Source organism: Micromonospora sp. NPDC003241, from assembly GCF_053589795.1.
Genome location: NZ_JBSFSO010000055.1, coordinates 1 through 41,690, shown reverse-complemented (window position 1 = coordinate 41,690; position 41,690 = coordinate 1). Strand labels below are relative to the sequence as shown.

General features: G+C 71.6%; 42 protein-coding genes and 2 tRNA genes. 22 read left to right on the top strand and 22 right to left on the bottom strand.

The window, feature by feature from the left end; all coding sequences use genetic code 11:
- The coding region (locus ACWDVW_RS29020; RefSeq protein ID WP_449955111.1) for a hypothetical protein at positions 1–204 on the top strand (204 nt) is incomplete at its 5' end.
- 492 nt (positions 205–696) lie between these two features.
- Complete coding sequence (locus tag ACWDVW_RS29015; protein ID WP_350700503.1) at positions 697–924, top strand: hypothetical protein; 228 nt, start codon at positions 697–699, stop codon at positions 922–924.
- Between the two features lie 6 nt (positions 925–930).
- Here the strand turns inward: ACWDVW_RS29015 and ACWDVW_RS29010 are convergent, their stop codons facing one another.
- The 6 genes from ACWDVW_RS29010 to ACWDVW_RS28985 all read right to left on the bottom strand — a co-directional run bounded on the left by ACWDVW_RS29010 (position 931) and on the right by ACWDVW_RS28985 (position 6,364).
- Positions 931–1,728 carry a carbon-nitrogen hydrolase family protein gene (locus ACWDVW_RS29010; RefSeq protein WP_449955108.1) on the bottom strand — a complete coding sequence of 266 codons (798 nt, stop codon included), beginning with the start codon at positions 1,726–1,728 and terminating at the stop codon, positions 931–933.
- Between the two features lie 61 nt (positions 1,729–1,789).
- Entirely contained in the window at positions 1,790–3,085 is a 1,296-nt protein-coding gene (clpX, locus tag ACWDVW_RS29005; RefSeq protein WP_449955105.1) for an ATP-dependent Clp protease ATP-binding subunit ClpX, read from the bottom strand.
- A 205-nt stretch (positions 3,086–3,290) separates the two neighbouring features.
- A complete protein-coding gene (locus ACWDVW_RS29000; protein WP_350700497.1) occupies positions 3,291–3,953 on the bottom strand; it encodes an ATP-dependent Clp protease proteolytic subunit in 663 nt (220 codons plus the stop codon).
- Positions 3,954–3,967: 14 nt separating this feature from the next.
- Positions 3,968–4,609: a ClpP family protease gene (locus ACWDVW_RS28995; protein ID WP_131052514.1), complete on the bottom strand. Its 642-nt coding sequence runs from the start codon at positions 4,607–4,609 to the stop codon at positions 3,968–3,970.
- A 173-nt stretch (positions 4,610–4,782) separates the two neighbouring features.
- Positions 4,783–6,129 carry a trigger factor gene (tig, locus tag ACWDVW_RS28990; RefSeq protein WP_396752992.1) on the bottom strand — a complete coding sequence of 449 codons (1,347 nt, stop codon included), beginning with the start codon at positions 6,127–6,129 and terminating at the stop codon, positions 4,783–4,785.
- Between the two features lie 161 nt (positions 6,130–6,290).
- Positions 6,291–6,364: transfer RNA gene (locus tag ACWDVW_RS28985), tRNA-Pro, on the bottom strand.
- A 219-nt stretch (positions 6,365–6,583) separates the two neighbouring features.
- Between ACWDVW_RS28985 and ACWDVW_RS28980 the strand changes: the two genes are divergently transcribed.
- Positions 6,584–6,657: transfer RNA gene (locus ACWDVW_RS28980), tRNA-Gly, on the top strand.
- Between the two features lie 402 nt (positions 6,658–7,059).
- On the opposite strand, the gene ACWDVW_RS28975 is transcribed toward ACWDVW_RS28980, so the two are convergent.
- The 4 genes from ACWDVW_RS28975 to ACWDVW_RS28960 all read right to left on the bottom strand — a co-directional run bounded on the left by ACWDVW_RS28975 (position 7,060) and on the right by ACWDVW_RS28960 (position 8,804).
- Positions 7,060–7,251 carry a hypothetical protein gene (locus ACWDVW_RS28975; RefSeq protein WP_449955100.1) on the bottom strand — a complete coding sequence of 64 codons (192 nt, stop codon included), beginning with the start codon at positions 7,249–7,251 and terminating at the stop codon, positions 7,060–7,062.
- Between the two features lie 128 nt (positions 7,252–7,379).
- Entirely contained in the window at positions 7,380–7,784 is a 405-nt protein-coding gene (locus ACWDVW_RS28970) for a type II toxin-antitoxin system VapC family toxin (protein ID WP_350697656.1), read from the bottom strand.
- Positions 7,781–7,978, bottom strand: coding sequence for a hypothetical protein (locus tag ACWDVW_RS28965; protein ID WP_117227978.1), 198 nt, complete (start codon positions 7,976–7,978; stop codon positions 7,781–7,783). The genes ACWDVW_RS28970 and ACWDVW_RS28965 overlap by 4 nt, the downstream gene beginning before the upstream one ends.
- 568 nt (positions 7,979–8,546) lie before the next feature.
- Entirely contained in the window at positions 8,547–8,804 is a 258-nt protein-coding gene (locus ACWDVW_RS28960; protein WP_449955096.1) for a hypothetical protein, read from the bottom strand.
- A gap of 227 nt (positions 8,805–9,031) precedes the next feature.
- Here ACWDVW_RS28960 and ACWDVW_RS28955 point away from each other — a divergent pair, with 227 nt between their 5' ends.
- Positions 9,032–9,496 (top strand): hypothetical protein, encoded by a 465-nt coding sequence (locus ACWDVW_RS28955; protein WP_449955093.1) that lies wholly within the window; start codon positions 9,032–9,034, stop codon positions 9,494–9,496.
- 101 nt (positions 9,497–9,597) lie between these two features.
- Complete coding sequence (locus ACWDVW_RS28950) at positions 9,598–9,957, top strand: hypothetical protein (protein WP_449955091.1); 360 nt, start codon at positions 9,598–9,600, stop codon at positions 9,955–9,957.
- Between the two features lie 46 nt (positions 9,958–10,003).
- Here ACWDVW_RS28950 and ACWDVW_RS28945 read toward each other — a convergent pair whose 3' ends face one another.
- Positions 10,004–10,822 carry an aminoglycoside N(3)-acetyltransferase gene (locus ACWDVW_RS28945; protein WP_449955088.1) on the bottom strand — a complete coding sequence of 273 codons (819 nt, stop codon included), beginning with the start codon at positions 10,820–10,822 and terminating at the stop codon, positions 10,004–10,006.
- Between the two features lie 49 nt (positions 10,823–10,871).
- Here ACWDVW_RS28945 and ACWDVW_RS28940 point away from each other — a divergent pair, with 49 nt between their 5' ends.
- The 3 genes from ACWDVW_RS28940 to ACWDVW_RS28930 all read left to right on the top strand — a co-directional run bounded on the left by ACWDVW_RS28940 (position 10,872) and on the right by ACWDVW_RS28930 (position 13,278).
- The gene (locus tag ACWDVW_RS28940; protein WP_449955085.1) at positions 10,872–11,153 is read left to right on the top strand and encodes a hypothetical protein; all 282 of its coding nucleotides are present in this window, start codon (positions 10,872–10,874) and stop codon (positions 11,151–11,153) included.
- Between the two features lie 113 nt (positions 11,154–11,266).
- Positions 11,267–11,953: a DUF1028 domain-containing protein gene (locus ACWDVW_RS28935; protein WP_449955082.1), complete on the top strand. Its 687-nt coding sequence runs from the start codon at positions 11,267–11,269 to the stop codon at positions 11,951–11,953.
- A 95-nt stretch (positions 11,954–12,048) separates the two neighbouring features.
- The gene (locus tag ACWDVW_RS28930; RefSeq protein WP_449955080.1) at positions 12,049–13,278 is read left to right on the top strand and encodes a S8 family serine peptidase; all 1,230 of its coding nucleotides are present in this window, start codon (positions 12,049–12,051) and stop codon (positions 13,276–13,278) included.
- Between the two features lie 229 nt (positions 13,279–13,507).
- On the opposite strand, the gene ACWDVW_RS28925 is transcribed toward ACWDVW_RS28930, so the two are convergent.
- On the bottom strand, positions 13,508–14,047 hold the full coding sequence (locus tag ACWDVW_RS28925) for a hypothetical protein (protein WP_176095038.1): 540 nt from the start codon (positions 14,045–14,047) through the stop codon (positions 13,508–13,510).
- 115 nt (positions 14,048–14,162) lie between these two features.
- Here ACWDVW_RS28925 and ACWDVW_RS28920 point away from each other — a divergent pair, with 115 nt between their 5' ends.
- On the top strand, positions 14,163–15,395 hold the full coding sequence (locus tag ACWDVW_RS28920) for a GNAT family N-acetyltransferase (protein WP_449955077.1): 1,233 nt from the start codon (positions 14,163–14,165) through the stop codon (positions 15,393–15,395).
- Positions 15,396–15,414: 19 nt separating this feature from the next.
- On the top strand, positions 15,415–15,744 hold the full coding sequence (locus tag ACWDVW_RS28915) for a hypothetical protein (protein WP_449955075.1): 330 nt from the start codon (positions 15,415–15,417) through the stop codon (positions 15,742–15,744).
- Between the two features lie 282 nt (positions 15,745–16,026).
- Here the strand turns inward: ACWDVW_RS28915 and ACWDVW_RS28910 are convergent, their stop codons facing one another.
- Positions 16,027–16,623, bottom strand: coding sequence for a pentapeptide repeat-containing protein (locus ACWDVW_RS28910; RefSeq protein ID WP_449955072.1), 597 nt, complete (start codon positions 16,621–16,623; stop codon positions 16,027–16,029).
- A 74-nt stretch (positions 16,624–16,697) separates the two neighbouring features.
- Between ACWDVW_RS28910 and ACWDVW_RS28905 the strand changes: the two genes are divergently transcribed.
- The 3 genes from ACWDVW_RS28905 (at position 16,698) to ACWDVW_RS28895 (ending at position 20,165) form a co-directional block, all read left to right on the top strand.
- Positions 16,698–17,930, top strand: a complete 1,233-nt coding sequence (locus tag ACWDVW_RS28905) for a serine hydrolase domain-containing protein (RefSeq protein WP_449955069.1) — start codon at positions 16,698–16,700, stop codon at positions 17,928–17,930.
- A 51-nt stretch (positions 17,931–17,981) separates the two neighbouring features.
- Positions 17,982–18,623, top strand: a complete 642-nt coding sequence (locus tag ACWDVW_RS28900; protein ID WP_449955067.1) for an NAD(P)-dependent oxidoreductase — start codon at positions 17,982–17,984, stop codon at positions 18,621–18,623.
- Positions 18,624–18,803: 180 nt separating this feature from the next.
- Positions 18,804–20,165, top strand: coding sequence for a M28 family peptidase (locus ACWDVW_RS28895; RefSeq protein WP_449955065.1), 1,362 nt, complete (start codon positions 18,804–18,806; stop codon positions 20,163–20,165).
- A gap of 51 nt (positions 20,166–20,216) precedes the next feature.
- Here ACWDVW_RS28895 and ACWDVW_RS28890 read toward each other — a convergent pair whose 3' ends face one another.
- Together ACWDVW_RS28890 and ACWDVW_RS28885 are read right to left on the bottom strand one after the other, a co-directional pair.
- On the bottom strand, positions 20,217–20,681 hold the full coding sequence (locus ACWDVW_RS28890; protein WP_449955062.1) for a PPOX class F420-dependent oxidoreductase: 465 nt from the start codon (positions 20,679–20,681) through the stop codon (positions 20,217–20,219).
- A 19-nt stretch (positions 20,682–20,700) separates the two neighbouring features.
- Positions 20,701–21,330 (bottom strand): DUF6642 family protein, encoded by a 630-nt coding sequence (locus ACWDVW_RS28885; protein WP_396740235.1) that lies wholly within the window; start codon positions 21,328–21,330, stop codon positions 20,701–20,703.
- A gap of 306 nt (positions 21,331–21,636) precedes the next feature.
- Between ACWDVW_RS28885 and ACWDVW_RS28880 the strand changes: the two genes are divergently transcribed.
- Complete coding sequence (locus tag ACWDVW_RS28880; protein WP_449955059.1) at positions 21,637–22,425, top strand: D-Ala-D-Ala carboxypeptidase family metallohydrolase; 789 nt, start codon at positions 21,637–21,639, stop codon at positions 22,423–22,425.
- Between the two features lie 748 nt (positions 22,426–23,173).
- Here the strand turns inward: ACWDVW_RS28880 and ACWDVW_RS28875 are convergent.
- Together ACWDVW_RS28875 and ACWDVW_RS28870 are read right to left on the bottom strand one after the other, a co-directional pair.
- Positions 23,174–23,890: a response regulator gene (locus ACWDVW_RS28875; protein ID WP_449955113.1), complete on the bottom strand. Its 717-nt coding sequence runs from the start codon at positions 23,888–23,890 to the stop codon at positions 23,174–23,176.
- On the bottom strand, positions 23,866–25,104 hold the full coding sequence (locus ACWDVW_RS28870) for a sensor histidine kinase (protein ID WP_449955056.1): 1,239 nt from the start codon (positions 25,102–25,104) through the stop codon (positions 23,866–23,868). The genes ACWDVW_RS28875 and ACWDVW_RS28870 overlap by 25 nt, the downstream gene beginning before the upstream one ends.
- Before the next feature lie 133 nt (positions 25,105–25,237).
- Between ACWDVW_RS28870 and ACWDVW_RS28865 the strand changes: the two genes are divergently transcribed.
- Genes ACWDVW_RS28865 through ACWDVW_RS28855 form a run of 3 tightly spaced genes read left to right on the top strand, consistent with a single transcriptional unit; the run spans position 25,238 to position 27,650 of the window.
- On the top strand, positions 25,238–26,167 hold the full coding sequence (locus ACWDVW_RS28865; RefSeq protein ID WP_449955053.1) for an ABC transporter ATP-binding protein: 930 nt from the start codon (positions 25,238–25,240) through the stop codon (positions 26,165–26,167).
- On the top strand, positions 26,164–26,952 hold the full coding sequence (locus ACWDVW_RS28860; protein ID WP_449955050.1) for an ABC transporter permease: 789 nt from the start codon (positions 26,164–26,166) through the stop codon (positions 26,950–26,952). The genes ACWDVW_RS28865 and ACWDVW_RS28860 overlap by 4 nt, the downstream gene beginning before the upstream one ends.
- Positions 26,949–27,650, top strand: coding sequence for a YqeB family protein (locus ACWDVW_RS28855; protein ID WP_449955048.1), 702 nt, complete (start codon positions 26,949–26,951; stop codon positions 27,648–27,650). Before ACWDVW_RS28860 ends, ACWDVW_RS28855 begins: the two co-directional genes overlap by 4 nt.
- 45 nt (positions 27,651–27,695) lie before the next feature.
- Here the strand turns inward: ACWDVW_RS28855 and ACWDVW_RS28850 are convergent, their stop codons facing one another.
- From ACWDVW_RS28850 to ACWDVW_RS28840, 3 genes are all read right to left on the bottom strand, one after another.
- Positions 27,696–29,324 (bottom strand): M28 family metallopeptidase, encoded by a 1,629-nt coding sequence (locus ACWDVW_RS28850; RefSeq protein ID WP_449955046.1) that lies wholly within the window; start codon positions 29,322–29,324, stop codon positions 27,696–27,698.
- Between the two features lie 215 nt (positions 29,325–29,539).
- Complete coding sequence (locus ACWDVW_RS28845) at positions 29,540–31,012, bottom strand: serine hydrolase domain-containing protein (protein ID WP_449955044.1); 1,473 nt, start codon at positions 31,010–31,012, stop codon at positions 29,540–29,542.
- A 72-nt stretch (positions 31,013–31,084) separates the two neighbouring features.
- Entirely contained in the window at positions 31,085–31,588 is a 504-nt protein-coding gene (locus ACWDVW_RS28840; protein ID WP_449955041.1) for an ArsR/SmtB family transcription factor, read from the bottom strand.
- A gap of 111 nt (positions 31,589–31,699) precedes the next feature.
- Here ACWDVW_RS28840 and ACWDVW_RS28835 point away from each other — a divergent pair, with 111 nt between their 5' ends.
- The 5 genes from ACWDVW_RS28835 (at position 31,700) to ACWDVW_RS28815 (ending at position 35,780) form a co-directional block, all read left to right on the top strand.
- Positions 31,700–32,620 carry a ParA family protein gene (locus ACWDVW_RS28835; RefSeq protein WP_449955038.1) on the top strand — a complete coding sequence of 307 codons (921 nt, stop codon included), beginning with the start codon at positions 31,700–31,702 and terminating at the stop codon, positions 32,618–32,620.
- The gene (locus tag ACWDVW_RS28830; RefSeq protein ID WP_449955035.1) at positions 32,617–32,853 is read left to right on the top strand and encodes a Rho termination factor N-terminal domain-containing protein; all 237 of its coding nucleotides are present in this window, start codon (positions 32,617–32,619) and stop codon (positions 32,851–32,853) included. Before ACWDVW_RS28835 ends, ACWDVW_RS28830 begins: the two co-directional genes overlap by 4 nt.
- A 49-nt stretch (positions 32,854–32,902) precedes the next feature.
- Positions 32,903–33,754: an aldo/keto reductase gene (locus tag ACWDVW_RS28825; RefSeq protein ID WP_449955032.1), complete on the top strand. Its 852-nt coding sequence runs from the start codon at positions 32,903–32,905 to the stop codon at positions 33,752–33,754.
- Between the two features lie 158 nt (positions 33,755–33,912).
- Complete coding sequence (locus ACWDVW_RS28820; RefSeq protein ID WP_449955029.1) at positions 33,913–34,926, top strand: ATP-binding cassette domain-containing protein; 1,014 nt, start codon at positions 33,913–33,915, stop codon at positions 34,924–34,926.
- Complete coding sequence (locus tag ACWDVW_RS28815; protein ID WP_396740267.1) at positions 34,923–35,780, top strand: ABC transporter permease; 858 nt, start codon at positions 34,923–34,925, stop codon at positions 35,778–35,780. The genes ACWDVW_RS28820 and ACWDVW_RS28815 overlap by 4 nt, the downstream gene beginning before the upstream one ends.
- 66 nt (positions 35,781–35,846) lie before the next feature.
- On the opposite strand, the gene ACWDVW_RS28810 is transcribed toward ACWDVW_RS28815, so the two are convergent.
- A complete protein-coding gene (locus ACWDVW_RS28810) occupies positions 35,847–39,116 on the bottom strand; it encodes an ATP-binding protein (RefSeq protein WP_449955025.1) in 3,270 nt (1,089 codons plus the stop codon).
- A gap of 414 nt (positions 39,117–39,530) precedes the next feature.
- On the bottom strand, positions 39,531–40,865 hold the full coding sequence (locus ACWDVW_RS28805; protein WP_449955022.1) for an AAA domain-containing protein: 1,335 nt from the start codon (positions 40,863–40,865) through the stop codon (positions 39,531–39,533).
- Positions 40,866–41,690 lie beyond the last annotated feature (825 nt).

Below are 41,690 nucleotides of genomic sequence, written 5' to 3'. Positions count from 1 at the left end.
CGTCCTGAGCCAGGATCAAACTCTCCAACAAAAACCTATTGGAAAAGCAAACCCCAGCAACAAACAAATGTTGCCAAAGGAATCCCCACCAACCCGAAAGTTGGCACGGGGCATCATAAAACAATTTGGCACTGGCTTATCAAGCACCCTGTTGAGTTCTCAAAGAACAACCACACACCACACTGCGGTCCTGCTTTTGCCTGACCGCGTCTGGGGCAACCGCTCCAAACTATCTGAGCCGCTCTCGTAGCGCAACCTGAAGATTCAGGCTTTTACTTCGTAGCTTGCTCGGGTCCGCGCTGACGCACGCCCATCGGGCGGTCGTTTCTGTCGCGGGAAGCGGCAAGACCGGCCGATCACCATTCTCTGGTGACCCGCCCGGCTCCCTGCCGGCTTCGAAACTCTACCCGGTCGGCTTCGCGATCGCAACTCCGTCTCATGGAGCCTTTCGCACCGCCCGGTCTCAGTCCCAGATCGACTCCGTCGATCCGGTCCTGGCGCCCGTTGTCGGCCGGTTTGCCCCGGCCTTCCCCGTGCAGAGAGAAAGTTACGCGGACGTCCCGGAGAAGGCAAATCAGGGTCTGTCGATGGTGACGATCGCTCGCGGGTCTCTCCCGTCGTCCCGCGACCACCTGCGGTGGAACCTGTCCTGTCAGCGACGACCGTGGCAGGCCCGGACGTGCCAGAGTGTCTGGCATGGATGACGTGTCCCGGCCCGCCAGTCCGGTCCTCGCCGAGGACGCGCTGCTCGGGCTCCTCCTGCCGTTCTGGCAGCTGATCATCGGTGCGTTCGTGCTGTTCGCGGTGGTGGCCTCGATCGGGCGCCTGGTGCGGCGCGGCCCATCGCGGATGAGCACCGCGCTCCTGGTGACCGCCGCCGCTATCGCCGGCTTCGCGCTGGTGGGCGTCCTGCTCCAGGGATAGCGACGGTCACATCCGTCGGTTGGCCAGACTCGGCAGCTCGGCGCGGATGCGCGCCAACCGGTCCAGGTCGAGATCGGCCACCGCGAACCCCGGGCCGTCAGGCACCTGGGACAGCACCGAACCCCAGGGGTCGACCACCATGCTCCGGCCGTAACAGGTGCGGGCTGGCTCGTGGTCGCCGGTCTGGCCGGCCGCCGCGACGAAGCACTGGTTCTCGATCGCGCGAGCGCGCAACAACACCTCCCAGTGGTCGCGGCCGGTGTGCATCATGAACGCCGCCGGCACCACCAGCAGGTGTGCACCTCCATCGGAGGCGAGCTGCCGGTACAGCTCCGGGAACCTCAAGTCGTAACAGATCGACAGGCCGACGCGTACGCCCTCGACGTCCACCACCACCGGTCGGTCACCGGGGGCCACCGTGGCCGACTCCCGGTACGAGACGCGACCGGGGATCTCCACGTCGTACAGGTGGATCTTGCGATAGCTGGCGGCAAGCGTGCCGGACCGGTCGAAGACCAGCGTGGTGTTCCAGGTGTGCTCGGGATCCGGGCCGGACTCGTGGAAGGAGCCGGCGATCAACCAGACGCCGCGTCGGCGGGCGACGTCGGCGAAGAACCGACCGACTTCGCCGTCGACCGGCTCCGCTGCGGGCATCCCCGCCGACGGGCCGAGATAGTCGACGTACTCGGGGAGGAGCACCAGGTCGGCGCCGGCATCGGCCGCGCGGTCGATCAGGGCCTCCGCGGCGACCAGGTTTGCCTTCCGGTCGTCCCGGGAGTTCAGCTGGCAGACAGCGACGCGCATGTCTGCCAGCGTACGACCGAACTGCCGTCGACGGCAGCGCGAGAACCTGGCACCGGCCGACTCAGGCCGACTTCTCCTCGCGCTCGCGCCGCGCCCGACGACCGGTGAACTCACGCGGCACGATGGTCGGGTTCACGTTCTCCAGCACCGCCTCGCGGCTGATGAGCACCCGGGCGGCGTCAGGGTTACTGGGCACCTCGTACATCACGGAGAGCAGGACCTCCTCCAGGATCGCCCGCAGGCCACGGGCACCGGTGCCACGCAACATCGCCTGGTCGGCGATCGCCTCCAGCGCCGGGTGCTCGAACTCCAGCTCGACGCCGTCCAGCTCGAAGAGGCGCTGGTATTGGCGCACCAGCGCGTTGCGGGGCTCGGTGAGGATGCGGACCAGCGCGCTGCGGTCGAGGCTGCGCACGCTGGTGATCACCGGAAGCCGGCCGATGAACTCGGGGATCAGCCCGAACTTGAGCATGTCCTCCGGCATGACCTGGCTGAAGATGTCGTCGGTGGACCGCTCGGAGACGGCCCGGAGACGGGCACCGAAGCCGGTGCCACCGTGACCGGTACGCGCCTCGATGATCTGGTCCAGCCCGGCGAAGGCACCACCGCAGATGAACAGCACGTTGGTGGTGTCGATCTGGATGAACTCCTGGTGCGGGTGCTTCCGACCGCCCTGCGGGGGAACGTTGGCAACCGTGCCTTCGAGCATCTTGAGCAGCGCCTGCTGCACACCCTCGCCGGAGACGTCCCGGGTGATCGACGGGTTCTCCGACTTCCGGGCGATCTTGTCGACCTCGTCGATGTAGATGATCCCGGTCTCGGCGCGCTTGATGTCGTAGTCGGCGGCCTGGATCAGCTTGAGGAGGATGTTCTCCACGTCCTCGCCGACGTAACCGGCCTCGGTGAGGGCGGTGGCGTCGGCGATCGCGAACGGGACGTTGAGCATCCGTGCCAGCGTCTGGGCCAGGTGCGTCTTGCCGCACCCGGTCGGGCCGAGCAGCAGGATGTTCGACTTGGCCAGCTCGACGCCGTCGTTACCGGAGCCCGGTGCGCCGGCCGCCTCGGCCTGGATGCGCTTGTAGTGGTTGTAGACCGCCACCGCGAGCGCCTTCTTGGCCTGCTCCTGCCCCACGACGTAGTTGTCGAGGAACTGGCAGATCTCCATCGGCTTGGGAAGCTCTTCCCACTTCACCTCGCCGGACTCGGCCAACTCCTCTTCGATGATCTCGTTACAGAGATCGATGCACTCGTCGCAGATGTAGACCCCAGGGCCCGCGATGAGCTTCTTGACCTGCTTCTGCGATTTACCGCAGAAGGAGCACTTGAGTAGGTCGCCACCGTCACCGATCCGTGCCACCTACGTTCTCCCTGCACTCATCGGCCGGAGCCCCGGCCACGACCTGCGGACGCTTCCGCTCCGCCCGTCTTCTTACCCCGCCGGTCGCCCGGCTAAGTGGTACGGACCCGACGTTACCCGCTGTCGGAGTTTTCTCCGACCCCCAAAACGGGTGTGTCAGAGGCCGGCGGGCGACAGACCCCGCCGGCCTCTGACCCGGTACCGGTCAGCCGGCCGAGTTGGCGGCCAGCAGTCCCTTCTTGCGGCTGGTGAGGATCGTGTCGACCAGCCCGTACTCACGGGACTCCTCGGCCGTCATGATCTTGTCACGGTCGATGTCCTTGCGCACCAGGTCGACCGCGCGGTTGCAGTGCCGGGAGAGCATCTCCTCCAGCTGGGTCCGCATCCGCAGGATCTCCCGGGCCTGGATCTCGATGTCCGAGCCCTGCCCGTAGCCGCCCTCGGTGGCCGGCTGGTGGATGATGATCCGCGAGTTCGGCAGCGCCATCCGCTTGCCCGGGGTGCCCGCCGCCAGCAGCACGGCGGCGGCGGACGCGGCCTGACCCAGGCACACGGTCTGGATGTCCGGCCGGACGTACTGCATGGTGTCGTAGATCGCCGTCATGGCGGTGAACGATCCACCGGGCGAGTTGATGTACATGATGATGTCCCGGTCGGGGTCGGTCCCCTCCAGGGTGAGCAGCTGGGCCATCACGTCGTTGGCCGACGCGTCGTCCACCTGGACGCCGAGGAAGATGATCCGGTCCTCGAAGAGCTTGTTGTACGGGTTGGACTCCTTGACCCCGTACGACGTGCGCTCCACGAACGACGGCAGGACGTAGCGGTTGTGCACGGCCGCGAACTGTGGCGGCAGGCTCAGGTCGGTCATCGTCTGCTCCTCGATCAGCTCAGGGTCCCGGCGCCCTCGGGAACCTGGGCGGCCCCGGTGATCACCTTGTCGATGAAGCCGTAGTCCACGGCCTCCTGGGCGGTGAACCAACGGTCGCGGTCCGAGTCCGCCTCGATCTGCGCCGGGGACTGGCCGGTGTGGGAGGCGACCCGCTCCTGGAACATCCGCTTGGTGTAGAGCATCTGCTCGGCCTGGATCGCGATGTCGGCCGCAGTGCCGCCCATGCCACCGGAGGGCTGGTGCATCATGATCCGGGCGTGCGGGAGGGCGTAGCGCTTGCCCTTGGTGCCCGCGCAGAGCAGCAACTGGCCCATGGACGCCGCCATGCCCATCGCCACGGTCGACACGTCGTTGTCGATGAACTGCATGGTGTCGTAGATCGCCATACCCGAGTAGACGGAGCCACCGGGCGAGTTGATCCAGAGGTTGATGTCGCGGTCCGGGTCCTCCGCGGCGAGCAGCAGCAGCTGCGCGCAGATGCGGTTGGCGACCTGGTCGGTCACCTCGCTGCCCAGGAAGACGATCCGCTCCTTGAGCAACCGGTTGTAGACCGAGTCGTCGAGGTTGCCAATGGTGTCACCGCCACGGGCGTCGATCGCCCGGAGCGGCTTCGCTGGGATGTGCATGTCGGTCATGGCAGCCCTTCGCTCTCCGTACCGTCGTGTCCGACACTAACCGCTGCACCGGGCGGCAGAGTCCCGGTCCGGGCACTGTTCGCTCTCAGCGCAGGACCCCCCGCAAGGCGTACCCGGTAAAGGAATCGGGCCACCACCCACCGCTACCGGCGGACGGTGGCCCACCCCCGCGATCAGTGCTCGTGCGCGTGCTCCTGCTCGCTCGCCTCACGGAGAGCGTCGAGGCTCACCTCGTTGCCGGCCGAGTCCTTGATCTTGACGCGCTCCATGACCGAGGCGAGCGCCTTGCCCCGCCGCACGTCGCCGTAGACCGCGCCGGCCGTGCCGGAGCGGACCAGCTGGTCGTAGTACTGCTGGGGGGCCATGCCGGCGCGCTGGGCGCGGTGCACGATCTCGTGGCCGAACTCGTCGTCGGAGACCTGGGTGTCCTCGGCGTCGGCCAGGGTGTCGAGCAGCAGCTGGACCTTGACGCCCTGGGTGGCGGCCTCGGTCAGCTCGGCGTCGATCTGCTCCTCGGTCTTCTCCTCGGCGGAGAGGTAGTCCTCCATCGAGGCGCCGATGCGCTCGAGCTGGTCGACCATGGCCTGCTTGCGGCTCTCCACCTCGTCGCGGATGACACCCTCCGGCGCCGGCACGTCGGCGACCTCGACGAGCTGCTCCAGGGCCTTGTCCCGGGCGGCGTAGATCTGCTCGACCCGCTTGCCCCGGGTGACCCGCTCACGCAGGTCGTCGCGCAGCTCACCGATGGTGTCGAACTCGCTGGCGAGCTGGGCGAAGTCGTCGTCCAGCTCGGGCAGCTCCTTCTCCTTGACCGTCCGCACGGTCACCGCCACGTCGGCGTCCCGACCGGCGAAGTCGCCGCCGACGAGCTGGGTGGTGAAGGTGGTGTCCTCGCCGGCGGAGAGGCCGACCACGGCCTCGTCCAGGCCCGGCAGGAGCTGCTTGCTGCCCACCTCGTGGGAGATGTTGCTGGCCGAGCCGCCCGGCACCTCCTCGCCGTCGACGGTCGCCCGCAGGTCGATCTGCACGTAGTCGCCCTCGGCGGCCGGCCGCTCCACGGTCTTGAGGGTGGCGAAGCGCTCGCGCAGGCTCTTCACCTGCTCGTCGATCTCGCTGTCGTCGATCTTGAGCTCGTCGACGGTGACCTCGATGCTGGCCAGGTCGGGCAGGGTGATCTCCGGCCGGACGTCGACCTCGGCGGTGAAGTTGAGCGAGTCACCGTCGTTGAACTCGGTGATCTCCACCTCGGGACGACCCAGGGTCTTGAGGTCGTGCTCGCGGACCGCGCTCAGGATGTTCTGCGGGATCGCCTCCTGCACCGCCTCGTTGAGCACGGTGCCCCGGCCCACCCGCTGGTCGATGATCGCGGACGGGACCTTGCCCCGGCGGAAGCCGGGAATCTGGATCTGCTGACCGATCTCCCGGTACGCCTTCTTGAGGCTCGGCTCGAGCTCGACGAACGGCACCTCGATGGCGAGCCGCACGCGCGTCGGGCTCAGAGTCTCGACGGTGCTCTTCACAGGCGTACTCCTTGACGGATCTCGGTTGTCTCTGGGGCGCTCTTACAGCCCATAGAGTGTAGGCGAGCCGGCACGGCGGGCCGGCAGCGCCCGGGAACCGCACGAACGGCAGGACCCGGAACGGTGACCGGCGCCCGGGACGACCCGGCCGCGAGCGGCAGTCGGGGTGGCGGGATTTGAACCCACGGCCCCTCGCTCCCAAAGCGAGTGCGCTACCAAGCTGCGCCACACCCCGTGGCGACGTGCAGTCTATGCCGTCGGTCCGACAAAGGGATGCCGGGGCGTCACCCAACGCGCCGAACGGGATGAACAGGACATCGCGGCCTTTACCCACCATCACCGGCCATCCGTACCGCCGCGCTGACGACCGCGTGGGCGCCGCGCCGGATACGGCCGCGCGGGGCAGACGCGCATTGGGTACGCTGTCGGCGCGCCCTGATCCGTCGGGGTGTACGCGGGCGTAGCTCAATGGCAGAGCTTCAGTCTTCCAAACTGACGGTGCGAGTTCGATTCTCGTCGCCCGCTCCAGCACCACCGGCCCAGGTCAGCGGCGTTCTCGCCCAACCTGGGCCGCTGTCGTTTCAGCCCTCTTTGATCTTGCGTGCCATTGGAGTGCCCGTAGCACCGTCCGTGCCGCCGCCAACAGCGTCACCACCCGATTGCCCGCTTCCGGCCAGCCAGCCCGACCAGGACGCCGACGCTTTCACCCGCTCCGGACGGGTCGCGCCCGGCCACCAACGCGGCAGAGAGCCGTACCGGCCGAACACCCGCAACGCCGCCCGGCGCCGCAACACGGACCATCAAGCGGGCAGACAGACCAACGCCCCGTCCGCGCGGCCGCAACTACTCGCCCCGCTCGCGAGAGGTACGTGGTCACCGAGGCTCGCCCGTCGGCGTGAACAGCCGCGTGGATACGAGGGTCAACGAAGGTCAGGCATCCTCGATGTCGTCGTCACGTAGCAGGCGATCGAGGTCTTCCGGCCTCATCCGCTTGATCTCGGCTTCGAGCTTGCGGCTGTATTGGCGGTCGTTGGGGTCGCTGCCGGTGCCAGCCCTCACACGTCCGTACGCCTTCATGAACGACCCGATTTCACGTCGAATTCGATCGTGACGACGCCGCATGGCTCCACGGTAGGAGACTTCGATCGTCTTCTCACAGCGATTTCGAGTCGACCAGGTGACTCGGGCCAACGCTGGTGCCGTGACGGTCGCAACGGTGGTTGGTCGCCGTCGCGGTCGGGGCGGTGAAGCTACGAGACGTCGAACAGGCGTAGCCCGTCGTACTCGGCGAAGTCGGCGTAGTCCTTGCTGTTGAAGGTCGCCAGCGGCAGGCGGTCGACCAGGCAGCAGGCCGCGATCCAGGAGTCATTCGTCGGGCGGGGGCGCCCGCGATGCTGCGCGCGCGCCTGGAGGTGCCCCCAGGTCGTCGCCACCGACTCATCGAAGGGCAGCACCACCACGCCGGATCGCCACTGTGCGAGGTCGGCCAGCTTGCGCGGCCCCCAGCTCCGCAGCGCGGTCCACTTGGTCAGCTCCCCGAGCGTGACGAACGTGATGCACAGGGTCTTACCCGCTAAGCGGGCACGAAGCCGGTCATGCAGCCGACCCCTCAGGATCGCCGACGCCACGTCGGTGTCCAGGACGACCGGACTCACGCCGCGCTGGCCCGCCGAGAGGCGTACAGGTCGGCCAGGAACTCGTCCAACTCGTCGTCGGACTCGAACAGGTCCGGCCGAGCCAGGTCGTCGACGGAGGCGACCGGCCGAACACCCTGACGACGGGCCAACTCCTCCACCGGCACATGCTCAGCGGTCGGCCACTCGGGCATCCGCTCCGCATTACTCGACATCACGACTCACCTCCTCCACCACACACCGCCACTCATTGTCGCACGATCAGCACCGACACCACCCGCACTCAAACGCGCGGAAGGCCAGCGGCTCGACAAGCCGCCCGTCGGGCCGGGGGCGGCAAGCCGCAAGGAGCTGAGCGCCGACCTGGTCGCCAGTTTCGCCGCCCTGCTGGCCATGCCCGCCGCCGACCTGGCCGCTCTGACCGGCCTCGAAGCCAGCGGAACGACAATCGTCAGCCCAGCCGCAGAAGACGCGGCCGCAGTGATCTGGGACGCCCGACGCCTCACCGCCGGCCAGCTAGAGCAGGTCACGAATGAGGCAAGGTCCACGCTGGCCGAACAGGGGCCTAGTCAGGACACGGCGTAGGTGCTCGATCTCGTGACGGCTGCCCGGCATGACAAGAACCGCGATTGGGATGGGGCCGCCGGACGCCGCCAGGCGGGGCGAACGCGGACCGTCTGCCCGGCAGACAGAACGACGGTGGTCCGCGCTCGGCGGCTTTCCCGATCACGTGCGCCTATGCGACCCGTGCCAAGCCGCCCGCAGACAGCTTCTCGCTCCCGTTCACGGCGTCTCCTGCTCGCTGCTGCCCGTTGGCATCTCCACGTCACGCCAGTGCAGATGGTTGACGACCATGCCCTGCATCTGGACGAGCCGCCACACTCCGATCGCCGCCCACGCCACCAAGCCAGACAGAGGCGCCGCCCACAGTGCACCGGTGAATACCGGCCACAAGACGGCGAGGGCAACGCCGAGGGCGGGCAGCAGGCCGATGCCGGTCGACACGGTGGGGACGGTTTCGGCGCGTTCACGGCGAGCCATCAGCGACCTCTCCTCACAGCGGGTACGGGTTCTAGAACACGATAGGTGGTCGATGCCATCATGCTGATCGGTGATTCAACCACCCGGGCCGTCGGGGATCACCGGTCCACACGACCGGAAAGCAGGTGCGGGATGGCAAGCCGCCAGACAACCACCCCGCCGTGGCGGCCACGTGTCAGTAGCCCGGGTTCCAGGACTGTCGGACGGTGGTGCCAGCCTTCGCCCGTATGGAGCCTCTCGCCGTACGTCGCATCGTGGTCAGCATTCTCTACGGGCACTTCATCCTTCGGGACGCGTGGTGCGATGCCGGTGACGACGGGGAGTCGTACCGGGATTCGGAGGGTCAGGTGGCCGGTGCGTCCACGTACCAGATCGTCGTGCGGGCCCCGGCGGATCCGCTGGCGGTGAGTCTTGAGCTAAGGATCTGGAGCGGCGAGCCCGAGCCTGATCGTGGCTCGTGGGACGGGTCTCGACAGTTCGTGCTGCACTGTCCGACTGGAGAACTGCTCGTCGAGCAGATCACCGCCGGAGCAGCGGCGGAGGTCACGCTTCCGCGAGGGTCCGGGGTGTACGGCGTCCGGGTCCATCGGAGCGGATACGGCGACGCCCAGACGTTCCTCGTCGACCTGTGGCGGCGGACGCCGTTGCCGCCGGACGACGATGACGAGGACTTCTACGGCGATCTTGCGTGACCGGCGTCTGCACCCGGTCCGCCCGCATCGTGGCGCGGTGTCACGGCCGGGCTGTTCATGCCTGACGTCAGCAGGTGTGCGCCACCGCTACCGTGATGCCCGTGACGATCCACGAGGCGGACGCAACAGCCGCGGACCTCCTGCTCGCTACCGCCGCTGTCGCCCTCGTCGGGTGCGCCGCCTGGCTGGCCGTCCACAGCCGACACAGGTCAACGGTGCGGCTGTTCGAACGGACGATGCATCATCCCCGCCTGTGGGCCGCCGGGGCAGCATGCATGGGCTTCTACGCGCTGCTGGGGCTGGGAAACCTGACCGAGGTCACTCCCAGCACATGGCGCACTCCGAGCCAGTGGGTCGGCGCCGTGCTCCTACTCGGCGCGTTGGCCATCATGGTCACCTACTGGGTCCGAGAGCATCGCGCCCGGCGTCAGACTGCTCCTGAGCATCACGTGGGGCTCTGACGAGCGCGGGGCGAGCGATCGTCGATGTCAGGACGCTCGGCCGGTGTCAGCTCCGGTCGGAGCTGGCGTCGTTCTCGGTCTGGCGGTGGGCGGCCATCCAGGTGGTGGCGAAGTCGACGAGCGCCCGTTGGGACATCAGCCGGGCCGTGGCGTTTCCGACCCGACCGATCGTCGCCGCGCCGGTGGCCTCGAAGTCGTCGCCGAGGCGGACGAAGTCGCTCTCGTCGGTGACGATGTCGACCCAGGTCGTCCAGTGGCTGGTGCCGTCCGGTTGGCGGACCGAGGAGCCGGTGGCGGCGCGTGGGGACGAGGGTTGCCGCCACTCGGCCAGGTGCAGCGAGGTGTTGGAGTCGTAGCCGCAGCCGAGCAGGAGGACTTTGCCGTCGCGCCGGTACACCGCGCCGAGCGGTGAGTGGTCGCCCAGGCCGTCGTCCAGGCGGTGTCTGGCCACGATCTCGGCGGCGTCCGCGCCGAGGGCGGCGAAGGAGAACTGCGGGTGAGTGCTGCGCCGGGCGCCCGGCCAGGTACGCACCACCTCGGGAACGGCACCCATCCAGCGGCTGGGCGTACGGGACGGGTCGAAGCCGGGGGTCTGCTCGCGGATCACCGGCCACCACGGCTCGGGTACGGGCGGATGCTGCCAGCCGGCCGGGTCCGTGTTGTGGGGTGTGTGCGTGGGTACGACGAGCGTGCCGTGCGGACCGAGCGTCGCCAGCAGGGCGTGCACCAGAGCCTCGATGCCTCCGGCGACGAACCCGAGGCTGCGGTTGGACGAGTGCAGAATCAGGACGTCACCCGCGTCGACCCCGAGCGCACGCAGGTCGGCGCTGATCGACTGGACGGTGTGCGGTCTCGCCTGGTCCATCGGACACAGTTTATGCCCGAACAGCAGTTCAGGCGGGAAGGGAGCGGGCATGTCGGACGAGCCGGAGCCGGGTCTGGTGCCGGAGCACCTGCGGCCGGAGCACGACGACCGGGAGTCGGTGTTGTTGACCGTCGACGGTGAGCAGTTCCGGGTGAGTACGCAGGCCGGTCGGCCGGGGTCGTACGACTTCGACTGGCTCAGCGGGCCGCACGAGTACGGCTTCGGACTGACCAACTCGGGCGGGCTCGCGTTGACCCGGGACGAGGTGGTGCAGGCGATCCGGGAGTTCCTCGCCGAGATCGACCCGGCGACCGGCTACCTGGCGGAGTGACGGGCTCCGCCGAGGCGGCACAGCCGACAGCAGTGCAGGTGCGGTGACGGTGACTCGGTGCGTCACCCGGAAGGCGACGAGTGCCGGAAGGCGAGGCCGGGTAGGCACCGGCCGTGACCTTCTCGATCGTGGCCCGCTGTCGGCGCACCGGTGAGCTGGGCGTCGCCGCGCTCACCGCCAAGCCCGGAGTCGGCAAGCTGGTGACCCATGTCCTCGCCGGTGCCGGGGCCGTGGCCACCCAGGCCGTGACCAACCCGATCCTGGCGTACGACGGCCTGCCGATGCTCGCCGAGGGCCGGTCGCCGCAGGAGGTGGTGGACGAGGTGCTGGCCCGGGACCCGGGTCGCGAGGTGCGGCAGGTCGGCATGGTCGACAATCAGGGCCGCTCCTACGCCTTCACCGGCGAGCGCACGCTGGACTGGTCCGGCCACCGGGTCGGGCCGGGCTACGCGGCGCAGGGCAACCGGCTGGTCGGGCCGGATCCGCTCGACGGGGTCGTGGAGATGTTCCTGGACAATCCCGACCTGGAGCTGGCCGAGCGGTTGCTGCGGGCGATCCAGGTGGGCGAGCAGGCCGGTGGCGACCGGGCGGGTTCGCGGTCGGCGACCGTCACGGTGATCGGCGACCAGCCGTACCCGCTGTGGGACCTGCGGGTCGACGACGCCGACCACCCGGCGAAGGAGCTGCACCGGCTGTTCGAGGTCTTCCACGACGAGATGGTGGAGGCGATCCGGAAGTTGCCCACCCGGGAGGACCCGATGGGCGAGGCCGCCCGCGGGATCCTCGGCCGAAGCATCTGATCAATCCACGTTCGTAGATATCTGGGTACCATCCTGGCTACCGTCGACGCCTCCACCGGAGAACCCGGCCGGGGGCGCAGCCAGGAGGAGGACCCATGCCACTCCCCCGTCCGTTCCGGCGACGTCCGGCCGTCACCCGCGCGTCCCTCGCCGCCCTGCTCACCACCGCCGTCCTGGTCCCGCTGACCGGCACGCCGGCCGCCGGGGCACCGGCCACCGGCGAGATCAGGTACGCCGACGCGGCCACCGCCGTCGCCGGCAGCTACCTCGTCGTGCTCCGCGACGACACCACGACGCGTACCGGAGTCGCGCCGGCAGCCGTCGCCGACCGGCTGGCCGACCGGTACGCCGGACGCGTCGATCGGATCTTCACCGCGGCGCTGCGCGGGTTCGAGGTACGCCTGACCGAGCCGGCCGCCCGTCGACTCGCCGCCGACCCGGCGGTCGCCTACGTCGAGCAGAACCGGATCGTGACGCTGGCCGACCCCGGGGTGCAGCTCAACCCGCCGTCCTGGGGACTGGACCGGATCGACCAGCGGAACCTACCCCTGGACGGCCGGTACGCGTACCCGAACACCGCGCCGGACGTGCGCGCGTACGTGATCGACACCGGGGTGCGCGGCACCCACCGGGACTTCGGCGGACGGGTCGGCACCGGCGTGGACCTGGTCGACGGCCTGCCGGCGGACGACTGCAACGGGCACGGCACCCACCTGGCCGGCACGGTCGGCGGCACGCTGCACGGGGTGGCCAAGCGGGTGCGGCTGCACCCGGTGCGGGTGCTCAACTGTGCGGGCAGCGGCAGCATCGCCCAGGTGATCGGCGGGGTGGACTGGGTGACCGCGAACGCGGTCCGACCGGCGGTGGCGGTGCTGGCGCTGGGCGGGGCCGCGAGCAGCGCGTTGGACGCGGCCGTGACCAGCTCGATCGCGTCGGGCATCAGCTACGCGGTGACCGCCGGCAGCGCCAACGGCAACGCCTGCGCCTACTCGCCCGGCCGGGTGCCGGCCGCGCTGACCGCCGCCGGCACCACGATCACCGACGCCCGGATGCCGTCGGGCAACTACGGCTCGTGCCTCGACCTGTACGCGCCGGGCGCGAACATCACCTCGACCTGGCACACCACGGACACCGCCACCGCCACCATCAGCGGCGGTTCACCGGCGACCGCGCACGTCGCCGGATGCGCCGCCCTCGCCCTACAGGCCAACCCCGGGTGGAGCCCGGCGCAGGTCGCCACCTACCTGACCGGGCGGGCCACGGTCGGCGTGGTCGGCGGGGTGAGCAGCGGCACACCGAACCGCCTGCTCTACTGCGGTCCGTGACCGGCCGATGACCGGTCGCACCGCGCCGGGGCCTGCCGCGCGTGCCCAGCGGGCGGAAAGCACGGACGGGTGCCGCGCACCGGGGATGAACCGCGTCACGCCGGGTAAGCAGGCCGCCGTCCTGGTGGAGTGACGACCTCGGTCGCGGGCTGCGCGACCGCTTCCGGGCGGGTCGGCCGTACGGTCGGCCCGCCCGGTGTCCGCACGGTGTCCCGTCGCGGCGTCGGGCTCAGCTGAACAGCCAGTTCCAGGCGTCCACGATCCACTGGGTCTGCTGCAGGTAGGCGATGCCCAGACCGGTCAGGAAGATCGCCGTGACCAGGTGCGCGCCACGGGCGCTGCGGCGTACCCGACCGAGCTGCCGTTCCAGCACCAACCGGCCGATCAGCCGGGTGAGCGCGAACAGACCCGCCCCGACCAGCAGGCTCAGGATGAAGATCAGGAACGGGCCGACCAGGTCACCGCCGCCCGAGATCGCCCAGATCCCCCAGCACACGAACGCGACCAGCGCGCCGGCCGCACTCCACTCCCCGCCCCGCTTGAGCTGGGCCACGTGCCAGCTCAGCGGCCGGCGCGGCGCGGGCTCGCCCGGCCAGCCGGTGCCGGTCGGCTCGTGGTCCACCACCGGGAACGGCTCGGTGCGCGGCGCTCGGGCACCGACCGAGGCCACACCCCGCCGGTACGGGTCACGCTGGGCCGGAATGCCCGCATCGGACTGCGGCGGCACCTCGACGGTGCGCTCCGCCCACGGCTGCGTCTGGTCGGCCATGTCGTCGTTCCCTCCCCCTGGACCGGCGGCGGCCACCGGCCACCGCTGGAGACTTCGAGAGTAACGAGCGCGCAAATCGGTCGCCCGACCCGCGTCGATCAGCTAGACACGAGCGGTGAACACCTTTGCTCCCACCATCAGCACCGGCCGCCCCGAGGACTACGACGACATCGGCCGTTTCCTCGGCGTGCTGTTCCACCACGCGGTCGACCCCGAATCCCACGAGACCGAACGGGCGATCTTCGAACCGGAACGCGCCCTGCTGGTCCGCGACGGGTCGGAGCTGGTGGCCAGCGCCGCCGCGTACACCCGGGAACTGGGTGTGCCCGGCGGCGAGATGCCGGCCGCGCACGTCACGCTGGTCGGGGTCGCGCCCACCCACCGGCGGCAGGGCCTGCTCAGCGCGATGATGCGCCGGCAGCTCCGGGAGATCCACGACGCCGGGCGGGAGCCGGTCGCGGTGCTCTGGGCCAGCGAGGGGCGGATCTATCCCCGCTTCGGGTACGGCCTGGCCGCCCAACGGTTGATGATCAACGGGGAGAACACCGAGCTTCGTCTGCCGGCGCCGACGCCGGACGAGGGCCGGCTCCGCCTGGACCGGCCCGCCGACCGGCAGGCCGACCTCGCGACGGTCTACGACCGGGTCCGGGGCGACCGGCCCGGCTGGTCGTCGCGGGACGAACGCTGGTGGCGGTACGTGCTGATGGACCCGGAATCGCAGCGCAGCGGCGCCACCGAGCTGCGGGTGGTGCTGCACGAGGGGCTGGACGGGGTCGACGGCTACGGACTGTTCCGCACCAAGAGCGAGTGGAACAACGCCGGTCCGAAGGGCGTGACCACGGTCGAGGAGGTGGTGGCGGCCACCCCGGCGGCGTACCGGTCGATCTGGCGGATGCTGCTCTCGATCGACCTGACGCGACAGGTCGTGGTGCGGCGGGCGGCGGTGGACGAGCCGCTGCTGCGGATGGTGAACGAACCGCGCATGCTCGTCGCCCAGATGAGCGACGCACTCTGGGTACGGGTGGTGGACGTGCCGGCCGCGCTCGCCGCCCGGCGCTACGCCACCGACGTCGACGTGGTCATCGAGGTGGACGACGACCTGCTGCCCGAGAACACCGGCCGGTGGCGGCTGCGCGGTGGGCCGGACAAGGCGGAGTGCACCCGTACCGACGACCCGGCCGATCTCGCCTGCGACGTACGCTGCCTCGGCGAGCTGTTCCTCGGCGGCGTCGGCCTGGCCGCGCTGGCCGACGCCGGTCGGGTACGCGAGCTGCGCCCGGGGGCGCTGGCCGCCGCCGACCCCGCCTTCGGCTGGCACCGCGCCGCGTCCGCCCTGGAGGTGTTCTGACGGCGGGTACGGTCAAGGGATGGCGGACGCGGAGCGACGACGGCGACGGCACCGGCATCACGGCGGGCCGGACGCGCCCACCGACGGCGGCCCCACGGCGACCACCGCGAACGTCCACGACGGCGGTGAGCCACCGCCGCGCGGACGGCGCGGCGGCGGCCCGGCCGAAGACGGCGAGCGGGGGCTGCGCGGACTGGTCGGCTCCGGCTCGTCGCAGGTGAACGTGACCGCGGCGATGCGGGCCCGGGACGCCGCCCGGCCCACGGACGAGGACCTGGCCGAGGCAGCCGCCCGGATGGTCATCGTCCGCCGGAACTGGACCCCCCGCGACGAGCTGCCCCGCCGCTGAGGGCACGCGGCGGCACTTCCAGGCCGACCGTTCTGCGGCATGTGCGAGTACGACCGGCCGACCCGACGGGCCGCTAGTGCGGTGTCCAGGAACGTTGGCGGTGTCGCGGCGAGGTCCAGGCGGCGGTCCGGCAAGGCGGAGTCGGGCCTGGATACCGGTGTTGTATCCACGCCCGACTCCAACGCCGCCGGTCGTCGTCTGGACCCGGCGCGGCCCGGTGAACGTTTCTGGACACCGCACTGGTGAGGAGGAAGCCTCGTGTCGAGTTCGCCGCCGGACGGCTCAGCCGAGGACCTGGAAGCCGAGGGCTCGCGCCATCGTGACGGCCTGCACCGCGTCGACGATCGCGCCGGAGCGCTGCACGGCGGTCGGATCCAGGCCGGAGAGGTCGCTGCCGCGCAGGTCCGCACCGGACAGCCGGGCCCCACGCCACTGCACGTCGGACAGGTCGCCACCGCTCACGGTCGCGCCGGTCAGGTCGGCACCGGACAGGTCGACCTCCCGCATGCGTACGCCGGTGAGGCGCGCGCCGCGCAGGTCGGCACCGGCGAGCGTGACGAACGACCAGTCGCCGCCGTCGACGGTCAGCGGACGCAGGTCGCACCGGTCGAAGCTGCTGCCGACCAGCTTGCAGCCGGTGAACTCCGCCTCGAACAGGTTGCAGCGGGTGAACACGCACCGGGTGAAGGCCGAATCGACGTGCCGGGAGACGTTGAACAGCACGTCACCGAAGGTGCAGCCGTCGAAGACCGCACCCCGGCTGGTGGCCTCGGTCAGGTCGACCCGGTGGAAGGCGCACCCGACGAAGTGCCGGTCGGTCAACTCCTCCGCGTACCAGTCCTCGTCGTGGAAGGTGACGCCCTCGATCGGCTCCGGCATGAGGGGGAGACTAGCCAGTGACACCGACAACCTTCCGCTTCCCGGCCCCCGTACCGGCCGGTAGGTTCGGTCGGATGAGCATGGTACGCAGCATCGAGCCGGCCGAGGTCGGTCTCGACCCGACGCGGCTGGCCCGGATCGACGCGCACTTCGGCCGGTACGTCGACGACGGTCGGCTCGCCGGTTTCCAGGTCCTGGTCACCCGGCACGGCGAGATCGCGCACAGCGCGACGTACGGGTTGCGGGACCGTGAGGCGGGTACGCCGGTGGAGGCGGACACGCTCTGGCGGATCTACTCCATGAGCAAGCCGATCACCTCGGTCGCGGCGATGCTGCTCTGGGAGGAGGGCCACTTCGAGCTGACCGACGAGATCGGCCGCTGGCTGCCCGAGTTCGCCGACATGCGGGTCTACTCGAAGGGCTCGACGCTCAAGCCGTACACGGTGCCGGCGATCGAGCCGATCCGGATCTGGCACCTGCTCAGCCACACCTCCGGGCTGACGTACGGCTTCATGCAGACCTCGGTGGTCGACGGCCTGTACCGGGCCGCCGGGTACGACCTGTACCCGCCGTCGGACGTGGATCTGGCCGGGGCCTGCCAGGTCTTCGGTGAGCTGCCGCTGCTGTTCCAGCCGGGCACCGCGTGGGGTTACTCGGTCGCCACCGACGTGCTCGGTCGGCTGGTCGAGGTGGTCTCCGGGCAGAGCCTGGACACGTTCCTGCGGGACCGGATCCTGGATCCGCTGGGCATGACCGACACCCGCTGGCACGTGGCGGGGGCCGACGCCGAGCGGCTGGCCGCGCTGTACGTGCCGGACCCGGCCACCGGTCGGGCGGTCCGCCACGACCGGCTCGGCGACCTGGCGTACGCGAAGCCGACGCTGCTCTCCGGCGGCGGTGGCCTGATCTCGTCGGCCGGCGACTACCACCGGTTCACCCAGATGCTGCTGCGCGGCGGCGAACTCGACGGGGTACGCCTGCTCGGCCCGCGTACGGTGCGCCTGATGACCCGCAACCACCTGCCCGGCGGCGCAGACCTGGGCACGCTGTCCGTGGGCGGGTTCGCCGAGTCGACGCTGGACGGCATCGGGTTCGGCCTCGGCTTCGCGGTGGTCGACGACCCGGTGCCGAGCCGACTGCCGAGCAGCGTCGGCGAGTACTACTGGGGCGGGGTGGCCAGCACCGCGTTCTGGGTCGACCCGTCCGAGCAGCTCACCGCGCTGCTGTTCACCCAGCTCATGCCGTCGAGCACCTGGCCGCTGCGGTCGCAGCTCCGGCAACTCGTCTATTCGGCGCTGGTCGGCTGAAGGATCGCCGTTCCGCCGACGTACGCCGGGCCCGGTCCATAGCCTGGGCTGGTGAGCAACATCGTCGTGTTCGGGGCGGGCGGCACCGCGGGTTCCCGCATCGTCGTCGAGGCGTTCGACCGGGGACACCGGGTGGTGGCGGCGGTACGCCGACCGGAGGCCGTCTCGTACCTGCCGCCGGGCGTACGGGTGGTCAGCGGGGACGCCACCAGCGAGCGCAGCGTACGCGAGGTGGCGCCGGACGCCGACGCGCTGGTGGTGGCGATCGGCGGCGGCGACCGTACGCTCTGGCCCGACGCGGCCCGGACGCTGCTCCAGGTGCTGAGCGGGATGCCGGCCGCGCCCCGCGTGATCCACGTCGGCGGCGGGTCCACCCTGCTCAGCCCCGCCGGGAGCCGGTTGCTCGACGAGCCGGACTTCCCCGCCGAGTACCGGGAGGCCGCGCTGGGCCAGGCCGACGCGCTGGACGTCTACCGGTCCGCTGCCGACGGGGTCACCTGGACCTACCTCTCCCCGCCGCCGCTGGAGTTCCATCCCGGCGAGCGCACCGGACGGTACCGCACCGGCACCGACCAGCCAGTGACCGACGACGATGGCCGCAGCGCGCTCAGCTACGAGGATCTGGCGGTCGCGGTGGTCGACGAAATCGAAAGCCCACGTTTCCGGAATATGCGTTTCACTGCCGCGTACTGATTCCTCGATCTTGAGAACGAGCAGCTAGCGGGTTAGATTCGAGCCGCAGTGACTCGGGATGTTCACCCCTGACTCCCGGGTCCGTACCTCGAATCAGGAGGCTTGCTCTTGTCATCCCTCGACGACACCGTGACACCCTCACACGAATCGTCCCGCTCCACTGTGTTCAACCGTCGACGCATGCTGACCGTCGCGCTCGGCGGGGCGGCCACCGTGGCGCTCCCGGCGCCGGCCTGGGCCGCCGACGACAAGCGACCGGGCGCGCACCGCCCGCCCAAGCTCACCCCGCAGGACCGCAAGGTCATCGCCCAGCTCTCCCCCCGCCGGGCGCTGGAGCACCTGAAGGTGCTCTCCGAGGACATCGGACCGCGCATCGGCGGCACCGAGTCCGAGCGGCGGGCCGCGAACTACCTGGCGGGCCAGTTCGACAAGCTGCGCTACGACACCACGCTGCAGCCGTTCCCGGTGGCCGACAAGTTCCTCGCCCAGCTCAGCTCCCCCGCCGGCCTGCCCACCGACTTGAACTGGCAGGTCGGGGCCAGCGCCCACGCCGCGTTGGACACCTCGGTCACCGCCGCGGTTGTCGACGTGCGGGCTGGTACGGCGGCCGACTTCAGCGCCGACGTCGCCGGCAAGATCGTGCTGGTGGACTACGTCGCCGCCCAGCGGGAAGCACTGGCGGCCCGGGCGGTGGCCGCCGGTGCGGCCGGTGTGGTCTTCCTCCCGGCCGACCTGGTCGAGCCGCGCCGCGCGTCGGCGTTCTCGCCCACCCTGCCCGGCTCCGCCTCCGCGCCGCTGGGCATCCCGGTGGTCGGCGTCGCCCAGGCGCAGAAGCACCGGCTGCGGGCGCTGCTCGCGTCGGGACCGCTCACCCTGACCGTCGCCACCACCGCGCACCGTGGCCTGACCTCGTACAACGTGCTGGCCGAGCGGCGTGGGCGGTCCGGCGCGAACGGTCCGGTGGTCATGGTGAGCGCGCACTACGACTCGGTGATCGGCGCGCCGGGCGCCAACGACGACGGCTCCGGCACCGTGCTCTGCCTGGAGCTGGCCCGGGTGCTCAAGGCGATCCCGATCAACGCCACCGTCCGGTTCGGCCTCTGGGGCTCGGAGGAGCAGGGTCTGATCGGCTCGCGCTACTACGTGCGGGAGCTGCCGCAGGTGGAGCGGGACCGGATCCTCGCCGTCTACCAGAACGACATGGTCGCCACGAGCTGGGACCCGGCGACGCGGTACTGGCTGCTCTCCTTCACCGGCCAGGCCAACCGGGCCACCGACGAGGTCTCCGCCGCGGCGCTGCGACTCGGCTACCAGCCGCAGATCTCCCCGGTGACCCAGCGCGGCGCCAGCGACCACCAGTCGTTCCAGGAGGTCGGCATCGCCAGCGCGAACTTCTCCTGGCGGGGTGAGGAGTCTCCGGCGCTGTTGGAGCCGCCGTACCACAGCCCGGAGGACACCATCGCCAAGAACATCAGCCTGGAGCGGTTGCAGGTGTCAATGGAGCTGATCGGCTGCGCGACGTACGCGACGGCCGGACACTGACACCAGCACCGGGGCGGGCGGGGCACGGCGAGAGCCGGGTCCCGCCCGTCGTCAGTCGGCCAGTCGGGCCGGGAAGCCACCGGTGGCGATCGGCCCCCACGAGGTGACGGTCACCCGGATCAGCGACTTGCCCTGCCGCACCATCGCCTCCCGGTACTCGTCCCAGTCCGGGTGCTCGCCGGAGATGCTGCGGAAGTACTCCACCAGCGGCTCCAGGGCGTCCGGCAGGTCGAGGACCTCGGCGGTGCCGTCGAGCTGCACCCAGGGCCCGTTCCAGTCGTCGGAGAGCACGCACGCCGACACCCGGGGGTCCCGGCGGATGTTGGCGACCTTGGCGCGTTCCGGGTAGGTGGAGATCACCAGTCGGCCGTCGGCGTCCACCCCGGCGCTGACCGGCGAGGACTGCGGGCGGCCGTCCGGGCGGGTGGTCATCAGCACCACCCGGTGCCGGGGACGGACGAAGGCGAGCAGGTCGTCGCGGTCGACGCGGGCGTTGTGAGCGATCGTGCGTGGCATCGTTCGTTTCTACCAGCCGTCAGACGATCCGGCCTGCGGACGGCTGGCGAGGCACCCGGGAACGCGCCGAGGGACGCCAGGCGCGGCCGTTGGCGTAGATCACCCGGAAGCCCAGGTACGAGGCGAGCGGCGCCCAGTGCGCCGAGCCCATCCGCAACTCGGCGGCGTTGTGCCGCCGGCCGTTGGCCAGCACGTCGAGCAGGACGGTCTCGAACGCCGCCGACTCGACCCAGTCCACCTCGCGGGTGAACCCGCAGATCAACGCCGCGCCGGTCACCTCGAGGAACTCCCGCAGCACCGACTCGGGGGCGCGCAGCACCGAGCAGCTACCGAAGTAGAGCCGGCGGCCCTCGCAGCGCCCGGCCATCAACTCCGCCACCTCGGTCAACTCGACCGACTGCCAGTCGGTCAGACACAGCCGGTTCGGCTCGCCGTGCATCGCGAAGAAGCCCAGCCGGTGGTCGGCGTACTGCTTGAGCAGCCAGCGGTCGACGAAGTAGAACAGCTCGTCGCGGGTGGCCGCGTCCTTGTGGATGAAACGGACCCGGCCCAGCCGTTCGAGCAGTTCGAGGGTGGGCAGCACCGAGCCCCGCTCGTTGAGGTCCCGGTGCCACTGGCCCTCGACGCAGAAGATGCCTCCGCGCGCCACGCCCGCCTCCCCGTCGTCGCCCGGCGCTGAGGTTACCGGGCCGGCGCGGCCCGGCGACATCACCCGTCCTGCGGTCACCTGCGACTTTCGGTCCCACGACGGCGGCTTTGCGCCTCGGCCGGAGTGAATGCCCGATTCCAAAGAATCAGGAGGAATTACGGGTCAACCGGCCAGTAACCATCATCCCGAGAGTAATTCGCGTTAACCGTCACCAACCGGCAGTTGAGGTGCGAGTGTGGATTCACGGGACGGTGGTGCACGTCCCGGAATGCCACCCCATTCGCTCTCCCAGCAGGAGGACTCTCTGTGCGCGCACATCTGATGAAGCGGGCTGTCCTCGCCCTCGCCCTGGCCGTGCCAGGTGCCGCGATCGCCTCGGCGGTCGCCGCGCCGCCGGCCCACGCCGACGGCTGCTACACCTGGAACCGCACGCTGTCCCGGGGCAGCTCGGGCAGCGACGTCCGCGAACTGCAACTGCGGATCGCCGGGTGGGCGGGCAACAACAGCGTGGTGGAACTCGACGGCCACTACGGCTCGAAGACCGCCGCCGCGGTACGCCGTTTCCAGTCCGCGTACGGCCTACGGTCCGACGGGGTCGCCGGGCCGCAGACATTCCGGAAGCTGTACCAGATCCAGGACGACGACTGCACCCCGCGGCACTTCACCTGGAACGAGATGGACGACGGCTGTGGCCGGGGTGGCTGGACCGGTGGTCCGCTGACCGCCGCGCAGACCCGGCAGAACGCGCTGCGCACGATGTGGAAGCTGGAGGCGCTGCGCAAGAGCCTCGGCGACAAGCCGCTGACCGTGACCAGCGGCTTCCGCAGCAGCACCTGCAACACCCAGGTGGGTGGGGCGGCGGACAGCCAGCACCTCTACGGCAACGCGGCCGACCTCGTCTCCGACGGCAGCACGCTGTGCCAGATCGCCCGCGCGGCCCGCAACCACGGTTTCAGCGGGATCATCGGCCCCGGGGTGTCGGGCCACAACACGCACGTGCACGTGGACTCGCGCCGCGAGAACAACCAGGACGACAGCGAGAACAACACGTACTGGGCGGCACCCGAGTGCGGGATCGCACCCGGCTACCGCTGAGTCGCGACGCCGGCCCGGGCGTGGGCGGGGGGATGCCCGTACGCCCCGGGCCGGCGTCGTACCGGCGGACGAGCCCGCTCAGCTCGCCCGCGGCCAGCGCGGCGCGGTGGCGGGGGGTGCCACCGGCCGGCCGGGGGTCCGGACACCGGCCCGAGCGGCCGGAGCGGCCACCCTCGGCACCGGGCCCCGCGCCGGGTAACCGGCGGGGTTCGTCCGTGGCGGGTATCCGGCCGCGCCCGCACGCATCGGGTGACCGCCGGACCGCTCGGCACCCGCCGGACGGGCGACCGGGGTACGGCCCGGTTGCGGCCCGTTCACCAGGAACGGGAAAGGGACGTGGACGAACGGGTTGCCGTGCCGGATGAGGGCATCGAGCTGTCGTTCGTTGAGCCCGTGGTCGAGCAGTACCTTCCGACCCCAGCGATGCAGCCGGCAGGGGAATCTCGCGCCGTCGTTGCGGCAGAGGGCTCCGGTGGGCCATTCCTCCGCCGCGTGCACTACTACCGCCCGTACCGCTACGCGGACATCCTCGGGGGTCAACGGTGTCGGGACCGGCAACTCGCCCAGAATCTGATCGATGGGATCCGTCGACTGACCATCAACTCGCACGGCAGGCCTCCCGCAGTTCGGTGGCGATGCGCCTGAGCACCGCACCTCGCTCATTGATACGGCCTGGCGAGCGGGAAAGTTCAAACCAGATCGGCTTCCGGTTAACCGAGAGTGGCGGCCGACGCCGCCGGCCTCACAGTCAGACCAGCCCGGCGTCGTGCACGAGGAGCGCGACCTGCACCCGGTTGTTGAGACCGAGCCGGGTCAACAGCCGCGAGACGTACGCCTTGACGGTGGCGACGCTCATGAACAGCTCGGTGGCGATCTCGGCGTTGGTACACCCCTGGCCGATGGCCATCGCCACCGCGCGTTCCCGCTCGGTGAGACCGTCGAGCAGCCGGCTGGCCCGCTCCTGGCGCGGATCGCTGGCGGTGCCGACCGTGACGTGCGTGATGAGGGTCCGGGTGACCGTCGGTGACAGGGTCGCCTCCCCGGCCGCCACCCGGCGCACCGCCTGCACGATCTCGGCGGGCGGGGTGTCCTTCAGCAGGAATCCGCCGGCACCGGCCCGCAGCGCCCGCAGGACGTGCTCGTCGGCGTCGAAGGTGGTCAGCACGAGCACCTCCGGCGGTCGGGGCAGCGCCCGCAGTGCCTCGGTGGCGGCCAGCCCGTCCACCCTCGGCATCCGGATGTCCATCAGCACCACGTCCGGCCGGCAGGTGGCGACCGCCTGGACCACCTCGCCGCCGTCGGCCGCCTCCCCGACCACCTCCAGGTCGGGCGTACCGCCGAGGATCATCGACAGCCCGGCGCGCACCAGCGCGTCGTCGTCCACGATGAGGACCCGGATCGGACGTGGACCCGTCACCGGCGGCACCTGCTCCGGGGCGGTCACGACGCCGGCCAGGGCAGCCAGGCGGCGAGCCGGAAGTCGCCGCTGTCGTCGCGGCCGTGTTCCAGCCGCCCGCCCGCGAGGGTGACCCGCTCGGCGACACCGACCAGCCCGGTGCCGGTACCCGGGATCGCCGGCACGACCTCGCCCACCGGCCACCGATTGCGGATCTCCACGGCCAGCCCGTCGCCGGGACCACCGCTGAGCCCGACCGTGACGGCCGCGCCCGCGGCGTGCTTGCGGGCGTTGGTCAGCCCCTCCTGCACGATCCGGTAGACGCTGCGCCCCAGCCCGGCGGGGAGCTGCTCCGGGTCGCTGACCCGGTCCCGCAGGTCCACCCGGGTCCCGGCGGCCCGGGACTCGGCGACCAGCGCGGGCAGGTCGTCGAGGGTGGGTTGAGGGCGCTCCGGCTCGGCGGTCAGCGAGGTGTCGGCCCGCAGGACGCCGATCACCTCACGCAGGTCCTGGAGGGCGGCGTGCGCGCTGCCCCGGATCACCCCGGCGGCCCGGGAGACCTCCTCGGCGGTGGCGTCGGGCCGGAACTCCAGCGCACCGGCGTGCAGGCTGAGCAGGGAGATCCGGTGGGCCAGCACGTCGTGCATCTCACGGGCGATCCGGGTGCGCTCCAACTGCTGGGCCTGGGCCACCCGGAGCTGCTGCTCGGCCTCCGCCCGCTCGGCGCGTTCCCGCAGCGACAGCACCAGTTGCCGGCGTGCCCGCACGAACATCGCCCAGGCCATCACCAGCAGGGTGATCACCATGCCCCAGATGGTGGCGGCCCAGTAGGTGCTCTGCGGGTCGGGACGGAACAGGGCGAAGAACATGTTGCAGACCAGCCCGGCCGCAGTGACCGCCAGCGCCACCGCGGTCCGCAGATGCACCACCACGGTGAAATAGATGATCAACAGCGCGGCGATCGAGGTGACCGAGACCATGGTCAGCGGCAACGTCACCAGCACCAGCCCGAGCGGCCAGCGGCGGCGCCACCAGAGCGCCACCGTGCAGGCCAGCCCGAGGACCGCGTCCGCGACGATCATCCAGCCGTACGGCAGCCGCTCGGCGAAGGTCGGGGCCGGCGTGAGGGCGTCGAACGTGGCCAGCACCACCCAGCCGAGCGAGATCAGGAAGCAGGTGCTGTCGATCAGCCAGTCCCGCATGGTGCGCCGGGGGCGACGGTCGGTCGCGCCGAGCGCCCCGGGCAGCAGCCACGGGTGTTCGGGGACGGCGGGGCTGGTCACAGGCGTAATGGTAGGCAGCCGCAGAGGGCTCGGGCCAGCTACCAAAGTCGGCCCTTCGGCGTCGACCTTGGTCTAGCCGGTGTCGACCGCCGGCCGCTGCGGACGGCCGGGTGGCCTCGGCAGCCTGACGGACATGATTGTCGTAGACCAGCTCACCAAACGGTACGGACGGCACACCGCCGTCGAGGACGTGTCGTTCCGCTGCGAACCGGGCACGGTCACCGGCTTCCTCGGGCCCAACGGGGCGGGCAAGTCGACCACGATGCGGATGCTCTGCGGGCTGACCCCACCGACGTCCGGCACCGCCACCGTCGCCGGACACCCCTACCGCCGACTGCCCAACCCGGGTCGCGTCGTGGGCGTCCTGCTGGACGCCTCCGCCCAGCACGCCGGGCGCAGCGGCCGGGAGGCGCTGGCGGTGGCGGCGGCCACGATGGGCGTGGACCGGCGCGCGGTGGGAGAGGTGCTCGACCGGGTGGGCCTGAACGCGGTCGCGGCCCGGCGACGGGTACGCGCGTACTCGCTGGGGATGCGCCAGCGGCTCGGCCTGGCGCACGCGCTGCTGGGCGACCCCCGGGTGCTGGTGCTTGACGAACCGGCGAACGGCCTCGACCCGGAGGGGATCTTCTGGATGCGCGGCCTGCTGCGCGACTTCGCCGACCGGGGCGGCACCGTGCTGCTCTCCTCCCACCTGTTGCGCGAGGTCGAGGCCGTCGCGGACCGGCTGGTGGTGATCGGGGGCGGCCGGATCGTGGCGCAGGGCGACAAGGAGGAGTTGCTGGCCGACGGCGGCACGCTGGTGCGCTCCCGCGACCGGACGGCGCTGCGGGGCGCGCTGGAACGGGCCGGCCTGCCGGTCAGCGAGGGCACCGATGGACTTCTGGTCCGCGCCGACACCGACGCGGTCGGCGAGGCCGCGCTGGCGGCCGGCGTCGCCCTGACCGAGCTGCGGCCGGCCGGGAGCGGCGGCCTCGAGCAGCTCTTCCTCACCCTCACCGCGACCGGCGCACCGCAGTCCGCCGAGACCAGCACCACCGAGCCGACCAGGGAGCCCGTCCGATGACCACCACCGTCGCCCCCGAGGACACCCGGCCGGTCAGCCCGGCGGCCGAGCAGGCGCCGTCGCTGACCCGGCTGACCCTGGTGGAGCTGCGCAAGCTCGTCGACACCCGGGCCGGACGCTGGCTGTTGATCACCATCGCGCTGATCGCCGCCCTGATCGCCACCATCCAACTGGTGTACGCCGAGGACGCCGAGCAGACCTTCGTCGACTTCTTCATCCCGTCACTGCTGCCGATCGGGCTGCTGCTGCCGGTGCTGGGCATCCTGTCGATCACCAGCGAGTGGTCGCAGCGGACCGCGTTGACCACCTTCGCCCTGGTACCCCGCCGAGGTCGGGTGATCACCGCCAAACTCGTCGCGGTGGTGCTGGCCGCCCTGGCGTCGGTGGTGGTCAGTCTCGCCGTGGCGGCCGTGGCGAACCTGATCGCCGACGCCACCGGCGGTGCCGGGACCTGGCGGATCGAGGGGGCGTTGGTCCTGCACGCCGTCGTGTTCCAGGTGTCCTGTGTGCTGATGGGCGCCGCGTTCGGCCTGCTGTTCCTGCACACGCCGCTGGCCATCGTCTCCTATCTGGTGCTGCCGAACGTCTGGATGATCCTCGGCGAGCTGATCCGGCCGCTGAACCGCAGCGCCGAGTGGTTGGACACCGGGCGCACCATGGGGCCGCTGTTCACCCCGGAGGTGACCGCCGGGCAGTGGGCACGGCTCGCGGTCTCCCTGCTGGTGTGGCTGGTCCTACCCCTGGTCGTCGGGTTGGTGCGGACGACGCGTCGGGAGGTGGCGTGACGGCGTACGGCACACCGACCGTGGTCAGCGGGGGTCGGCTGGAGACGCTGCTGCTCTGGGTCGGGTTCCCGCTGGCCGGCGGTGCCGCAGGGGCGGGGCTGGCGGCCGGGGCGGGCTGGATCGCCGGCCTGTCCTGGGCCCCCGCGCAGGGGCTGTTCCGCCTGCTCGACCGCATGCCCGACCAGCAGGCGCTGGCGGCCGGGGCGGCAGTCGGCGTCCTGGCCGGGCTGGTGTTCGGTGCCATCGGGACCGCTGAACGGGTCACCGTCACCGTGACGACGGAGCGGGTACGCGTACGGCGCGGCAGCAAGGAGCGGGAGTTCGCGCGGCGGGACGTCCGGGTGGGCCACCTGGACGGCAAGGAACTGGTGCTGCTCGGCCCGGACGACGAGGAACTCGTCCGGCAGCGCTCCGACCTTCCGGGCGCCGACCTGGCCGGGGCGTTCCGGGCACACGGCTGGCCCTGGGCGGACGAGGACCCGCATCGGACCGCGTACCGGCTCTGGGTGCCCGAGTTGCCCGGGTTGCCGCCGGGCGCGGACGCGCTGCTGAAAGCCCGGCAGAGGGCGTTGGACGACGACCGGGGCGACGAGGCCGGTGAGTTGCGGACCGAGTTGGCGCGGTACGGCGTGGTGGTCCGGGACGAGGGCAAACGGCAGCACTGGCGGCTGTCCCGGTCGGCGTCGCCGCCGCAGTGAGCCGGTGCGGGCCGGGCCCCACGGGGGAGCCCGGCCCGGTCGGCGTCACCGCCAGGAGTGCCCGTGCGGGTGACCGTGCTTGGGGCCGTGCCCCTTGCCCTTGCCCTTCCCCTTGCCGGGCGCCTTGCCCGGTACGCCGTTCACGGCCGAGGTGTCGTACGCGAACGTGATCACCGAGGCGGCGATCGCGTCGGAGTTGACGTCCAGCGCGTGCACGTTGACGTTGCCCCGGAGCTTGTACTTCTTGTTCAGGGCCCGGTACAACGCCGGGTCGGCACCGTCGGCGACCGGCGTCAGGCTGTCACACGCCTGGTGGTAGCAGGGGTCGTACGCTTCCCCCGCCAGCCCGCCGAAGAGGGCGGCCTCCTCGGCCGTCTTGATGCCCTCCGCGCCGGTGAACAGGCCACCGGCCGGGATGTCGACGGCGATGAACGCCCCGTAGTCCGAGCGACCGGTGAAGTCGGACGGCACGGTCGGCAGCTTGCGGGAGGCGAAGAACCTCTCGAAGACCTGCTCGATCTGGGCCGACCCCTCCGGTCCCGGTCCGGCGCCCTGCTGCGCCGAGTCGTCACCGTCGTAGACCCCGAAGACGTAGTTCGGCGAGCCGATCATGTCGAAGTTGAGGTAGAGGGCGATGTCGCCGACCTGTTGCTCGGTCAGGCTGTCCACGTAGTACTGCGAGCCGACCAGGCCCGCCTCCTCCGCGCCCCACCAGGCGAATCGCACCGCGTTGGCCGGCTTGACCTTCGCCATCTGGAGGGCCACCTCCAGCAGCGCGGCGCTGCCGGTGCCGTTGTCGTTGTAGCCCGGTCCGGCCGGGTCCGAGTCGAGGTGCGCGCCGGCCATGACGACGTTGTCGGTGCGGCCGTGCCGGGTCTGCGCGAAGACGTTCTCGGTGGTGCGGACCTCCGAGGTGGTGTCGGCCTCGATGCGCAGGACGAGACCGTCCGTCGCCGCGAACTGCGCCCCGGTGTCGTACGAGACGGAGACGGCCGGAATGCCGACCGGTGCGCCGAGGGTGCCGGCGAACAGGTCCCAGCGGTCCGGGTTGGCCTCCGGCGTACCGTTGCCCTGGTTCATCACGATCGCGCCGACCGCTCCGGCGGCCTCGGCGTTGGCCACCTTGTCGCCGAACCCGCAGGTGCCGCGCTGCATCAGGGCGATCTTGCCGACCACGTCGACGGCGGCGAAGTCACTGGCCTCACAGCCGGACGTGGAGGCGCGCGGCGGCGTCAGGCTGAGGTCCACCGGGACGACCTGCCCCTGGCCCACCCCGTCGCCGGAGTAGTCCATCAGCTCGTAGTCGACGCCCTCGGCGTAGTCGGTCGCGTTCGGCGCCACCTGCGCGAACGAGGAGCCGTACTCCTCATAGAAGAAGAAGTCGAACTGCTGGCGGGTGACCTGGTAGCCGGCCTTCTTGAGCAGCTTCACCACGTAGTCGGCGCTCGCGTCGTAACCCGGCGTACCGGAGGCGCGGGTGCCGTCGTTGGCGTCGGCGATGGCCTGGAACCGGTCGAGGTGCGTGAGGACGCCCTTGACCGTCACCGCCTTGGTCAGCTTCTTCACCGAGTTGTTGTTCGGGCTCGCCGACACCGGTCCTACCAGTGCCACCGTGCCCACCAGGGTGCCCGCCGCGATGGCGGCGATCACCCTCCTGCCGGAGAAAGGCACCACGATGTGCCACGTCCTTCCTCTTCGGGTATCCGACTCCCCGACCCCCGTGTGCCGGATGTTGCGGCCATCCTGATACACATCGATGACGAGGGCAACGGGACTGTTCGGCCACCTCAGGCCGCCGTCAGGCCCGGTCGGGCCAGCCGATCACGCCGTGCCGCGCCGGCCGTGGCCGGCTCACCGCCGCCGAGCTGCGCATCGACCGCCGGCCATGCTCAGCCGAGCACGACGATCACCGCCACCGCCGCCGCGACCAGCGACGCGATCGTCACCACGAGCCGCCGCCACGGCACGGCGGCCCGGTTCGTCGGCAGCCCACGCCAGCGGTACGCGACCAACGCCGCCCCGGCGGCACTCAGTGCCGGGCCGACCGCCCAGAGCCAGCCGGGCACCGCCGACCAGTCACCGAGCGCACGCCCCAGCGCGGGGTAGGCCACCGCCCAGGCCCCGGCGGAGAGCACGGTCAACCGGTCCAGCGCCGGGCGGTACGCGACACCGAGCAGCGACAGCCCGCCGATGACGGTGAACAGCAGGGCGACACCGGCGCCGGCCCAGACCGGCAGCGCCGGCGTGGGACTGCCGGCCTGATCCGGCGGTACGCCGAGCAGCCGCAGCCCGATCGGCTCCACCCGCTTGTCGGTGTTGCCCAGCACCACCACGCCTCGCCCGGTGGCCCGGTCGAACCCGACGTACGAGGAGAAGCCGCCGGTGGCACCGTTGTGCCAGGTGATCTCCTGGTCGCCGTAGCGGGTGGTGAACCATCCGTACCCGATGCGGGTGCGCTCGTCGTCGTCGAAGCGCGAGTCGCGCGCGTCGGCCCCGGGCGCGGTGCCGGCGGCGGTGGCGGCGACCAGCCGGGCCAGGTCCTCGGCGGTGGACCAGTAGCCGATGCCGGCGGGGGCGTACCCGGTGCCGGTCCACGGGTCCGCGACGCGTCCGTTGCCGCGGGCACCCTGCGCGTGCCCGGCCGGCAGGGCATCGGGATCGGCGGCGTGGACGGTCGCCGTCAGGCCCAGCGGGGTGAGCAGGTCCCGGTCGACCAGCTCGGGGAAGTCGAGTCCGGCCTCGGCGGCGAGGGCCTGCCCGAGCACCGCGGAACCGAGATTGGAGTAGCCGACGCTCCCCCGGCCGTCGCCAGGCGCGTGCGCGTCGGCGGCGGCCCGGACCCGGTCGGTGTCCAGTCCGGCGTACGGGTTGCCGGCGGCGACGTTGGCCCGGAGCACCCGGACCCATCCGCCCACCGAGCCGAGGTCGAGCCGGGGCAGGCCGGACCGGTGGCTGGCCAGCTCGGCGAGGGTGACCTCGCGGGCCGGACCCTCGACCGCCGGCCAGACGGCGCCGAGGGTGTCCTCGGGCCGCACCGCGCCGGCCTCGGCCCGCCGGGACAGCAGCATCCCGGTGAACACCTTCGACACCGAGCCGATCTCGAACGGGGTACCGGGTTCGACCGGCGCGCCGTCCCGGTCACGGTCGCCGAGGCCGGCGGTGCGGACCCGGCCGTCGTCGATCAGCGCGACGGCGAGACCGCGGTATCCGTCCCGGTCGGCCACTGCGGCGCGGGCCGAGGCGGCGAGGTCGGCGTCACCGGTGGTCGACGCGGTCAGCCGGGGTTCCCGGGGTTGCGCGGCGAGGCCGGCGAGACCCGCGAGGATCCCGGCGACCAGCGCGACGGCGGTCGGCTTACGCATGGGGGTGGTCCTTCCGTGCGGGGTGGTCGGCGGGGTACCCACCGGCCGGGGTGGTCAGCGGTCCGGGTGTGGTCAGCGGTGGGCGGCGCTGAGGACGGCCAGCAGCGGCACCACCCGTTCGGCGGGGACGGCGTACCGGCCGCGCGCGGTGCTGCGCAGCCAGCCCGCCGCAGTGAGCTGGCGCAGGTGGTGGTGTAGTTGGCCGGTGGTGCCGAGCTCCTCGATGTCGGCCAGCTCGGCGGTGCTCTGCCGGCCGGTGAGGATCTCCCGCAGCAGGCGCAGCCGCACCGGGTGGCCCAGGGCGGCGAGGATGCCGGGCAGCTCGGCCCAGTCACCGGCGAGCAGGTCGTCCACCTCCCGGCCGTACTGCCAGTCGTAGGACCGCCCGGCGACCCGGACGGTGCCGGTGTAGAGCACGGCACCCGCGCTGCCGGCGGGCAGCCGCTGCCTGAGTCCGTCGAGGGCCCAGAAGGCGCCCGCCGCCGGGGTGGTCGGCTCAGGCGGCACACCGGGTCGCTCGACAAGCGCCGCGACCTGCGCCTCCAGCGCCGCCAGCCGCTCCTCCACATCCGCCATGACTCGATAATACGAACATACGTAGTTACGTGCTACACGGAAAAGTCGCGCGGATGATCGAATTCACCCAGGGTGGCCGACTACCGTTCCCAGGTCTGGGGAGGTACGTCGATGTACGTGGTGTCCGTAATCAACTACAAGGGTGGGGTCGGCAAGACCACGGTGACCGCCAACCTCGGGGCCGAACTGGCCAACCGAGGGCTGAAGGTGCTGCTCATCGACCTCGACCCGCAAGCCAGCCTGACCTTTGGCTTCTACGACCCGGACGACTGGCGGGAGCGGTTACGCGACTCCCGGACCATCAAGCGGTGGTACGACGGCCTGCGTGATGGCGACACCACGATCACGCTCGGTGACCTGGTGGTCTCCCCCGGGCCGGCGAACAGTCGGCTCTCCGGAGCCGGCCGACTCGACCTGATCGCCTCGCATCTGCAACTGGTCGACATCGACCTGGCACTGGCCCGCAGCGTCGCCGGTGGCGAGGAGTACGACGCCGAGCTGTTCCGGGTACGCGGCTCGCTCGCCGAGGGGCTGCTCGCCGACGGGCTGGAGCCGTACGACATGGTGCTGATCGACTGTCCGCCGAACTTCAACGTGGTCACGCAGTCCGCCATCATCGCCAGCGACCATCTGGTGATCCCGGCCAAGGCCGACTACCTGTCCACCCTCGGCATCGACTATCTGCACGGCAACGTGCGGGAGCTGGTCGAGCAGTACAACGCCGACGCCCGACGGTTCGCCACCGTACGCCGACACCAGAAGGTCGCCCCCGGCGTGGCCGGCGTGGTCTTCACGATGATCCAGTTGCTCGCGCAGCGGCCGATCGCCACCCACCAGGGCTACATGGACCAGGTTCGCAACCTGGGGCTGCCGGTCTTCCCGACGGCGCTGCGGGAGAACGTCACCCTCTACGCCACGAACACCCCGCGCGGGGTGCCGGTGGTGCTGCGCGACCGGGTCACCGTGCCCGCCGTCCGCGCCGAGCTGCGCCAGCTCGCCACCGAGTTCCTCGACCACCTGCAACCCGCGTGAGGGCGACGGAGGCCGCCGACCCGGCGCGGGTGGCCGCCCGGCTGGCGGCCATGACCAGCCGGGCCGACGGCACGGCGTACCTGTCGGAGCGGTCGACACGCGAGCTGCGGGAGCTGGCCGCGCAGGTCGGCCTGCGCGGTCTCGGCGGACTGCGCAAGGCGGAACTGGTCGAGCGGATCGTGGACGCCACCATCGGCTACCGCCTGGACTCCACCGCCCTGCGCCGCCTCTGACGGCAGACCTGGGCGTGAGAAGAGGCCGGTCAGCGGGTATGTCGACCCCATGACAAGCACGATTCCGGACATTTCCCTCAACGACGGCAACTCGATCCCGCAGATCGGGTTCGGGGTGTTCCAGATCGACCCGAAGGACACCGCCGACGCGGTACGCACCGCGCTGGACGTCGGCTACCGGCACGTCGACACCGCCGAGATGTACGGCAACGAGGCCGAGGTCGGCCAGGGCGTACGCACCGCCGGGGTGGCCCGGGAGGACGTCTTCGTCACCAGCAAGCTGAGCAACGCCTGCCACCGGCCCGACGACGCGCGCACGGCGTTCCAGGCGACGCTGGACGCGCTGCGGACCGACTACATCGACCTCTTCCTCATCCACTGGCCGCTGCCGACCCGCTATGACGGCGACTTCGTCTCCACCTGGAAGGTGCTGGAGGAGTTCCGCGCCGACGGCCGGGCGAAGTCGATCGGCGTGTCCAACTTCCAGGTGCCGCACCTGGAACGGCTGGCCGCCGAGACCGAGGTGGTGCCGGCGGTCAACCAGATCGAGGCGCACCCGTACTTCCCGAACGACGAGGTACGCGAGTACGGCGCGAAGAACGGCATCGTCACCCAGGCCTGGTCGCCGATCGCCCAGGGCGCGGTGCTCGGTGACCCGACCATCGCCGACATCGCCGAGCAGGTCGGTCGGACGCCGGCCCAGGTGGTGCTGCGCTGGCACGTCCAGCGGGGCGACGTGATCTTCCCCAAGTCGACCACGCCGACGCGGATCGAGGAGAACGCCGGCATCTTCGACTTCGCGCTGGACGACGCCACCATGGAACGGATCACGCTGCTGGGCCGGGGCGATGCCGGTCGGCAGGGTGCCCACCCGGACACCTTCGACTACATTCCGGCCTGACCGTCGGGTGGCCCCGCCACCCCGGGCGAACCGGCGCACCACAGCCGCCGCTAGATCGGATCTAGCGGCGGCTGTCCGTGATCTCGCGCCTGTAGCACGACGACGTCGTTGTAGCAGGCGGACGGCGACGGGGACGAACGGAAGGAAACACCGAGATCATGAATAGACGCACCACCGGCCTCGCCATCGAGGCCGAGGGCCTGACCCGGTCGTTCGGTGAGACGCGGGCGCTCGCCGGACTCGACCTCCAGGTGCCCGCAGGTGCCGTGTACGGGGTACTCGGGCCGAACGGCGCCGGGAAGACCACCGCGGTCCGGATCCTGGCGACGTTGCTGCGTCCGGACGGCGGGCGGGCCCGGATCTTCGGGCACGACGTGGTCACCGAGGCCGACGCGGTCCGCGCCCGGGTCAGCCTGACCGGCCAGTACGCCTCGGTGGACGAGGACCTGACCGGCACCGAGAACCTGGTCCTGCTGGGCCGGCTGCTCGGCCTCCGTAAGCCGGCCGCACGGGAGCGGGCCGCGCAGTTGCTGGCCGCGTTCGGGCTGACCGAGGCGGCCGGGCGACAGGTCAAGAAGTACTCAGGCGGCATGCGCCGACGCATCGACATCGCGGCCAGCATCCTCAGTACCCCGGACCTGCTCTTCCTCGACGAGCCCACGACCGGGCTCGACCCGCGCAGCCGCAACCAGGTGTGGGAGATCGTCCGGGCGGTGGTGGCACACGGCACGACGGTGCTGCTGACCACGCAGTACCTGGACGAGGCCGACCAGTTGGCCGGACGGATCGCGGTGGTCGACCACGGCCGGGTGATCGCGGAGGGCACCCCGGGCGAACTCAAGTCCTCGGTCGGATCCGGCACCGTGCACCTGCGGCTGCGGGACGCGGACCAGCGCCCCGAGGCGCAGCGGCTGCTGGAGACCGTGCTCGGTGTGGCGGTGCAACTGGACGCCGACCCGGTGGCGATCACCGCGCGGGTCGGCGAGGCCGGCAGCGACCTCGACGCCAGCGCGCAGGCCGCCCAGGCACTGGGCGAGCTGACCCGCGCCGGGATCGTGGTGGACGACTTCTCGCTCGGCCAGCCGAGCCTGGACGAGGTCTTCCTGGCCCTGACCGACCGTCCCGCCGAGCCGACCGCCGAGCGCGACGACGAGCTGGAGGCAGCCCGATGAGCAGCGACACCGCCACCTCCACCGGCCCGGCACCGTCGGTCTACGTACCCTCCTCGGAGGCGTTGGCGACGGTGCTCGCACCGGCGGCGCGCCCGCCCCGCCCGAGCCCGCTCGCGGCGTCGCTGACCTTCAGCTGGCGCGCCATGCTGAAGATCAAGCACGTGCCGGAGCAGCTCTTCGACGTCACCATGTTCCCGATCATCATGGTGCTGATGTTCACGTACCTGTTCGGCGGCGCGCTCGCCGGCGATCCGCGTGACTACCTGCAGTTCTTCCTGCCGGGCATCATGGTGACCAGCGTCGTGATGATCACCATGTACACCGCCGTCGGGCTGAACACCGACATCGAGAAGGGCATCTTCGACCGGTTCCGGACGCTGCCGGTGTGGCGGCCCGCCGCCCTGGTCGGCATGATCTTCGGGGACGTGCTGCGCTACGTCCTCGCCGCCACGGTGATCCTCACCCTGGGACTGGTGCTCGGCTTCCGTCCCGAGGGCGGGCTGCTCGGGGTGCTCGCCGGGATCGGCCTGCTGGTGGTCTTCTCGTTCGCGTTCTCCTGGGTCTGGACGCTGTTCGGGCTGATCATGCGCAACGAGAAGTCGGTGATGGGCGTCAGCATGATGGTGCTGTTCCCGCTGACCTTCCTGAGCAACGTCTTCGTCGACCCGTCCACCATGCCCGGCTGGCTCCAGGCGTTCGTCAAGGCGAACCCGATCACGCACCTGGTGTCCTCGGTCCGCGCCGCGATGGGCGGCACGTCGGACACGTCGAGCATGATGTGGACCTTCGGCTGGAGCGTGTTGTTCGTGGTGGTCTTCGGCAGCCTCACGATGTATCGCTACAACCGCCGCTGACCCTCGACCGCCGGACCGGCTCCGGGCAGCGCCCCCGCCCAGGAGGGTGCTCCCGGAGCCGGCCGGTCACAGCCGCCAGGGCACCGGCACGCCGGGAAGATAGCGGCAGGCGGCACCGGTGGAGACGGTCTCGCGCAGGTGTCCGGCCAGCGGCGGATGTCGTTCGTCGAGGCGGCGCAGAGTGTCCCTGATCCGGGCGGTGACCGTCTTGCGGGCCCGCTCCGCCTCGTCACCCAGTCGGCGGGTCCGCCCGGCCAGCCCGGCGGCCGACCGCAACTGCGCGATCAACGCACCGCGTTCGGCGTCCAGCACGGCCACCTTCGACTCGTCGCCACGGCTCGCCGCCCGGTCGATCTCGTCGTCGAGGCGGGTCAGGTGACGTCGGTAGCGGTTCTTCGCCTCCTCGTCGAGCATCTCGTCGCCGCCCATCCGCCGGGCCGCCACCAGCTCCGGACCGGCGGCCGGGTCGAGCAGCTCGACGGCGGGCACGTCGACACCGGGCCGACCGAGCAGCAGCCGCAGGTCGTGCAGCCCCTTGGCATCCGGCAGGTGCACGGTGGCGCCCTGATAGGTGAGTCGCCAGACCGCCCCGTCGCGGCGGAACTCGTACGTCGGGGCCGGTGGCACGGGTTCCGGGCCGGTCGGCGTACCCGTCGGGGCCGGGGCCGAGCGACCGCGCGGAGTGTCGTCGGCGAGTCGGGCGAGCACCTGCGGCAGATCGAGGTCGCGGGCCTCGTCCCGGGCGGTCGTCCGGATCGCGGCGGCGGTGGCGGCGTCCCCCGGATCGCCCCGGGCGACGAGGGCGTCGGCGAGCGCCACCCGGGCGAACAGGGCCCACGGTCGGGCGCCCATCCGGTCGGCGGCGTCGCGAGCTGCGGTGAACCGGGTGACCGCGTCGTCCCACCGCCGGTCGGCGGCGTCGACCACGCCCAGCCAGTGGTCCACCGGGCCACTCAGGTCGCAGCCGAACAACGAGACCAGCCACTGCCCCTGGTACGGCAGCAGCGCCTGTCGCGCCTCGGCGCACCGCTCCGGCTCGGCGACCGTGGCCTGGGCGCGCAGTCGCAACCAGAGCGGGGCGACCGGACCGGTGTACGTGGCTCCGGCGGCGTCGAGTCCGGCGGTGATCCGGGTGGCGGTGCGGTGGTCGCCGCGTTCGGCGGCGGTGATGCCCCGCAGCAGCGCACGGTGCGGATGCTCGCCGTCGTTCAGCCCGTCGACCAGCTCGTCCGCCGTGTCGAACTCGCCCCGCAGCATCAGGTATGACCAGCGCAGGTGGTGGCCGAGGAAGCTGTGGTCGGCGTGCTCCCACTCGTCGAGGTCACCCAACTCGAAGAAGCAGGTGTCGGCCTCGGTGAAGTCGCCTCGGAAGGCGCTGGTGATGCCGCCGTCGATGGCCGCCGCCATCTGGTGGCGCGGTCTGCCGGTCTGTCGGGCGGTCGTCACGAACGCGGTCAGCTCGTCCTGGTAGCGGGGATCGCCGAGTTCGAGCAACGCCACCCAGCGCAGCGAGGTGGCCCACAACTCGGTCTCCTGGTCGCCGCCCCGCCGGGCCACCTCGCGGATCTCGGCGGTCAGCGCGACCCGGTCGGCTGCGGTGCCCGGCCCCCAGGTGGCGTCGTGTCGTGCCCAGAGGCTGAAGGCGAGGGCGTCGTCGTCGTGCACCCGCCGGGCGAGGGCTTCGGTGGCGGTGATCAGGTCGGCCTCCAACCGGCCGACCGGGGCCACCTCGGCGGGCTCGCCGACGAGCCGGCGGTACGCCTCACGGACCAGGCCCTCGGCGTCGACGGCGATCCGGGGATTGGTCTGGCGGTGCCGGTGCACGTTGAGGGCGAACCGGGCCAGCAGGGCCGGCTCGTCGGTGGTCAGCGCCAGGGCGGCGGTGTCCGCGAGGATCTGGTCGGCCTCGTCCCGGCCGCCGGTGTGGAAGAGGCGGTCGGCCAACTCGATCATGATCTTGATCCGTTGGGACGGGTCCGTCGCCACCGTCGCCGCCCGACGCAGGTGCACGGCCGACTCCTCCAACGCCAACCGGCAGGCGGCGTCCCGCGCGGCGGCGAGCAGCAACTCCGCGCGCCGGTACGCCTCCAGGTGCGCGTCGGCGAGCCAGGCGTGCCGGGCCAGGTCGGCCGGGATCAGCCACTCGCCGAGCGCGGCGTGCTCATCGACGGCGCGGACGACGGCGGCGTGCCGCACCCGGCGCTCACCGTCGACGAGACCGTCGTACAGCGTCTCGCGGACCAGGTCGTGCGCGAAGGTGTACCGGCCGTCGCCGCCGGAGAGCACGAGCCGTGCGGCCACCGCCACGTCCAGCAGGGCGTCGAGCCGGGCCGGTGGCCGACCGGCACTCGCCGCCAGGACGGCCGCGTGGAACTCCCGCCCGAGCACCGCGGCGACGGTCAGCACGTCGACCACCTCGGCGGGCAACCGGTCGAGCCGCCGCCGCACCACCTCGCGTACGCCGGGCGGGATGCCGGCCAGTTGCCCGTCGGAGTGCCACAGCCGGGCGGTCTGCTCCACGAAGAACGGGTTGCCGCCGGTACGCCGGTACACGTCGTCGACGCAGTGCGGATCCGGTTCCCGGCCGGCGGTGCGGGTCATCAACGCGCCGACCTCGTCCCGGGACAGGCCGGTGAGGGTGATCGGGGTGGCCTTGGCCACCAGCGACATCAGCAGCGGCCGCAGCGGATGGTCCTCCGCCTCCACCTCCGCGTCCCGGTACGTCCCGACCAGCAGCAACCGCTCGAACCAGGTGTGCTGGGCGGCGAACCGCAGCAGCCGCACCGACGCCGCGTCGGACCAGTGCAGGTCGTCCAGGACCACCAGCACCGGCCGGCGCTGGGAGACCGCGACCAGGGCGGCGGTGACCGAGTCGTAGAGCGCGAACGCCTCCCGCTCGGCCGTGTCACCGTCACCGTGCCCGACCGTCGGCGGCAGCAGCCCGTCCGCGCTCGTGGTGACCGGCGTCATCAGCGCCGAGCCATGCGACCTCGGCGTGGGATCCACCTCGCCGAGCAGCAGCCGCAACGCCGGCTCGGCCGACTCGCGGGCCACCGCCCAGTCCTCCGGCGATCGGCGCAGACCGCGCAGCACCTGCACCCAGGGCCAGTAGCCGGGCGCGCTGGCCGAGTCCCAGCAGGCCGCCCCGAGCACCAGCGCACCCTGCCGACGGGCCTCGTCGGCGGCCGACGTGACCAGGGTCGTCTTGCCGATCCCCGGCTCGCCGGTGACCAAGACCAGCCCACCGTGACTGGCGGCAGCCCGGTCGACCTCGGCGCGCAGCAGACCGGCGGGATGGTCCCGTCCGATCATCACGCCGCTGGGCCGCGCCCTCATGGCACCCGACGGTATCCGACACCACCGACAGACCCGTACCGATCGGCCACGGCACCGCGCTGGTCGGCCTCTCCCCGCCGACCGACGGCGGCCTTGCCCACGACGGCCTGCCCCACGGCGGCCTTGCCCACGGCGGCCTTGCCCACGGCGGCCCGACCGACGACGGGCTGACCCACGACGGGCCGACCCACAGCGGGCTGGCTCACGGCGGCCTGGCTCACGACGGGCTGACCTACGGCGGGCTGGCCCACGGCGGGCTGGCTCACGGCGGCCTGACCTATGACGGCCTGGCTCACGGCGGGCTGACCTACGGCGGGCTGACCGATGGCGCCTGGCTCACGGCGGGCTGCCCGACGACGGCCTGACCGGCGGTGGTGCCGGGCGGGGCCGGCTGCCGGGTTGGGGCGCCCGAGGTCACGCGTCGGGGCCGACCGGGCCGAGCGCCGCCAGGTGGGCGAGGACGGCCTGGTTGGCCTCCCAGCCGTCGGGGAACTTCACCGGCACGTCCAGTTGCGGCGCCTCGGTCGACGGGTGAGCGTCCAGCAGCTCGCCGATGCCCGCGCGGGCCACCACCACGCAGGCCTGCCGGTGCCGGGAGGCGAGCACGCAGAGTCGCCCCGACTCCAGGTGGAAGGCGGTCGCGTCGCGGCGGCCGGAGAGCGGGTGCAGCACGATCGTCATGTCGTACTCGCGGCCCTGGAGCCGGTTGGCGGTGTCCACGGTGATGCCCGCTCCCGCCTCGCCCAGCAGCGACCGGATCACCGCGACCTGGTCGCGGTGCGCGGCACCGACGGCGATCCGGTCCGCCGTCACCGGGGCGCCGCCGGGCGACTGCTCGCAGATCGCGACCGCACCGCGCCGCAGCACCCGCAGGGCGAGCGCGGCACACGCGGCGGCGGCCTCGGCGTCGGTACGCAGGGTGTGCCGGGCCGGCAGCTCATAGAGCGCCCAACCGTCGGCGGCGGCCAACTCCACCGCCCGGTCGAGGGCATCGCCCGACCCCGCCTCGGTGAAGTGCAGCGCCCGCTGGGTGGCGACCGTGCCGGCACGGAACTCGGTGAAAGGGTAGAACGCCCGCGACACGACCGGGGCGGCCGAGGACGGCAGCCGCCACGACACGGGCAGCCGGTGCACCGGCAACTCCGGGTTGTGCCGCAGCAGTACGGCCACCGCCGACTGCATCGGATCCCAGGTCAGCCCCGCCCACCGGCCGGTCTCGACGGTGGAGAACGGATCGAGCTGCCCGGGATCACCCACGAACAGCGCCCGTTCGAACCTGCCGGCCACGCGCAGCAACGCGTCCGAGCGCATCTGGTACGCCTCGTCCACGATCGCCCACGGCCACGAGCCCTCGGCGACCGTGGCCCACTTTGCGGCCGTACCGATGACCACGGCCGAGGCGGCGAGGTCGGTGACCTTCGCGGCGATCCGGACCTGGTCGTGTGCGCTCACCCGCTCCGACGGCCGGTAGTCCCCGGCGGAAAGCCGCCCGATCCGCAGCTCGGGTGCCTTCCGGGCAAGCCGGTCGATCAGGTCGTCGACCTGCTCGTTGGTCTGCGCGATGATCATCAGCGGCTCGCCGGTGCCGGCCAGTTCGACGGCAGCCCGCACCACCAGCGTGGACTTGCCCGCCCCGGGTGGCGAGTCGACCACCACACCCCGGTGCTCGCCGGACCGCAGGTCGGCCAGCACGGTCGTGATCACCCGCTCCGCCTCGATCCCCGGCGGCACCGCCAACTGCGGCAGCATCGTCCCCACCCCCATTCGGCGTCCCGCGACCCTACCGCCGTACGCACCACCGCCTGACACGCCGCACCCAACCGCCCTACCCGGCTGCGGCACGGACCCACACTCGTCGCGCCGCACCCGACCGTCGTATGCACCGGCCTCACCGTGCCGCACCCGACCGCCGCCTGGCAGCACGCCGCACCCGACCGCCGCACGGACCAGCCGGTGCCCGGTGATGATGACCTGCTGTCGGCCTCACCGTGCCGCACCTGACCGCCCCGCCCGACTGTCGTGCGCACCGACACTCGACGCGCTGCACCCCACCGCCGTTTGGCGCGCCGCACCCGACTGCCGTTTGGCGCGCCGGACCCGACTGCCGTGCGCACCGGCCCCGTCGTGCCGATCCGCCGCCCACCGGCGAGGCCGGACAGGTCGGGCGCGTCGCAAGGGCGGCCCGACCTACCGCAACCGATGGGTTGACCACCCAAGACCGTGCTCGATCCAGGATCGAGTGGCTTCACGAACACGACGAGACCACTCGATCCTGGATCGAGCGCGATCTTGCGCGGCACGCGGCATGCCAGTGCGGCGCACGGCACTCGGCATGCAAGTGCGGCGCACGGTGCGTGACATACGGCCCATGGCACGCGGGCACGACGCGGGATGCGGGCGCACAGGTGCGGCGCGGGCGCGCGACGCGGGGTGCCGACGCGACGTGGGGTGCGGGCGCGACGCGAGGTGCGGGCGCACAGGCACGGCGCGGGCGCGCGACGCTGGGTGCCGACGCGGCGCGGCGCTGGGCGCGGCGCGGCGCTGGGCGCGGCGCGGCGCTGGGCGCGGCGCGGC

Bases quoted from the DNA above. Each gene is read 5' to 3' on its own strand.
- ACWDVW_RS28815 (WP_396740267.1), top strand. From the start codon at position 34,923: ATGAGCAGCGACACCGCCACCTCCACCGGCCCGGCACCGTCGGTCTAC.
- ACWDVW_RS28945 (WP_449955088.1), bottom strand. From the start codon at position 10,822: ATGGACCAGGCGAGACCGCACACCGTCCAGTCGATCAGCGCCGACCTG.
- ACWDVW_RS28995 (WP_131052514.1), bottom strand. From the start codon at position 4,609: ATGACCGACATGCACATCCCAGCGAAGCCGCTCCGGGCGATCGACGCC.
- ACWDVW_RS28805 (WP_449955022.1), bottom strand. From the start codon at position 40,865: ATGCTGCCGCAGTTGGCGGTGCCGCCGGGGATCGAGGCGGAGCGGGTG.
- ACWDVW_RS28820 (WP_449955029.1), top strand. From the start codon at position 33,913: ATGAATAGACGCACCACCGGCCTCGCCATCGAGGCCGAGGGCCTGACC.
- ACWDVW_RS28965 (WP_117227978.1), bottom strand. From the start codon at position 7,978: ATGTCGAGTAATGCGGAGCGGATGCCCGAGTGGCCGACCGCTGAGCAT.
- ACWDVW_RS28895 (WP_449955065.1), top strand. From the start codon at position 18,804: ATGCTGACCGTCGCGCTCGGCGGGGCGGCCACCGTGGCGCTCCCGGCG.
- ACWDVW_RS28860 (WP_449955050.1), top strand. From the start codon at position 26,164: ATGACCACCACCGTCGCCCCCGAGGACACCCGGCCGGTCAGCCCGGCG.
- ACWDVW_RS29000 (WP_350700497.1), bottom strand. From the start codon at position 3,953: ATGACCGACCTGAGCCTGCCGCCACAGTTCGCGGCCGTGCACAACCGC.
- ACWDVW_RS28975 (WP_449955100.1), bottom strand. From the start codon at position 7,251: ATGCGGCGTCGTCACGATCGAATTCGACGTGAAATCGGGTCGTTCATG.
- ACWDVW_RS28825 (WP_449955032.1), top strand. From the start codon at position 32,903: ATGACAAGCACGATTCCGGACATTTCCCTCAACGACGGCAACTCGATC.
- ACWDVW_RS28890 (WP_449955062.1), bottom strand. From the start codon at position 20,681: ATGCCACGCACGATCGCTCACAACGCCCGCGTCGACCGCGACGACCTG.
- ACWDVW_RS28915 (WP_449955075.1), top strand. From the start codon at position 15,415: ATGGCGGACGCGGAGCGACGACGGCGACGGCACCGGCATCACGGCGGG.
- ACWDVW_RS28925 (WP_176095038.1), bottom strand. From the start codon at position 14,047: ATGGCCGACCAGACGCAGCCGTGGGCGGAGCGCACCGTCGAGGTGCCG.
- ACWDVW_RS29015 (WP_350700503.1), top strand. From the start codon at position 697: ATGGATGACGTGTCCCGGCCCGCCAGTCCGGTCCTCGCCGAGGACGCG.
- ACWDVW_RS28930 (WP_449955080.1), top strand. From the start codon at position 12,049: ATGCCACTCCCCCGTCCGTTCCGGCGACGTCCGGCCGTCACCCGCGCG.
- ACWDVW_RS28835 (WP_449955038.1), top strand. From the start codon at position 31,700: ATGTACGTGGTGTCCGTAATCAACTACAAGGGTGGGGTCGGCAAGACC.
- ACWDVW_RS28905 (WP_449955069.1), top strand. From the start codon at position 16,698: ATGAGCATGGTACGCAGCATCGAGCCGGCCGAGGTCGGTCTCGACCCG.
- ACWDVW_RS28955 (WP_449955093.1), top strand. From the start codon at position 9,032: ATGGAGCCTCTCGCCGTACGTCGCATCGTGGTCAGCATTCTCTACGGG.
- ACWDVW_RS28910 (WP_449955072.1), bottom strand. From the start codon at position 16,623: ATGCCGGAGCCGATCGAGGGCGTCACCTTCCACGACGAGGACTGGTAC.
- ACWDVW_RS28810 (WP_449955025.1), bottom strand. From the start codon at position 39,116: ATGAGGGCGCGGCCCAGCGGCGTGATGATCGGACGGGACCATCCCGCC.
- ACWDVW_RS29010 (WP_449955108.1), bottom strand. From the start codon at position 1,728: ATGCGCGTCGCTGTCTGCCAGCTGAACTCCCGGGACGACCGGAAGGCA.
- ACWDVW_RS28865 (WP_449955053.1), top strand. From the start codon at position 25,238: ATGATTGTCGTAGACCAGCTCACCAAACGGTACGGACGGCACACCGCC.
- ACWDVW_RS28840 (WP_449955041.1), bottom strand. From the start codon at position 31,588: ATGGCGGATGTGGAGGAGCGGCTGGCGGCGCTGGAGGCGCAGGTCGCG.
- ACWDVW_RS28845 (WP_449955044.1), bottom strand. From the start codon at position 31,012: ATGCGTAAGCCGACCGCCGTCGCGCTGGTCGCCGGGATCCTCGCGGGT.
- ACWDVW_RS28940 (WP_449955085.1), top strand. From the start codon at position 10,872: ATGTCGGACGAGCCGGAGCCGGGTCTGGTGCCGGAGCACCTGCGGCCG.
- ACWDVW_RS28960 (WP_449955096.1), bottom strand. From the start codon at position 8,804: ATGGCTCGCCGTGAACGCGCCGAAACCGTCCCCACCGTGTCGACCGGC.